Raw genomic sequence first — 55728 nt, forward strand, 5'->3', positions numbered from 1 at the left:
CGGGGTACGCCGATATTCTTCAAATATATCGGCGTACCCCGCCCCGCAGGCACGTCGGGCTGGCGTTTGAACCTACCAGTGCTGACGGAAAGCCACGATACAGGACGGGCGGGCGATACGGGAGCGAAGCGGAATGGGAGTCCAGAGGGCCGAAGGCCCTTTGGCCGCCGGCGGCATCTACTCAGCGTAATATCAGGCAACCATGAAAAAAACGCCACCGCCCCTCATGCGGGGCAAACCGAACCCGGAGGCCGCCGTTTTCTTCAGCCAGGCCGTCCGGCCCTGAACGCGGCCGCCGCGCGCACAAAATTCTCCGCCCAATGGGGCACCCCCAGGGCGTGAATATGCGTGTACGCCGCGAAGGTATTGCCGCTCACCGCGCCGTCCATCCCCTCCAGCATCCCCGCCCCCCGCTCCATGCGCAGTGCCAGCACGGGCGACTCGCCGTGCCCGGTGTAGCGCGACTGGGCCAGGCACTTGGAGTAGTGGAACTCGTGGCCGCGAAGCACGGCCCCGACCGGATGGAAGGTGTTCCGCGCCACCACGGTGGCCTCGGCGTACCCCAGGCCCTGCGGGCGGGCGCACAGCGTTGTGGCCAACGGGAAGACCCCGGCCATGGGGTAGATGGCCCCCTCGGTGTGCAGCTCCTCGCAGAGATACATGAACCCGCCGCATTCGGCGTAAATAGGCGCGCCGGACTCCGACAGGGTGCGCACCCTGGTGCGCACGGAAATGTTGTCCGCCAGGGCCTGGGCCTGGGTCTCGGGGAACCCGCCGCCCAGATAGAGGCCGTCCAGCTCCGGCCAGGGGTCGGCGGAAAGCAGGCTGACCTCCACGAGCTCGGCCCCGGCCCGGCTCAAGGCCTCCAGGTTCTCCTGGTAGTAGAACCACAGCGCGGCATCCAGGACGTAACCGATGCGAGGGGCCTGCCCATCGGCCCGGGCGGGCCAGATATCGCCCCGGGGCACGGCCAGATGCGGTGCGGCGCGTGCGATGCCGAGCAGGCGCGGAAGGTCGCAGTTGTCGGCCATGACCTTGGCGATGCCTTCGAGGATGGCCTCCTGGCCTTCGTACTCGCGGTTGGAGATGAGCCCCATGTGCCGCTCGGGGATGGGGTTCTCGCGCAGCTTGGGCAGCGTGCCCAGCACGGGCACGTCGGTGTACTGCTCGATGGCCTCGCGCAGGATCCGGCGATGGCGCTCGCCCGCGGTGCGGTTCAGGATGACGCCCGCCAAGCCAGAGTCGGGTTCGAAATTCGCGCAGCCCTGCACGATGGCCGCAGCCGTGCGGGTCATCTTGGTGGCGTCGATGACCAGAACCAGCGGGGCAGCGAGCTTGCGGGCCAACTGGCTGGTGGAATAGGAGCCCAGGGCGTCGCCGCCGTCGAAGAGGCCGCGGTTGCCTTCAACGAAGGCCAGGTCGGCCTGGGCGGCCTTCTGGGCGAAGAGGCCCAGGAGCACGTCGTCCGAGAAGAGGAAGGGGTCCAGGTTGCAGGCCGGGGTTCGGGCGGAAAGCGAGAGCCAGGCCGCGTCGATGTAGTCGGGGCCTTTCTTGAAGGGGGCGACGCGCAGGCCCTGGTTCACCCAGGCGCGGGTGAGCCCCAGAGAGACGATGGTCTTACCGGAACCGCCGGACAGGCCGGCCAGGACAAGGCGGGGGATGGAAATCATGTGGGGTGTGGAGCGCCCAGGCCCCAGAGGCTCACGCCCCACGCCATCTTCCCCGTGGGCAGGAGTCCAAGGGGAAGAGGCGCATGGGACGGGAAAAAGTTAGGAGTCCCGAACGGGCTATTCGCCTTCTTCGGTGGCGTGCTGCTTGCCAGCGCCCTTGAGGCCGATCATGGTGGTGGAGCCCGAGGACCAATATTCCAGGGTGCCCTCGGCAACCATGGTGTTCACCAGCTTGGAAACCGCCATCTTCTTCATGTCGGGAAGGAAGGCGTAGAAGTCCTTCAGGTAGAACTTGGACTTGTTGGTCTTGGACTTCAGGGTTTCGACGATCAAGGCTTTGGCTTCGGCATCATCCATGAATCACCTCGTTTAGAGCCGGGGGCGCGGACAAGGTCCGCACCCCCGGGTTTGTCGTCTTAGAACTTGAAGTTGGTGGACTGACGCCAGGTGAAGTACGCCGGATCGCGGAAGTCGTCGATCAGGTGGTGGGTGAAGTCCAGCTCACACTTCTCGAAGAAGCTCTCCCAACCGATGCGCTCGGCCCAATCGCCCAGGCGCTCGTACTTGTTGGCTTCGGCGGCGTAGACCTCGATGATCTTCTTGCACACCTTGGCCAGCGTCGGCCAGCGGGGAGGCTCGTTGGGGATGAAGGCCACGGCGACCTTGGAGAACTTGGGCATGGAAATCCTGTTGGACACCTTGCCGCCGACCATGATGATCACGCCGTCGCCTTCCTTGTCGGAAAGGGGCAGCGAGGGGCACATGGTGTAGCAGTTGCCGCAGTACATGCAGCGCTCCTGGTTGACCAGGATGGTGTTGACCTTCTTTTCGCCCAGGTCATGCTTGCCGGGCTTCAGGGCGCCGGTGGGGCAGGAGGCGATGGCCAGGGGGATTTCGCACATGTTGTCCAGGTACTCGTGGTCGACGATGGGGGGCTTGCGGTGGAAGCCGACAACGGCGAGGTCCGAGCAGTGGCAGGCGCCGCACATGTTCAGGCAGCAGGCCACGGCCACGCGCACAATGGCGGGCATGCGCATGTTGGTGAACTCTTCGAAGAGTTCGTCCATGATCACCTTCACGGTGCCCGAGGCGTCGGTGGCCGGGGTGTGGCAGTGGATCCAGCCCTGGGTGTGCACGATGTTGGAGATCGAGGCGCCGGTGCCGCCAACGGGGAACTTGTAGGAACCCGCGGCGAACTTGCGGGAGTTCAGGTCGGCCTTCATGGCCTTGGCGGTCTCCAAGGAGGTCGTCATGAACTCGATGTTGTTGCGGGTGGTCCAACGCATGTAGCCGTCGGCGTACTTCTTCGCGATCTCGCAGATCTCGCGGATGTACTCGGTGGACACCAGGCGGGCGGTACCGGCGCGGACGGTGAACACCTTGTCGCCGGACTCGGCCTCGTGCACCAGCAGGCCGGGCTCGAGGATTTCGTGGGAGACCCACTTGCCATAGTTTTTCTCAAGAACCGGAGGCAGGAAATCCTTGAAGAACCGGGGTCCGATGTCGGAGATGCGGTTCTCCATGGGCTTCGCGGGATTGTATCCAGAAGAGACGAACGCCATGTTTTGTTCCCCCTTGTTTTAGCGCTGATGCAGTTTGCGGTACTCGTTGATGTCACGGGTCCAGCCGCCGGGAACCTCATCTTCCTTCCAGAAGATGTAGGGGTTGGTGCGGGGCTCCTTGACATGCTGGGCCACAGGCGTGATGCCGCACACTTCCAGAGCCTTCTGGAAGCCGAGGCGCTTCAGGGTTTCACCCAGGCGCTCGCGGTTCTTGCCTTCGTCCATCCACCAGTCCCAAATGGACTCGATGACTTCCTTGATCTCGTCGAACGGATCGTCCGCCGGGATGAAGGGCACGAGCAGGGAGCTCATCTGGGCGCCGTCGAGAATGGGGGCCTTGGCGCCGATGAGGATGGAGGCGCCGCGCTCGTCACCGATGCGCAGGGCCTTGGGCATGACGTTGATGCAGTGCATGCAGCGGTAGCAGTTCTTGGTGTCGATCTCGAGCTTGCCGCCCTCGTACTTCATGCACTGGGTGGGGCACAGGCCGATGACTTCCTTCTGGATGTCGAACTTGCCCCAGTCGCGACCGGCGTGGGCGCCGGCGTTGGGGGGAATCTCGCCGCCGACGTAGGCCTTCACAGCGGCCTGGTCGATCTTGATGTCGTCCTTCCAGGTGCCGATGATGGAGAAGTCGGAGCGGGCGATGGCGGCCACGCAGCCGTTGGGGCAGCCGTCAAACTTGAACTTGAACTTGTAGGGGAACTGCGGGCGGTGCAGCATGTCCTGGTATTCGTTGGTCAGCGTGTGGCACATGAGCTGGGTGTCGTAGCAAGCGTATTCGCAGCGGGACATGCCCATGCAGCAGGCCGGGGTACGCAGGTTGGAGCCGGAGCCGCCCAGGTCCTGGTTGTAGGTGTGGGTCAGCTCGTAGAAGATTTCTTCAAGCTGAGGGGTGGTGGTGCCCAACCAGATGATGTCGCCGGTGGAGCCGTGCATGTTGGTCATGCCGGAGCCGCGGAAGTCCCACAGGTCGCACAGCTTCTCCATGTACTCGGCCGTGTAGAACAGGCCGGAGGGCTGAGCCAGACGCACGGTGTGGAAGTGGGCCACGCCGGGAAACTTTTCGGGCTGGTCGCAATAGCGGCCGATGACGCCGCCGCCGTAGCCGAACACGCCCACGATGCCGCCATGCTTCCAGTGGGTGGTGCCGTCCTCGTAGGACATTTCCAGCAGGCCCAGCAGATCGTCGATGACATCGACGGGAACCTGCTGTTCAAAGCCGCGGGGGTTGGTGTGGCGGAGCTCCGCGGCATGCTTCATGTCAGAGACGAAGCTGGGCCACGGACCGCTCTCAAGCTGGTCCAGCAACGGGGTCGGGTGTTTCGCCATGTGTTCCTCCAAAAAGAGTTGTAAGAGTTACAGCCCTGTTTACGAAAATCGCGCCCCGCCCTTGCGGATGCGACGTTTTCCCGACGCGAACATACCACACGCCCGCTGCCGGACGCATGGCGCGGCCATTTCATGGGGATGGACAAAGCAGATGGATAGTCCGAGAAAATTGTCGATCATCCCAATAATCCACGCGCGTGAACTTTCTAACATGCTTTCTCCCGGGCTGCAAAGCAAAATTCCAGATGCCCGTTCACATCGGGGGTTTAGGGGCATTTAGGCTTGCCTGGGAGGGTTTAAATAGTTATATTTTTCACAAATTATGAGCACCCCGAAAAGCCCCCCCGAATGCCTCCGTTGCGGAGCCTGCTGCCTGCGCGGCGGCCCCGCCCTCCATCTGGAGGACCTGCCCCTGATCGCCGCAGGCACGCTGACACGGGCCCACCTGGTCACGCTGCGCGCCGGGGAGCCCGCCTTCGACAACGTGGCCCAGGTGATGACCACCCTGCACAGCGAACTGGTCAAAGTAGCCTGGAACCCGCACGAGCCAGGCGTACAGCCAGGAGCCAACGCCTTCGCCTGCCGTTTCTACGCCCCCGAAGGCTCGGCCTGCCTGATCCACGAAACCCGCCCGGCAGAGTGCCGCGCCCTCTACTGCCAGGACACAGCCGCCATCGAGGCCCTCTACGCCAGGGACCGCCTGACCCGCGCCCACATCGTGGACACGCGCGGCAGCCTCTGGGAGGTCGTCTCCTTCCACGAGGAGAGCTTCCCGGCAGCCACAACCACGGCCTTGGCCCGCGCCGCCGCTCACGGCGACCGTATCGCCGCCCGGGAACTGGAGGCCCTCACTGAGGCCGAACGGCGCTTCCGCGAGGCCTTCGCCGCGCGCACGGCCCTGCCTCAACAGGAGCTGGATTTCTACTTCGGCCGCAGCCTGGCCCAGCTCTGCATCCCATTCGCCGTCAAAGCCCCCAAGTGAGCGGAGGGGGGCCGGGCATCGCCCGTCCCTAACCGCCACATGCGCCGCCCTGCTCAATCATCCCGCCTCAGATACGGGACCGGCCAAAGCCGGACCTGACACCCCAAGCAGCCCCCCGCGGCAGGCCCTTCCAGATAAATGAGGGCGGCCTGCTCTTAGCTCAACGGGGCGCGGCATGCCACACCTGGGCGACCGAAGGTACGCCCCTATTGCACCCAGTCCGGGCCGAGCCGCGGCTTGACCGGATACAGATAAAGCTCGAAGCGCCTCGGGGTGCTTTCGTGCGCGTCCTCGGAGAGAATCCCGCTCCTCCCCAGGAACGCAAGGTTGACCTCGAACTCCTGGTCCGTGGGTTTCATCGGGCACTCCAGAGCGGCTTCGTTCTCCATCGTCGTCCATGCGCGCGCCTTCCGGCTTTGCGACGTGGAGAACCGCGAGGCCGCCCCGCCCGAGCGCAACTCAACCTCGACGACATTCGATACTCGGTCATCATCACGAAGATGGGGATAGAATACGGCCGCAACCTTTTCCAGTGGCTGTTTGGCCTTGAAAACGAGCCGCAGCCGGGCATTGGCCGCGACAGACAACCTCGCGCCCATCAGCTTGACGTCGCCACCCGCTTCCGGGGTGACAATCAGATTCTGGCCGGCTCCATGCACCAGTTCCACCACGTCATTCGCCGGGAACGTCAAAACGCCATTCTCTTCTACGGTAATCGCCACGCCCACGGGCGAATCATACCGGAGATAGGGGCCGTTCCTGCTGAACGACAAAATTCCGTCCGCATCCTTGCGCATGCGCGCCAGAACCGAAGCGGCAATTGCGGAGTTGCCCAGCGGGTTGCAGTGAAAATCCTCAGGATCAAAAAACGGCGCTTCCCCGTGGTTCATGTGCATCGACCGGAACATCGGGGTCAAATCGATGTACTTGATGCCGTTGAGCTCGCAAAAAGCGGGTATGACGGCGCTCGGAGCGTTGGCATACGTGTATATCTGTGTCACGTCGGGCACGATTACGAGCAAGAAATCAGCCCCGTCGTCAAGCGCGGCGCGGTGAATGCGCTTCACAATATCAAGATATCGCCGCCATACAGTGCTGATTGTATCTATGCGCGACTCATCAGCCATCGCATTCCGATCACTGAGCAGCGCCTTGGCTTCCTCACTCAGCTCGAGCGGCTTGTACCCGAGCCAGGCAACTGCCGGATCGGCCAGCTGCGACGTTGGGCTCGGATTGGAAATGTATTTTTCAATGTGGTGGTACCAGGGGATTTGATTCAGCCGTTTGAAAACAGCGGTGGCCATCTCGTTGAATAGCAAGTCATCCTTGACGCGCACATACTCACGGGCAACAGCCTTTGATTTATACGCGTGCCCACGCTTCAAAAAGTCAATGTCGAACAAATTGAACTGCAAAACAACGAGCTTCTTTTTGATGCTCCTGCCTTTATCAAGGTAATACAGAAGATGATCTTCAATACCAGCGCCAGCTGATCCGGCATTGACGACCTTTACGCCTCGAAATACATCAGACCCCTGAAGCAAGCTGCCGAGGATTGCCGGAAACGTTTCCGTATCGTTGACCGATATCCCAAAGGTGTAAGAGTCGCCGAGGCAGAGCACATCCTGTCCGGAATCGTTGCCCTGTGTGGTTCCGTTGGAACGAAAGCCCTGGGGATCAATGGAATAGATATAGGGGAGCGACGGAGCCCAATAGGCCCGGGCGGTCCTGTTCGGAACATGATTGCCGGGAACGTTTTTGAAAAAGGCAGGTACGGGCTGGATGTTGAGTAGATGAAACCCCAGCCGTTCCGCCACCTCAACCCCCAGGCACGAGTACAGGACAGCCAGGAAAACGCTTATGGACAATAACGATATCGGCTTGCTCATTGGGAATATAACAATACACTGTGCATGATGCCCACCGCAGCGCATCCCCCCTGCCAGACTCCGGGCAAGGAACGGCTGCAAAGGGGGCAACGCGGGGGCTGGACGGGCCACGTCATTGCCGGCAGGGCAGAGTCTCCGCCCCGCCTGCTCCGGCCATTCTGAAGCCCGGACCGCCTATTGAGGCTTCTGCGGGGCCATCTGCCCAAGCCCGGGATCGATCATGGGGTTCGGCCCCGGGTCGGGACGCACCGCCGCGTTGGCCTTCTGCACCGCCGGGTCGCTGGGCGGCCCGAAGTCGAAGTACATGCGGCAGTACTTCTCGCACCAGTCCGTGGCGTTGTTGATGGCCGACTCGCAGCCGTACATGTTGTACTGACGCCACTTGGCCAGCTGCATCTCGTTGCAGCCCTTGATGCAGTCGGCCTTGTCGGCGTGCTCCTGGGCGAGATAGCTCTGGAAGTCACGGCAGAGGCCGTCGTCCATGCAGTTGGTGTTGACCTGGGCAGGCCAGCAAAAACCGTAGAACTCACCCAGGGTCATGGGCCGGTCGAACCCGTAGGTCACTCCTTTTCCCGCCTGATTCGCGCAACCGCCAAGGGATGCTGCCATCAGCAACGTCAGGGCCAAATACGCAAGGTTCGCGAACGAAAAGGGGTGGTGCATGGTGACCTCTGTTTCAGCTTTTCATGTTTATGTACTGCAGGGGGGTGGGCAGCTCCTTGCCGCCCAGGAGCTGGATGACGGCCTGGAGGTCGTCGATCTTCTTGCCGGTGACGCGGACCATGTCGTCCATGATCTGGGCCTGGACCTTGATCTTGGACTCCTTGATCAAGGCCACGATCTTCTTGGCCGTGTCCTTGTCGATGCCTTCCGTGATCTTGGCCTCAAGGCGCACGGTTGAACCGCCAGCGGGCTTGACCTCGCCGAACTCGACGGAGCGGGTGTCCACCTTGCGTTTGACCAGGTTGCCGATGAGCATGTCGCGCACGGCCTTGGCGCGCATATCGCTCTCCGTGGTGACCACGATGACCTTGTCCTTCTTGTTCAGGCTCACCTCGGTCTTGGACCCGCGGAAGTCGAAACGGGTGGCGATCTCCTTGACCGTGTTGTTCACGGCGTTATCCACTTCCTGAAGATCGACCTTGCTGACTGCGTCGAAAGAAGGCATGAAATTCTCCTGTATTGGCGGGGATGCCGTATGATCGCATTATCTACAGACAGTCGCAACGCTTTGCAACCCCGAGGGGCGCGGGGCGGATGACCGCGCGGCGCGGGCGCATCCTCTCCCGTACTCCGGGAGGGCGGGGGCCGGTGCTGCACTGGATGCACCGCGACCACCGCCTGCGGGACAACTGGTCCCTGCTCCACGCCTGGGAGCTGGCCCAGGGCCTTGGCGTGCCGCTGGTCAGCGCCCACTGCCTGGACCCGGCCTACCCCGGGGCGGAGGCCGCGCACTTCCGTTTCCTCATGGAGGGCCTGGACACCCTGCAGCTCGACATGGCCGCCCGGGGCATCCCCCTGCTGCGCCTGCTGGGCGACCCCCCGTCCGAAATCGTCCGCCTGGCCCTCGCCCTGGACGCCTCCGCGGTGGTGGCGGACTTCGACCCTCTGCGCCACAAGCGCGCCTGGCTCGCCCGGGCCGCCTCCGCCCTGCCCTGCCCCCTGCACGAGGCGGACGCCCGCAACGTGGTCCCCTGCTTCACGGCCTCGGACAAGCCCGAGTATATGGCCCGCACCATCCGCCCCAAGATCCACCGCCTGCTGCCGGAATTCCTCACGGACTTCCCAGAGCCCCCCGGGCAGCCCGCGCCCGGCGTCCCCCCCGGCCTCGGCCGCAGCGCCGGGGAGATCGCGGAGGCTTTCGGCAAGGCCCGCGCGACGCCCATCCCCGGCGGATTCGCCCCTGGCGAACGCGCCGGTCAGGACGCCCTGGAGCACTTCCTGGCCCATGGCCTGCACGGCTACGCCGAGAACCGAAACGACCCGGCCAGGGACGGCCAGTCCGGCCTGTCGCCCTGGCTGCACTTCGGGATGCTCTCGGCCCAGCGCGTGGCCCTGGCCGTGGGCTCCTCCGGCGCGCCCGCCCCGGACAAAGAGGCCTTCCTGGAGGAGCTCATCGTGCGCCGGGAGCTGGCCGACAACTTCTGCCTGCACCACCAGGACTACGACTCCACGGCCTGCTTCCCCCAGTGGGCCGCCCGCACCCTGGAAAAGCACGCCGCCGACCCGCGCCCCGCGCTCTACTCCGCGGACGAACTGGAGCAGGGCCGGACGCTCGACCCGGCCTGGAACGCGGCGCAGTTGGAAATGGTGCGCACCGGCAAGATGCACGGCTACATGCGCATGTACTGGGCCAAGAAGATTCTGGAATGGACGCCGGACCCCGCCACGGCCATGGCCCTGGCCGTGGCCTTCAACGACCGGCACAGCCTGGACGGCCGCGACCCCAACGGCTACGCGGGCATCGCCTGGGCCATCGGCGGCGTGCACGACCGCCCCTGGTCGGAGCGCCCCGTGTTCGGCCAGGTGCGCTACATGAACTTCGCCGGCCTGCGCCGCAAGTTTGACATCCAGGGCTATGTGGAGCGCATCCTGGGCTGACCCTCCCGCCCTCCCTGCACACAGAAAAAGGCCCGGACGCGCAGGACGCGTCCGGGCCTTCGAATCTCGCCGCCTGCGGGCTACTGGGGCAGCGCGCCCGTGCCCTTGGCCCTGCGCCGGTCCTCAAGCCTGCCGAAGATGAAGCCGAACAGGATGCCGGCGATGCAGCTCACGATGCAGGTGAAGCCGAAGAAGCCTATGAGCGCGTTGATCTCGCCCACGGTGCGCTTGCCGAAGAGGATGTGGAAGGAGGCGTAGAGTATCCAGGCGACCATGCCCGCGTGGAAGCCGTAGAACAGGCCGTCCATCATGCGGTCGTGCACCTTGGAGGACTCAACGTAGCGGTAGCAGATCAGCTGGCTGATGACGCCGAACAGGGTGATGGACCCGAACGAGGCCAGGAACTGGATGACCACGGTGATGATCGAGGCGTAAAGGGGATCCTTCTTGAACACCGAGATCAGAAACGCCGGGACGAGGCTCAGAATCCAGATGCCCACCACCACGAGGTCGCTGCGGTGGGGCGAAAAGAACGAGGTGGACTTCTCTCGTTTATGCACCTTGGGAACGATCATGAACTTGTTGACTCCTCATGGTCACGGATGGCTCCATGCCGGAAAGCACGCTAATGTCAACGCGGATCGAAAGCAAGCAGGGCTTGGCTCTTGCCAGCGAAATCCCCTTGGGAGTAATACGTCAGGGATGCGCATCCTGTTCGCAGTACTGCTGGCCATAGCGGCCGTGGGCTGGTCCCTGTCCGTGGCGGTCGCCCAGTCCGGGGCCTCCCCCTACGAGATGGAAGAGCGCGGCGGACTGGTCTACAGGTCTGGGGAGAGCGCGCCCTACACCGGCCTCGTGCAGGACCTGCACCAGTCCGGCCAGCCCCGTCTGGAGGCCCACTACCAGGGAGGCAAGCTGGCAAGCAGCAAGCTCTGGTATGAGGGCGGGCAGCTCGCCGAGGAGGTTGCGGTGGCCGCCGACACCTGGACCATCCGCCGCTACCAGGAGAACGGCCGCCTGGAGGAGGAGACCGTCGCCGTCTTCCGGGGCGGCAGGAAGTTCTCCGAACGCGCGCGCCTCTGGGACGAGGACGGCAAGCTCCGCTCCGAGGTCGGTTTCCAGGGGGGCAAGCTCCAGGGACCGCTCCGCGAATTCGACGCCTCGGGCAAACTGGTGCGCGACGAGGTCTACGATCAAGGCGTTTTGACGCAGAAAAACAAGTAGGTACGCCATGAGAAGCATCCTGATCGCATTCGCAGCCGCCCTGCTGCTCTCCGGTTGTTCCAGCGACGATCTCAAGAAGCAGATCGCCGCCAAGAACCAGCTCATCGCGGCCCAGGAGGCCGAGATCAAGAAGATCAAGGACGACATGGCCGCCCGCGAGGCCGACCTGAAGAACCAGTGCGAACAGCGCATGCAGAAGGCCGGGGCGCAGCAGAAGCAGCAGGTGGACGCCCTCAATGCCAAGATTGCAGAATTGCAGAAGAAACGCGAGGCGGACAAGGCCCAGAAGGCCGAGCCGCACAAGACCAAAAGCAAGTCCTCGCGCTGATCGGCGCCATGCCAGCAGTTCCATCCGCGCCTCCGGGAGAGGTCCCGGCGGCCGCCGCTGTTTCCGGCTCCCCGACCGCCCCCCCGCCCGGAGCGGACTCTTTCTGGGCGCGGGTGCGCAGGCCGCGTTTCCGCAACGCGGCGCCGCGCGTGCTGATCTTCACCAGCGGCTACTTTCTTCAGCGCGACATCGTCTCGGCCTGCGACCGGCTGGGCTGGCCCTCCCATCAGCTCGAGCTGCCCCAAGGCGGCCTGGGCAGCACCGCCTTCGTGGAATCCCTGCTGGGAGCCGTGGCGGCCTTCTCGCCGGACTTCGCCGTCACCGTGAACCACCTGGGCCTGGACAGCCGGGGCGCGCTCCTGGAAATATTCGGGCGCATGGCCCTGCCCCTGGCCTCCTGGTTCGTGGACAGCCCCCGCCTCATCCTGCACGACTTCCCCAATCAGCCAAGCCCCTGGTGCCAGGTCTTCACCTGGGACGCGGACACCGTTGCCCCCCTGGAGGCCCAGGGCTTCGAGAACGTGCGCTACCTGCCCCTGGCCACAGACACATCGCTCTTCCGCCCGGACGCCGCAGCCTCACCCGCGCCCGCCCACGCTCCCGAGGGAGGCGCGAGCTTTGTGGGGGACTCCATGCTCCGGCCCGTGGAGCGCCTGCGCCGCAGCCTCTCCCGCCATCGCCAGGCCCGGGACCTGGCCCTGGCCCTGGCCCCGGATTTCGCGGCCTCCCCGGCGCGCTCGGCCCTGGAGTTCATGCGCGCCGAGGCCCCGGCCCTGTCCGCCGCCTGGGAGGCCCTGCCTCCGGGCCAGCCCCGGCTGGACCTGGAGCAGCTGCTCACCTGGGAGGCCACCCGGCTCTACCGCCTGGAGCGGGTGCGCGCGCTGCTGCCCTGCGGCCCCCTGCTGGCCGGGGACGACGGCTGGCGGACGCTGCTGCCGCCCCCCTCGCCCGGATCGGACTGGCGTCTGGCCGGACCGCTGGACTACGCCCGCGGCCTGCCGGGGTTCTACGCGGGCAGCGGCCTGAACTTCAACGCCACCAGCCTGCAGATGAAGGGCGCGGTGAACCAGCGCGTGTTCGACGTGCCCGCCTGCGGGGCCTTCCTGCTTACGGACGAGCGCGAGCAGCTGTCCGGGTTGTTCGAGCCGGGCGTCGAGGTCGTCTGCTACGGTCACCCCGGCGAGGTGGCGGGCATGGCCCGGCACTACCTGGCCCACCCCGGGGAGCGGCAACGGATCGCCGGCGCCGCCCGCCGCCGCGTGCTGGCGGAGCACGACTACACCCACCGGATGAAAGCTGTGCTGAAGGTGATGCGGCGCAGGTACGCCTGAGGGAATGAGACGGGAGGAGCGCCTCCGGCGGCCAAAGGGCCTTCGGCCCTCTGGACTCCCATCCCGCTTCGCGTCGATCTGCCGCTCAATTTTCAGATCTCCGCGATGAACCGTATCATCTTGCCGGGTGGCCTTGGATGGACGGCAAGACTCCAATCCATTTTCGCCAATCACCTCGAGCCTCCCCCAGTGCCGAGATTGACGCCCGCGACGCGAAGCGAAGAAGGATTCCGAAGGAACGAAGTTCCTTTGGCGGGAGAGTGCGGAGAGGGCAGCGCCCTCTCTGCCCGCCGGAGGCTCTTCTCCTCCCGGACCTACCAAAAACAGAAGGCCCGCCGAAGCGGGCCTTCATCGTTGCGAGCCTGAGTTGCAGTCCTACCAGCCGCGCGCGCGGCGGCGCTCCTCGTCCTCGATGACTTTCAGCTGTTTTTGCGCGTCCCTGAAGTTGGCCTCGGCGGGGCGGATCACCTCGAAGTTGCCGGTGGCCTCGGCGCGGGTCAGCTCGGCCCTGGCTTTCTCGTAGCGCTCCGTCACGGCGGATTTCTCGGCCTGGAGCGTTTCCGAGGTGACGTAATGCATGTTGCGCTCGTAGACTTCGTATTTCCCGCACCCAGCGAGCACAAACAGCAGGGCGGACGCCAAAAGAATTTTCTTCATCATGTGAACCTATGCGTATGGAAGGATGTCCGTTTGAAAACAGGACATTATCCGAGGCGGCGCATGGGCGTCCATCGCTTCCGCGCAAGGTGACAAAAGCTTAATTGAGCATGAAGTTCATGGGGTCCAACTGGTTGCCGGCCTGGCGGACCTCATAGTGCAGGTGGGAGCCGGTGGTGCGCCCGCTCATGCCCGAGTGGGCGATGGGGGTGCCGCGCTTGACCTCGTCGCCCTCCTCCACCTCGGCGGACTTGAGGTGGGCGTAGACGGTGCTCAGCCCGTGGCGGTGCTCGATGACCACCATGAGCCCATAGCCGGATTCGTAGCCCACCGAGACAACCTTGCCGTCGGCCGGGGCCACGATCTGCGAGCCGTAAGGCACGCCGATGTCCACTCCCTTGTGATACTCGCGGGAGCGGGCCATGTAGCGGTAGCCGAAATCGGAGTTGATGGTGCCGCGCACCGGCCAGATGGAGGGCCTGGCGGCGAATTCAAGGGCGCGCTCGCGCAGGATGGAGGCCAACTGGCGCTGCCTCCCCTCCTGGAAGGCAACCTCCTCCACCAGGGCGCGGGCCTGGGCCGCCAGTTGGCGGGCGAGGCGCCGCTCGGTGCCCACGCCGCCCTCCACTATGCCGGCGCTGCCCATAGGCCTTTGCTGGGCCTCGGCCCCGGCCAGGCCAGTCACGGAGGCCAGCTTGCCGTTGAGCCCGGCCACGGGCTCGACATCCTGGCGCAGCCTGGAGAGGCGCTCGTTGAGGGCCAGCAGCGCGGCGCGCTCCTGGGCGCGCTCCTGCCTGGCGGCCTGGACGTTCATGCGCAGCAGGTGCAGCTGTCCGATCTCCGGCAGACGCAGCAGCAGATGCGCGGCTCCTGCCGCGGCCAGGGCAAGAAAAGCCCAGGGCAGCCAGCAGGGGACGCGCAGGCCGTGGCGGAGCCTGCCGTCGGCGGTACGCCGGAAAAGCACATACGACGAAGCCACGGCTATTGCCCCTCCAGCCATTTTTCAAGGGTGGGAGGGTCAAGGTCCAGCTCGCAGTCGTGCTGAAGCTCGCATACGGCGTTGAGCTGCACCCCGTCCTGGAAGCAGAACACGGGCGCGTCCGCGGAGACGACCACGGCCAACACTCCGGGGTGCATGGCCGTGAAGCGCAGGGCGGAATTGAAGCGAGCCCCCCGGGAGCGGTCCTCGGAGCCGACGCTGGTGCCGTCCAGCAGGCAGGCGAAGGCGTACAGGTCCCCCCCGCCGGTGATGTGCAGGGCGCCGTCGAGCTTGGCCAGGGACTTGGCCAGGTCGAGGTGGTGGGGATCCCGCAGGGAGAGGGGCGGGGCCATGTGCTGCCCCGCCAGCGGAGTCAGGGAGCTCTTGGGGTCCAGCAGCAGGGTGCAGCCGAAGCCCTCCTTGCGGGCCTCGTCCACGATGGAGCAGACGATCTGGTAGAGGTCGTGCCCCTCATCCGGCCCGGCCTCGCTCTCGAGCAGGGCCTCTTCGAGCACCACCAGGTTGGGCTTGCGCGTGGTGGAGTGGTAGGCTCCGTCCACGAAGCTGCACACAGGGCGGCCCCCAAGGCGCAGGAAGCCGAAACGGTCCTGGAAGTCGGCCGTGAGCCTGCAGGGCAGCATGTTCACCGGGCCGCTGATGCCAAGCACCCGTTCGCCGTCGCTGACCAGGCGGCGCAGGGACCGCTCCACGGCCAGCAGGAGCTTGCGCACGTGCTTGGCGTTGCGCAGGTAGGGGCGCTCGCTCTCGGGGAAGCGGACCAGCCAGGGCACCTGGTCGGCGTCGGCGGGCTCTATGAAGATCATCTTGCCCAGCGGCCGCTGACCCTCCTCCCGGGTGGTGGAGACGTTGAGCACCGCTTCCAGGATCGGGTAGAGCGGCATCTGGGGGGGCCTGCCCAGCTCGCGGCTCATCTCCGCGAAAAGGTGGTTGCGTACGGCGTGCTGCTCGAAGGCCTCCAGGGCGTGCTTGGAGGCCGAAGTGAAGAACGCGCCCTCGGAGGCGAAATCGTGGGCCAGGAGCCAGACCGCGTGCTCCAGCCAGCGCTGGGTGGGGCCTGTGGAGCACATGTTGGGGTGCAGCTCCGTGAACCATATCTGGTAGAACAGCGGCTGGGAGTAGCCGCCCGCGCAGATCAGGCCCGTGAGGTGCAGCGGATCGACCCAGGCCGTCTGGCCGAAGGGCTTCATGGCCTTGGTGTCGGGGGCGTTGTCCCGCCAGGATGTGTCCTCGAGGAAGACCTTTTGCAGCTTGGGCTCGTGGCCGCGCAACAGCCTGCCGGGGTCGTGCACGGTGAGGGGGGAATCCGCGGTCTCGGCCATGATGAGCGCGGCCCTGCTCGGGCCGGAAAACCGGCTCAGGCCCTGGCGGAGCCCTTCCAGCACGTTGCGCGCGGATATCTGCTTGGCGGTGTTTTGGATCATGGCCCTACGGCGAGCGCTGTGCAGGGGCCAGGTGCGCTCAGGCGTTTCTGAGCTGAAAAAAGGCGTGACAACGGGAAAGATGCGTCTTTTTCCTGGCCGGAAGCGTCTTCGCGCCGTTTTCTCTACGGCAAAGCCCCCCCTTATGCAACCCCGCCCGGGAGGAGGGAATTTCGCCCGGAGCCCAATATGCGCCTTGCGCGACGCGTTTTCAGCATGTTACCGCTCCCACGACGCGCATCCCGCGCGCTGGAGCCCGTACGTGACCTCAGACAACCGCAGGGCTGACTTCCGCATCGGCGTTCCCGCCCACTACGTCCGCCAGATGGCCGTATGGCCCTGTGCGGACTTGTCTCCGCTCCGCCTCGGCCTGACCGGGCTCGGCGCGCCCCTGCTCCTTCAAGCCAAACGCGAGGAAGCGGCCGTGCGCCTGCTGGACATCTCCATCCAGGGGCTCGGCCTGTGCGTCGACCCTTCCCTTCCCGGCGTGGAGGCCCTCGTGGAGGCCGCCGCCTGCCATATCTATCTCAAGCTGTGGGACCCATCCGTGGAGCAGCCCTACGGCGTGCTCTCGGTGTTCACCAGCAACCGCATCGTGCGCGTGGTCCGGCGCGAGGACGCGCTCTTCCTGGGCACGCGCTTCGTGCGCTTCGCCGTGGGCTCCCGGATGGAGAAGGCGCTGGAGTTCCTGGACGCCCAGGTCTGCGGCGTCTCGGCCCTGGCCCACTGGTGCGACAACCTCTCGCGGGGCGGCTTCGCCCACCCCGGACAGGCCCGCAACGGCCTCGATCTGGACAACCTGCTTGCCGAACTGTCGTACGTTATCGCCTCCGCAGGCGGCGCCGGCCTTGGCATCAATGAGGAATCGAAATGATCGCGATACTTGGCATACTGGTCGTCATCGGCTGCGTGGCCAGCGGCTACTGGATCGCAGGGGGCAAGTTCGGCGTACTGCTCCAGCCGGCGGAGCTGCTGGTCATAGGCGGAGCGGCCATGGGCTCGCTGCTGATCGCGTCCACCAAGACTTCGCTCAAGCTTGTGCTGCACCACCTGGGCGAGGTCTTCTCCGGCAAGCACTACTCCAAGGTCCAGTACGTCGAGCTTCTGAGCCTGCTGGCCAGGCTGCTCATCAAGATACGCCGCGAAGGGCTGGCCAGCGTGGAGCGCGACGTGGAGCACCCCGAGGCCAGCGCCATCTTCACAGGGCACCAGAACATCAAGAACGACACGCAGATGATCCGCTTCATCTGCGACACGTTCCGCGTCTACCTGGTCACGGGCGAACCCGGCGAGATCGAGGGCATCATGCACGCGGACATCGAGTCCATGCACGCCTTGACCGCCCTGCCCGCCCAGAACATCTCCAAGGTGGCCGAGTCCCTTCCGGGCCTGGGCATCGTGGCGGCGGTGCTGGGCGTGGTGCTGACCATGCAGAAGATCACCGCGCCGCCCGACGAATTGGGCCACTCCATCGGCGCGGCGCTCGTGGGCACCTTCCTGGGCGTGCTGCTCTGCTACGGCTTCGTGGGCCCCATGGCCACCAAGCTGGAGAACCGCAGCCAGGAGCGCGAGGCGTTCTTCGGGGTCATCCGCGCCACCATCTCGGCCACCGCCCACGGCGCCACCCCCATGATCGCCCTGGAGTTCGGCCGCCGCTCCGTGCCGGACATCTACCGGCCCACCTTCGAGGAACTCGAGCAGATCATCCGCGGGGGCTGAGCCATGTCAAAGGGTTCATCGCGCTCACCCAGGCCGTCCCGCCGCCACCAGGCGCACCACGGCGGCAGTTGGAAAGTGGCCTACGCCGACTTCGTGACGGCCATGATGGCCTTCTTCCTGCTCATGTGGATCATGAACATGGTGCCCAAGGACGTGCAGAAGGCGCTGGAGACCTATTTCAAGTCCGAGACCAGCCCCGCCGTCTCCATGCAGGACCCCAACTCCCCGGTGATGGGATCCACAACGGCCAAACCCCAGGCCCTCACCGAAGAGCAGGCAGCCCGTTACACCATCGCCATGCGCTTCAAGAAGATCATCACCGAGGATCCCTACCTCAAGCGCAGCTCCGGCGTGAGCAGCGACGACCAGGGCGTGCTCCTGCGCGTGAACAACGACAGCCTCTTCCGGCCTGGCTCCGCCGAGATCACCCCGGAGGCCGCCAAGATCGTCAAGGAAGTCCAGGACGTGCTGCGCTCCTTCAACCTCAACCTCATGGTGCGCGGCCACGCCACGCCCGACGAGTACAAATCCGGCCCCTTCCCCTCCAACTGGGAGCTCTCCGGCGCCCGGGCCGGGGCCGTGGTGCGCGCCATCCTCAAGGACTCGGCCATAAGCCCCAACCGGGTGCGCGCCGTCTCCTACGGGGACACTCTGCCCCTGGTGCCCGCCTTCGACCCGGACAGCAACGCCCTCAACCGCAGGGTGGAGTTCTATTTCCACCGGCCTGGGGTGATGAACACCATGGTGGTGAACTGATGCCGACCCTGGAAGCCCTGTTCATGGGCCTGGCGACGGGATGAAATCCCTGGAGGGCCTCGCATGAGGGTCTCGCTTCACGGCAAGGTGTTCCTTCTTGTCACGGCGCTGACGACATTCACCTTGGCCGTGGCCATGGCTGTGACCGGCTACTCCCTCAAGACAAGGCTCGTTGAGGACCAGGAGCAGAGCGCCGCCGTGAGGCTCAAGGTCTCATCGCTGTTCATCGCGGAGCGCGACGCCGACGTGAAGGAACGCATCCGCGACACCCTCCAGGACCAGCGCCATGCCCTCAGCCGCCACCTGAGCCTCATGATGTCCAGCTTGCAGCAGGAGAACGAGGAGCTGCGCGCCGGCATCATCAGCCCCCAGAACGCGATCGACGCGGCCCTGGCCCAGGCGGCCAAGGCCAGCGCCGTCTCCGGCGTGAACATCTTCATTTCCGACCGCGACGGCAAGGGCCTCGCCCACACCGACGCGTCCCTCGCCGGGAAGGACTGGGCAGGCATCATGGGCGGCAGCGACACCGATCAGAAGCCCTACCGGACGGCGTTGTTCGAACGTGACGGGGCAGGTTCGCTGCTGATCTGGTGGCCCACCGCCGAACAGGCGCGCACTGACAAACACCTGGCCTGCGCGGAGGTGTTCGAGCCCTGGGGCTGGCACGTGGGCGTGAGCATCCCCTACGGCCAGTTGGAGGAGCGCTTCCAGGACTACCGCAATTCCATGATCCACGAGACCGTGGCCACGCTCTCCCTGGTGCAGCAAGGCCGCACCGGGCGCATTTTCCTGCTCGACCAGGATGGTTCCTTCCTGCTGGCTCCGCCCAAACCCCTGCGCGAGGCCATGACGTCCGTCATGCATGATATCAGCACCGTCAGCTCCGGGCCGGACAACCCCACCCACCTGCACTGGAGCGACCACGGGCTGGAATACGCGGCCTTCACGGTCCAACTCCACAGTCTCGGATGGCGACTTGGGCTCGTCATGGACAACGGCGAACTCACCGACACGGCCATGGCCCTGGCCCGCGACCAGATCCTGGCCATCGTCGGCGTTTTTCTGACCGGCATGCTCATGGCCTGGGGCGCGGCCCGCTGGATAGCCAAGCCCATCAACGACCTGGCCGGATGCGTGGACTCCTTCAGGCCGCGCCCGGGCGGCCTTGAACCCACCCGGCTCGCCCTTGAGGATCTGGCCCTCCAGCACCCCGGCGAGGTGGGCGACCTGGCCCGGACCTGGGCCCGCACGGTTGAAGCACTGGACAAGGGGCTCTCGGAGCTGCACGCGGCCTGGGCCGCCCAGGACGACGCCGCGCGGCAGCTGGCCTCCTCCCGGGCGGAGCTGCTGGAGCTCAACCGCGAGCTGGAGGAGCGCGTCCAACTGCGAACCGCAGCGTTGGAAGCCGCCAACTCCAAGCTTCGCGGCAGCGAGCTGCGTTACCGAAGCCTGTTCATGAGCTCGCCCATCGCCTTCCTGGACTGCGACTTCTCCGCCCTGGCCGAGCTCTCCCGCACCCCCGAGATGGCAGCCCTGGAAGACTACTCCAGGCTCATGGAGTCAAACCCCGACCTCTCGGCCGAATGCGTCCGCATGACCCGCGTGCTGGACGCGAACCCGGCGGCCCTGGAACTCCTTGGCGCCCATAACCGCTATGAGCTGCTGCAGAGCCTTCACACCATCAACATGCCCGGCGGCGGGGAGTTTTTCGCGGCCATGTTCTCCGGCTTGCGCTCGGGCGCTGGCGGCTTCAGCCTTGAGACATCCTTCACCAACCTTCTCGGGGAGGAGCGCCACGTCGTGGCGGACGCCCGCGCCATGCCCGGCTTCGAGCGCGACTTCCGCCACGTGATCATCTCCGTGATGGACATCACCCAGCGCAAGGTGGACGAGCGCCGCCTGCTCGCCGCCCACCAGCAGGCCCAGGCATCCAGCAGGGCCAAAAGCGACTTCCTGGCCAACATGAGCCACGAGATCCGCACGCCGATCAGCGCAATCCTGGGTCTGGCCGACCTCTCGCAACGCCAGACGGATGCGGCCAAGACCTCACGCCACCTGCGCATGATCGCCGAGAGCGCCAAGACCCTTCTGGCCATCATCGGCGACGTGCTGGACCTCTCCCGCGTGGAGGCGGGCAAACTCACCCTGGAGAGCGTCCCCTTCAACCCCTGCGAAACCCTGGAGGGGGTGCTGGAGACTTTCCGCGGCCTCTGCCGGGACAAAGGCCTGGCCCTCGACGTGAGCCTGGGGCCCGACATCCCGGCCAAGCTCGTGGGCGACCACGTGCGCCTGGGGCAGGTGGTCTCCAACCTGCTTGGCAACGCCCTGAAATTCACCGCCGAGGGGCACATCGCCCTCAAGGCAAACGTGCTGCGCACCACCGACACCTATGTGGAGTTGCAGATCTGCGTTGAGGACACAGGCATCGGCATCCCTCCCAATCAGCTGGAGAGCGTCTTCGACAGCTTCAGGCAGGTGGACTCCACCCTGTCCAAGCGGTTCCAGGGCGCGGGGCTCGGGCTGGCCATCTGCAGGGAGCTCACCGCCCTGATGGGCGGCAGGATATGGGCGCAGAGCACGCCGGGCGCGGGCAGCACCTTCTGTTTCACGGCCCGCTTCGGCCTTGCGGCGCAAGGCGAGGAGGACCAGTCCCCCACGGTCGCGGAAACGGGACCGGGGCAGTGCAGCCTGAGCATCCTGGTGGTGGAGGACAACCCCATGAACCTGCACGTGTTCCAGGAATTCCTGGCCTCCCTGGGGCACCGCGTGGCCGCCGCCGAGGACGGGGTGGCCGCCCTGGAGGCGCTGCGCAAGGAGAGATTCGACCTGGTGTTCATGGACGTGCAGATGCCGCGGATGGACGGCCTGGAGGCGGTGCGCCGCATCCGCGCAGGGGAATGCGGCGAGGATGTGGCGCTGATGCCGGTGATCGCCCTGACGGCCTACGCCATGCGGGGCGACAGGGAACGCTTCATCGAGGCGGGCATGACCGACTACCTGGCCAAACCCGTGCCGCTGGGGGTCCTGCAGGAACTGGTGGAGCGCCACAGCCGCAAGGCCGACGGAGGAGGATCGAAGCAACCAGCCCAACCCGGAGCCATACGCTTACCCCCCTTGATGAAGGATCTCCTGGTTTTTCTGAGGGATCGCACGGAGACCGCCCGAAGGCTGCTCGCCGTTGGCGATTTCGACGGCGTGGCCCGCACCGGGCACGACATCAAGGGGACGTCCATGGCCTTCGACGTGGGGGAGGTCAACGAGATTGGCGCACGCCTTGAACGCGCCGCCCAGGAATTGAACCCGGACGAGGCCCTGGTGGCCGTACTGGAACTGCACGACATCCTGGTCAAGCTCGAAGCCCAGGGCCGCGACGGACGTTGAGGCCCTTAGCCGCGCAGCTCGCGCAACACCCGCAGCACCCCGCTTATCAGCTCCGCCGTGCCCGCCTGGCCCAGGCCCAGGAGCGACCCGGCCTCGGCCTCGGTCATGCCCTGGGCCATGAACTCCAGCAGGTCGCGCTGAGGCTCGTTCAGCCCCCGCGCCCCGCCTTCAAGGGCGCCCAGCAGCGCCGCCGCGCCGGAGCGCCCGAGTGTGGGCTGCCCAGCCGCCGCGCGCGCCAGAGCCTGGCAGAGCTCGTCTGAGGTGATGTCCTTGAGGAGGTATCCGTCCGCACCCGCAATGTAGGTCCGCACGATGAGAGCCGGATCGTCATGGGCGGTGAGCGCCAGGACGGCCGTGCCGGGCGCGGCCCGCTTGATCCGGGCGATGGCCTCGGGCCCGTCCAGCACGGGCATGGAGAGGTCCATGAGCACCACGTCCGGCCCGAGCTCCCCGGCCAGGCGCACCGCCTCGGCCCCGTCCCCGGCCTCGCCCGAAAGCCGGACCCGAGGGCAGGCCGAGAGCATGGAGGCCACGGCAGCCCGAAGGATGGGCACGTCCTCGGCCAGCAGAACCCGTATTTCCCCGGACATGATCCCTCGGTATGTCGCGGCCGGTTACTTGCCCTTGGAGGCCTTCACGGCCTCCTCCAGCTCGGCGAAGCTGGGGCGGTGGTGATTGGGTATGGCGCGCCGTCCGGCCTCCAGGGCCACCGGCGGGGGGTTGCCGCCCACGAAGGCCCCAAGGGCGCACTTGACCACGATCAGGCAGTGCTCCCCGTCCTTGGCCTTGCATTCCATGTTGGCGGCGATGGGGCCGATGATGCCGTAGCACATCAAAACGCCCAGGAAGGTGCCCACGAGGGCCGCGCCGATGTGGTGGCCGATGACCTCGGGGGGCTCGCTGATGAAGCCCATGGTGATGACGACGCCGAGAACCGCGGCCACGATGCCAAGGCCCGGCAGGGCGTCGGCCATCTTGTTCACCGCGCCGGCGGGGGCCACGGCCTCGTGGCCGTAGGCCTCGATGTCGGCCTCCATGATGTTCTCGAACTCGTGCTGCTCGATGTTCACGGTGGAGAACACGCGCATGGTGTCGCAGACGAAATCCACGATGAACTTGTTGGACTTGTTCTTGAGGAAGCCGCTGAATATCTGGCTGGATTCCGGGCCTTCGATGTCCTTCTCGATGGCCACCAGGCCTTCGCGCCGGATCTTCATGAACAGCATGGAGAGCATGATGAGCATGTCCAGGAAGAAGGCCTTGCTGCACTTGGAGGAGCTGAAAGCCCCGCCGATGCCCTTGAGCGCCCCGATGACCACTTCCTTGGGCGAGCCCAGGACCATGGAGCCGAAGGCCGCGCCGAAGATGATCACCAGTTCGGCGGGCTGCCAGAGCACGCCGAAATTGCCCTTCTCCAGCGTGTAGCCCAGGATGACCGAGCCAAGGACCATGACTATGCCGATGATGGCGAACATGACGCTTCAGTATCCTCGTTCAGGGTTTGCCCTTGATTTGCTCGTCGTATAGCCTTTCGATCTGCCGGTCCAGAATTTCCCTTTTATCCTGGGGGATGGGCGATTCCGGGGGCGGCGGTGGAGCTTCGGGCTCCACGAACATGTTGCCGGGGCCCTTCTTGGCCTTGGCGTCCGCCGGCTGGCCGCCCGCGCCCTGGCCCTGAGCACCGGACTCGGGGCTCTTTTTGGCGTTGGGCACTTCCAGCACCAGGCGGATGCGGCGGTTCTTAGGGTCGTACACGTTGGCCGGGACCATGGGCCGCGTGGCCGCGAATCCCGCCACCATGCCCACGGCCTCGCCCGACACCCCCGCCTTCTCCAGCACGCGCCGCGCGCCCGAGGCCCGCTCGGTGGAGAGCTCCCAGTTGGTGAAGCGTTCGCCCGCGTAGGTGTAGGCGTCGGTGTGGCCCTCGATGGTCAGCGCGCCCTTTCCGGCCTGGGCCATCTTGGGGGCCACGGCCTCCAAAACGCGCTTGGCGTCCGGGGTCAGGTCGGCCTTGCCCAGGGCGAACAGGGGCTTGCCCTTGGCGTCCTCCGCCAGCTCGAAGATCACCTTGTCGGCCTCTGTCTTCACCGTGACCTGCTGCTTGAGGTCCGGCGTCTTGGTCTCCACGGCGTCCTTGAGCGCCTCGGCCATCTTCTCGGCCTCGGACTTCTCCTTGGCGGCCCCGGCGGGGCTCTCGCTGATGGGCTGGACGATTGCCGGGGGGTTGTTCTCCCGCTGGATCTGGGAGAGGTCCGTGGCGGGGACCAGCCCGGGCTGAGCGCCGTTGTCGAACAGGCTGAAGGACTGGAAATACTGCGCCACCTGCTCGCGCTTCTCCTGCGGCAGGGAGTTGACCAGCCACATGACCAGGAAGAAGGCCATCATGGCGGTGACGAAGTCGGCATAGGCCACCTTCCAGCTGCCACCATGGTGGCCGCCGTGCCCGCCCTTCTTCACCTTCTTGATGATGATTTTCTTGTGTTCCTTGTCCGCCATGGCTCTCCCTTCCGGGGGGAATTCAATGCAAATTCAGGGCCAGCACGCTCAGAGCGTACCTGATCGGCCCCCGGCATTCAACAGTCGGCCAGGGAGGCCATCGGCATGGAAGCGGGACAACGCAGAAAGGCGACCCGATGGGTCGCCTGTTCTGTGAACAATCTGTCTCCGCCCCGCGCAGGGAGCGGGATCGTCCTGGCTAGGCCGCGGCCGGAACCACGCACACCCGCGTCTTGACCTTGCGGTTGCGGATGTACTTTTCGTAGCTGACCACACCGTCCACCAGGGCGAACAGGGTGAAATCCTTGCCCAGGCCGACGTTGGTGCCGGGGTGGAACTTGGTGCCCAACTGGCGCACCAGGATGTTGCCGGCCTTGACGACCTGGCCGCCGTAGCGCTTGACGCCGCGGCGTTGACCGGCGCTGTCGCGGCCGTTGCGGGAACTGCCGCCTGCTTTTTTATGAGCCATGGTGTTCCTCCTAGGCCTGGATCGAGGTGATCTTCAGGGTCGTGAGATCCTGACGATGACCGGTCTTCTTGTGGGAGTCGTTGCGACGCCACTTATGGAACACGATCACCTTGGGGCCGCGCAGATGCTCGACAACCTCGCAGGTGACCTTGGCGCCTTCCACATAGGGAGCGCCGACCTTCAGGCCGCCTTCCTCGCCAACCAGCAGCACCTTTTCCAGGGCCACCTGGGAGCCGGCATCAGCCGTGAGCTTCTCAACGGTGATCTTGGCGCCCTCAACGACGCGGTATTGCTTACCGCCAGTCTCAACAATAGCGTACATGGTAGATAGACCTCCGCAAACGGGGAAGCCGTACTTACGGAGACAGCCCCGAAATGTCAACCCCCGATTTTTTCATCCCTCGCCAGAACCAGTACTTCCACTCTGGCGCAGCCCGCGCCGCGCAAGGCTTTGGACGCCGCTTCCAGGGTGGAGCCGGTGGTCATAACATCGTCCACAAGCAGCGCGCGCCTGCCCGAAACCAGCGCCGGGTCCGCCTCGAAAGCGCCCTTGAGGTTCACGGCGCGCTCCCTGGCCCCGAGCCTGCTCTGCGGCCCTGTGGCCCGGACCTTGCGCAGGGCGTCGGCCGGGACGGGCGCGCCCAGGGCGCGGCCCAGGCCCTTGGCCAGCTCGAAGCTCTGGTTGAAGCCCCTGGAGACCAGCCTGCGCCAGTGCACGGGCACCGCGCAGACCAACTCCGGCCCGCGCGGGTCCATCCCGCCCGGGCGCTGGCGGTGCAGTTCGTAGGCCTGGCGCATGAGCCCCGTGAGAAAGGCCTGGCCCGAGTGGCTGCCCCCGAACTTGAAGCGCAGCAGGCACTCCCGCAACGCCCCCCCGTAGGCCCCGTAGAAGCCCAGCGCGTCCCAGGGCCGGGGGGTCTCCCGGCAGCGCAGGCAGAGGGTGGGCTCCTGGTCGGCGACGGGCGTCAGTTCCCCGCAGCCGGGGCAGTATCCTTTGGCGCGGGGCGTCAACAATCCGGCGCAGCGGGCGCAGAGCCCCTCGCGCTCCTGCGCGGCCAGGCAGCACGGGCAGCGCCACCCGGCCAGGGCGCGCGCCGCCCCGAGCGCCCGGGCGGCGAGGGCTTTCACGCGGCCGGGCCAGCGCCCAGGCCAGCGCCGACAGCGGCCCTGCGGGCGAATTCCAGCACTTGCCCGCGCGCGTCGGAATCGCCGCGCAGGTCGTCCGGGCCGTCCAGGCCCATGAGTGTCAGCGGTTCGCCCAGGCGTACGTTGAAGGTGCGCAGGAAATACTTGAGCGTGAGCAGCGCCCCGTCAAAGAGCTTCTCCCCGCGCGGCCGCCCGGCAACCAGGCAGGCATGGGCCGTGCGCGGCGGCAGGGAGCGCAGGGCCAGGTCGCCCGCGGCCCAGGCCTCGTAGTGGCGCTGGGAGCGGTCGATGAAGCCCTTGAACTGCCCAGGCAGATGATAGAAATAGATGGGCGAGGCGAAAAACAGCAACGGGGCCGCTTTGATCCGCTCGAACACCTCTTCAGCGCCGTCCTGGTCCATGAACGGGCAGGCGTACCCCGCATCGCGGGAGCAGCCCTGGCAACCCACGCAGGGCAGCGGCCCCGCGTCGCGCAGATGCAGCAGGCGCGCCGGAACCCCGGCCTCGGCCAGCCCCTGGGCCAGCAGTTCGGCGGCCATGTCGCTGTTGCCCCCGGCCCGGGGGCCGCAGGCCAGGATCAACGCTTCTGCCGAGGGAGCCATTACGGCCTACCGCGCGAAGTCGCTGAAATAAGGGTTGTGCAGGCGCTCGTCATCCACCGTGGTCTCGGGGCCGTGGCCCGGGTAGAGCACCGTGCTCCCCGGCATGGTGAAGACCTTCCGGCGCACGCTGTCCACCAGCACGTCGTGGCTGCCGCCGGGGAAGTCCGTGCGGCCCACGGAGCGGTAGAAGACCAGGTCCCCCACGAAGGCCACCCCCGCCGCCGGGAAGTGGAAAGTGATGCTGCCCGGCGCGTGGCCCGGGGTCGACAGCGCCCGGCAGACCTGCCCCAGGGCCTCGAACTCCCCCTCTGCGATGGTCTCGTAGCTGTAGTCGCGCACGGGGGGCAGGCCCATGAACCCGCCGCGCCCCAGTTCGGTGCGCATGAGCTCGTCGCTGCCAGCGCCAGCCAGCACCTTGGCCCCGGTGGCCGCCTGCAGGGCGCTCACCCCGTAGGTGTGGTCGAAATGCAGGTGCGTGAGCAGGATGTGCGTGAGCGTGAGCTTGTTCCGGGCCAGGCTGGCCAGCATGGGCTTGGGGTCGCCGCCCACGTCGACGGCCACGGCCAGGGAGCCCTCGTGGGCCAGGTAGCTGTTGGTTTCCAGGGGGCCGATGGCGAACGTCTCGATTTTCATGAATATCCTTACGGAAGAGGCTCCAGCAGGAGATCCTCAAGTGGTTTGCGGTCGGAGGAGCCCTTCTGGTCCGGCCAGCCCGCGGCCAGCACGGCCATGAGCTCCAGGCGCTGCTCGTCCAGGCCCAGGGCCTGGGTGACGCGGGGCTCCTGGTTGATGATCTCGCCCAGCCAGACCGCGCCCAGGCCCTGGGCGTGGGCGGCCAGGAGCATGTTCTGCAGGCAGGCCCCGACGCCCTGCAAATCCTTGGCGCGGTTGTAGACGATCTCGCGGTCCAGGAAGACGCAGAACAGCGCGGCCGCCTGGCGCACGATGTGGGAGTACTTGGTGTGCGCGGCCAGGGCCTCCTGCCGGGGGTCGCCCGCCTGCACCACCAGGAAGCGCCAGGGCTGGTTGTTGAGCCCGCTGGGAGCCCAGCGCCCTGCCTCCAGCACGGCCAGCAGGACGTCCCTCGGGATGGCTTCGGCCTTGTAGCGCCGGATGCTGCGCCGGTCGCGGATGGCTTCGAGTACGGGGTTGTGTTCCATGGCGTATGCTCCGCCCCAGCATATAGCCCATGCCCCGGCCCCGGGCAAGCCGTCCCGCCTTCGGGGGCCCTCTCCCGCTGCCCGCGCTTGTCACCGGCGGGGCTGCCCTATATGGTGGCCCATGCGCCAGAACATCCCCGCTCAGCCCCTCGCGGGCGTCCGTCTCACCCGGCAGGACCTCATCGGCAGCGAACACGCCCTCAAGGACGCCCTCCAGGCCTTCGTGGGCTTCAAGTCCTACAGTTTGTACTTCCCTCCCCCGGGTACCGGCCCCGGCCCTGCCGAGCCTGAGTTCCTGCGCGGGGAGCAGAAGCTCCTGCTGCCGCTCACGCACGAGGGCGAGCTGATGGGCATGTTCATGGCCAGGGGCGTGAAGCCGCAGCCCTCCAAGGGGGCGCTCTCGGTGCTCAACCAGGCGGCCTCGCTCTGCCTGGAGAACCTCCGCCTGGCCAAGGCCTGCCGCACGGACCCCGTCACCGGCCTGGTCAACCGCCAGCACCTGACCCAGGCCCTGGAGCGCGAGATCGAGCTGGTGCAGGCCTGCATCCTGCCCGGCTCGGCCAGCTGCCTGGAGGCCGGACCCGGCGAGGCGCGCGGCGGCTTCGGGCTGGTGCTCTTCGACGTGGACTTCTTCACCTGGGTCAACCAGGGCTTCGGCCACCTCTTCGGCGAGAAGCTGCTGGCCTCCGTGGGCGCGCTGCTCACCGCCATCGCCCCGGGGGACAGCCTCTGCGCCCGCCTGGGCGAGGACGTGTTCGCCGTCCTGCTTCCCGGCGGCACCCCGGCCCGCTGCCAGGAGCTGGCCGAGAATTTCCGCTCCGCCGTGGCCGAGGAGGTCTTCGAGTACCCCGTCAACGGCGAGCGCATCCGCCTGACCGTGAGCGCGGGCTTCGCCCTCTACCCGCAGGACCTGCACGGCGGCCAGCTGGGCGCGCCCACCGGCGAGGCCGCGCGCATCCTGATCCAGAAGGCCCGCAAGACCCTGGCCTGCGCCAAGGACCTGGGCCGCAACCAGGTCATCAGCTTCGCCCGGCTGCTGCGCGAAGGCGGCCAGGTGCTGGAGCGCCTGCCCCTGGGCCGACTGGCCGTGAGCCTGGGCCGCGCCGTGGACGCCAAGGAGGGCCAGCGCTTCCTGGTCTGGTCGCCGCGCTTCGAGGGCGCGCACCAGCTGGCCCGCTCCGGCGAGACCCGCGTCTCCGGGCGCTACCCGGCCATGGTCAAGGGCGAGATCATCCTCATGGAGACCCAGGAGGACGTCTCCTTCGCGGAGGTGCTGCACCTCACCGACGCCTCCTGGCCCATCGAACCCGGCGACCGCCTGCTCATGGCCCAGGAGGGCGAGGAGCGCTTCGCCGCCGAGGACCAGCCCCCGGCCCAGCCCCAGCGCGACATGGTCAGCGGGCTCCTGGGCCACCGCGACTTCATCCGCCACATCGCCCAGGCCCGCGATTCGCAAAACGTGTTCAGCCTGGCCCTGGTGCGCCTGCCCGAGCCCGGCAAGGAGCGCGCCGTGGCCGGCTCCTCCCCGGCCGAGGCCCGCGTGCAGGAGGTCACGGCCCTGTGCCGCGAGTGCTTCGGCCACCAGTTGCAGGGCGGGCGCTTCTCCACCGGCAGCCTCATCCTCTTCCTGCCCGGAGTGGACCCCCTGGAGCTGCGTCCCCGCTTCGCCGCCTTCATGGAGGCCGCCCGGGAGCGCCTGGGCCTTCAACTGGCCGTGGGCCTGGCGGGCTATCCCTTCCTGAATTTCGGCAAGGCCGACGTGCTGGAGAATTGCCGCAAGGCCCTGGACCACTCCCTGCTGCTGCCCGGGCGGGACAAGCTGGCCGTGTTCGACTCCATCTCCCTGACCATCAGCGCGGACAGGCTCTTCACCCTGGGCGACGTCTACGGCGCGGTGGAGGAGTACAAGCTGGCACTGCTGGCCGACGAGGAGAACCGCCTGGCCCGCAACTCCCTGGGCATCTGCCTGGCCAGGCTCGGGCGCATGGCCCAGGCCAAGGCCGAGTTCGAGCGCGTGCTGGCCAAGGAGCCGCGCAACGCCATGGCCCTGTACAACCTGGGCCACGCCTGCCACCGCCTGGGCGAGGTGGCCCAGGCCCGCAAGTGCTTCCAGCGCTGCCTGAAGCTCAACCCCGGCGACGTGTACAGCCTGCTGCGCCTGGGCCGCATGGCCGAGGAGTCCGGCAAGCTGGCCAACGCCCGGAAATACTACGAGAAGGTGAACGCCCTGCCCGGCGGCAAGGGCCTGGCCATGCGCCACCTGGCACGTGTGGCCCTGGCCCTGGGCCGCACCGAGCAGGGCCGCGAGTACCTGCACCAGGCCCTGCTGCACGACCCCAAGGACGCCTTCTCCATGAACCTGCTGGCCAAGTTGTACCTCGACGCCGGGGAGGACCCGGCCATCGCCGAGGCCCTGGCAAGGCAGAGCGCTGCACTGCGCCCGGAGCAGAAGCAGTTCTGGAAGGAGCTGGCCAGGGCGCTGGAGAAGCAGGGCAAGAAGGAAGAGGCCCAGCAGGCGCTGGCCAGGGGGTAGCGGGCCATGAAGGCGATAGATCTGAAGGGCGCTACCGCGTCCATCGACGCGCTGTGGTCTCCCCGGGTGGCCGCGCAGGTCAACGACACCTACGTGAAGCTGGCGCGCATCCAGGGAGATTTCGTCTGGCACGCCCACGAGCGCGAGGACGAGATGTTCGTGGTGCTGAAGGGCAGGCTGTGCATCCGCTTCCGCGACGGCGACGTCTGGCTGGAGGAAGGCCAGGCCCTGGCCATCCCGCGCGGCGTGGAGCACTGCCCCCACGCCCCGGAAGAGGTGCACATCATGCTTGTGGAGCCCGCCGGAACGGTGAACACCGGGGACGCGAGCGGGGATGAGCGTACGCAGGACGCGCCGGTCTGGCTGGAGTAGTATTCAGAAGAAGATGCCTCCGGCGGCAAAAGGGAGTTCCTCCCTTTTGAATCCCTTCTCCGCTTCGCGTCCGGCGCGCGGGCACCGCGTTCTCAGGCGGCTACCCCTTCCAGAAGCGCAGCCTGAGCGCGTTCGAAACTACCGACACCGAACTCATGGCCATGGCCGCGCCCGCGATCATGGGCGAGAGCGTTGGCCCACCGAAGGCGTGCAGCACCCCCGCCGCCACCGGAATGCCCAGCACGTTGTAGGCGAAGGCCCAGAACAGGTTCTGGCGGATGTTGCGCACCGTGGCCCGCGACAACCCGATGGCCGTGAGCACCCCGCGCAGGTCGCCGCGCATGAGCACCACGTCCCCGGTCTCGATGGCCACGTCGATGCCCGTGCCCATGGAGACGCCCACGTCGGCCTTGGCCAGGGCCGGGGCGTCGTTGATGCCGTCGCCCACCATGGCCACCTTGAGGCCCTGGGCCTGCAACTCCGCCACGCGCGCGGCCTTGCCCTCGGGCGGCACCTCGGCGGAGACCTCCTCCACCCCGGCCTGGGCGGCCACGGCGTCGGCCGTGCGCTGGTTGTCGCCGGTGAGCATCACCACGCGCAGGCCCATCTCCCGCAGGCGGCGCACCGTCTCAGGGGCCTCCGGGCGTATCGCGTCGGCCACGGCCAGAATGCCCAGGAGCCTGCCCCCTTCGACCACGAACAGCGGCGTCTTGGCCTCGGCCGAGAGCCGCTCCCCCTCGGCAAGCATGTCCGGCGAAATCTCCACGCCCTGCCCGGCCAGCCAGCCGGGCCGCCCGACCTGCACCAGCCTGCCGCCGATGTTGCCGCCCACGCCGCTGCCCGGCGTCGCCTGCGCGCCGGATGCGAAGGGCAGCGCCAGGCCGCGCGCCTGCGCCGCCTGGACCACGGCCTGCCCCAGCGGGTGGGCCGAGAGGGCCTCCACCGCGGCGGCGTGGGCCAGCAGAATCTCGGCGGCGGTGCCGGGCGCTGGCAACACGTCGGTGAGCACGGGCTTGCCCAGGGTCAGGGTGCCGGTCTTGTCCATGACCACGGCCCCCACCTCGCTGGCGGCCTGCAGGGCCTGCCCGCTCTTGATGAGCACGCCCAGGCGCGCGCCCCGGCCGGTGCCCACCATGATGGAGGTGGGCGTGGCCAGGCCCATGGCGCATGGGCAGGCGATGACCATCACGCTCACGAAGATGCGCAGGGAGAAGGCCCAGCCCTCCCCGGCCAGGAGCCAGGCCAGCCCTGCCAGAACGGCCAGGGCCATGACGATGGGCACGAAATAGAGGCTCACCGTGTCCGCCAGGCTGGCGATGGGCGCCTTGGAGCCCTGGGCGTCGCGCACCAGGGCGATGATCCGGGCCAGCATGGTGTCGCGCCCCACCTTCAGCGCGCGCATGGTCAGCGCGCCCAGGGCGTTCATTGTCCCCGCCGCCAGCTGGTCGCCGGGCTTCTTGGCCACGGGCAGGCTCTCGCCGGTGAGCATGGATTCGTCCACCTCGGAGGCTCCCTCGATCACCTCGCCGTCCACGGGCACGCGCTCGCCGGGGCGCACCAGCAGCGTGTCCCCAGGGCGCACCTGCTTCACGGGCACGACGGTCTGTGCCCCGTCCGCCCCGATGCGGGTGGCCGTCTCCGGGGCAAGGCGCATGAGCGCCCGCACGGCCTCGGCCGTCTTGGAGCGTGAGCGGGCCTCGAGATACTTGCCCAGGGAGATCAGCGCCACGATCACCGCGGCGGACTCGTAATAGAGCCCATGCACGGCATGGTGCGGGTTGATGCCCAGAACGATCTCCAGGGTGCTCCACAGCGAGGCCAGGAAGGCCGCGCCCGTGCCCAGGGCGATGAGCGAGTCCATGGTGGGTCCGCCGCGCAGCAGGGCGGGCACCCCGTCCAGGTAGAAGCGCCGCCCCAGCCACAGGAGCGGGGCCGTGAGCGCCAGCTGCAGGAGCGCATACGCCGCCGGGGAGTGCTCCGGGGCCAGGAAGCCCGGCAGCGCGAGCCCAACCATGGGTCCCATGGCCACCAGCAGTTCGAGCCCGCCCAGCACGAGCTGGGGGATCAAGGCCCGGCGCTGGGCCTCCAGCCTGTCGGCCTGGGCTTTCTGCTGCGTCTCGAAGACGGACTCGTCCTCGGCGGCCAGGGGCGTGGCGCTGAAGCCCAGTTCCGCGATCTTCGCGGTGACGATCTCCAGGGACGGCCCGGTGGGTGAAAGCGTCAGTTCGCCCGTCTCCGTGGCCAGGTTCACCCGGATGGAGTCCACGCCCTCCACGGCGCCCACCACCTTCTCGATGCGGCTGGAGCAGGAGGCGCAGTGCATGCCGCCGATGGCCAGCCGGATGGTGGCGGCTGGCTTGGGCAGGGTCAGCCCGAAACCCAGCCCGGCCAAGCGATCGGCAATGGCCTCCAGGGAGGTCCTGGCCGGGTCCCACTGCACGTCCAGAGTCTCGGAGGCCAGATTCACCACGGCTGATTCCACGCCCGGCATCTGGGACAAAACGCGCTCTATGCGGCCCGAACAGGCCGCGCAGTGCATGCCGGTGACAGGCAGGGTTCGCTTTTCCATTTGGGTGAGCCTTGTATCCTGATTGTGCGCCCGCTCACTTCAAGAAGCGGGACAACGCTGTTTTGACTTCCGCCAGCAGCTCCTGCTGCGTCATGGGCCGGGCGGCCTCGTGCTCTGAGCCGGTGCCGTGCCCCAGCACGCACCCCTCCAGGTGCCTGCCGAGCAGCTCCACGCCCAGGGAGTCCAGGGCGGAGCGCACGGCGGCGATCTGGTTCAGGATGTCCATGCAGTAGCGTTTTTCCTCCAGCATGCGCTGGATGCCCGCCACCTGGCCCGCGATGCGCTTGACCCGCGCCGACATTTTCTTGTCGCAGCCGCAATCCGATGCGCAATCCATACGTCCTCCTGCCCTTTCGCATACCCCTATGGGGTATAAAATACCCCCCGTGGGTATCCTGTCAAGGGGCAGTCCGGCAAGGATCCGCAAGCCGCGTGCGGGATGGCCGGGAATGCTCTGGGTGTGAGGGGGATGCGCGTCAACGGCCATTGGCTCCGGGGGGGAAGTCTGCTACAGGCACTCACCCGCTATGACCATGCCCCAATCACTTTGCATACTGGCCGCCCACGGCTCCTCGCATCCCGGGGCGCGCGCCGCCCTGGAGGCTTTCGCCGACCGCGTGGGGCGCGAGTTCCCCACGTGCGGGGTGCTGCTGGCCTACACGGCCTCGGGGCGCGCGGGAGTCCACGCCGTGGCGCAGGGCTCGAAGGGCCAGCCCCTGGAGGGCATCCTTCCGGGCCTCTACGGGCAGGCCAGGCTCGGGCCGCTGCACGTCGCGGTGCTGTCCCTGCATGTCATCGCCGGGGAGGAGTACGGGCGCATGTGCCGGAGCCTGGAGGACCTGGCGGGCTGCTGCGGAGCCCAGGTGGCCATAGGGGGGCCGCTGCTCGACTCCCCGCTGGACGCGCCCGACGTGGCCATGGCCCTGCGCGAGAGCCTCGCCCAGGAACCGCCCGACCCGGGCGAGGCGGTGGTGCTCATGGGCCACGGCACCACCCACGCCGCCCAGTCGCTCTACCGGCACCTGGCCCAGGCCCTGCACCTGAGCCTGCCCGGAGCGCGCCTCGGCGTGCTTGAAGCCGCCGACGCCCAGGACCCGCTGAACATCCGGGCCATCGCCGCGGGCCTGGCCGCATCCGGCGTGCGCCGGGCGCGGCTGATGCCGCTTTTGACCGTGGCCGGCAGGCACGCCCACAAGGACCTCGCCGGGGACCAGCCCGGCTCCTGGAAATCCGTGCTCGCGGACCACGGCATCGAGAGCCGCGCCGATCTGGCCGGGCTCGTGGAGCGCGAGCCTTTCGCAACCCGCCTGGTGCGCCGCCTGCGCGCCCTGACCGGCGGAGGCCCGGGCGGGCGCCCACGGGGCCTGCACGGCGCGGCGCAGCCCTGACCCGCGCCCCTTCTCAGTCCTGGTATTTCCTCCTGACCTCGGCCACCTCGTCGTAGTGGCGCTCGAACGCGTCCACCACTGCCGGATCGAAGTACCTCCCGCGCGCGCCTATGATCTTGGCCTTGCACACGTCCTCGGGGATGGCCTTCTTGTAGGGGCGCATGCTTCCCAGGGCGTCGTAGACGTCCACCACGGAGACGATGCGCGCCTCCAGCGGAATCTCGTCGCCCCTGAGCCCGTGGGGGTAGCCCAGGCCGTCCCAGCGCTCGTGGTGGCACAGGGCGATGCGCTGGGCCATGGAGATCAGGTCGTCCTGCCCCTCCAGCAGGTTGAGCAGGTCCAGGGTGCAGCCGGGCTTGGCGTCCTCCGGGTTGAAGTGCAGCATCTCGCAGCCCAGGATGGTGTGTCGCTTCATCACCTCCCACTCCTCGTCTGAGAGCGGGCCGGGCTTGAGCAGGATCTGGTCCGGGATGGAGATCTTGCCGATGTCGTGCATGGGCGCGGCCAGGCGGATGAGGCGCCTGAAGTCCTGGTCCAGGCCCATGTGCGTGGCCAGTATCCTGGCGATCTCGCCCACGCGGATGACGTGATGCCCCGTGTCGTTGTCGCGGAACTCGGCCGCCTTGCCCAGGCAGTGGATCACCCGCTCGTTGGCGATCTCGAGCTGTATGGTGCGCTGGCGGACCATGTCCTCCAGGTGTTCCTGGTAGGCCCTGTTCTCGGCCAGCAGCCGGGCCTTCTCCTCCACCGAGGAGATGGAATGAAGAAGCACGTCGAAATTGAGGATGGGCTTGGAGATGAAATCCCACGCGCCGGCCCGTATGGCGTCCATGGCGTCGGAGAGCACCCCCACGCCGGAGAGCACCACCGTGGGCAGGCCCGGGCGGCTCTCCCGCGCCTTGGACAGGAAGGTGTAGCCGTCCATCACCGGCATGTTCAGGTCCACCAGGGCCACACACACGTCGTCGCGGGCCTGCAGCAGGTCCAGGGCTTCCTGCCCGTTGGCGGCCAGAAGCACATCCCGGTCGCAGTCCTCCAGGAAATCCCGGACGCTGGTGCGGATCGCCGGATCGTCGTCGATGACCAGGATTTTCATCCTGCCCTCCTGAGTTCAGAGTATGTCCCAGTACGGCTTACGCTCCGGCGGCTCCTTGCTGGCGGCCTCGGGGGAATTTGGGCAGGGCCACCACGAAACGCGCCCCCTTGCCCGGCGTTGATTCGACGCTCATGCGCCCGCCGTGGTTGCGGGTCACGATGAAGTAGGAGACCGAAAGCCCGAGCCCTGTGCCCTTGCCCGGCTTCTTGGTGGTGAAGAAGGGCTCGAAGATGTGCTTCTGCACACTCTCCGGGATGCCCGGGCCGTTGTCGGCGAATTCCACATAGCAGGTGTCGTGGTCCTCGCGAACGGTCATGGTCAGGGTGGGCACATAGCCCCTGGCCTCCACCGCGCCCATGGCCTGCACCCCGTTCTTGATCAGGTTCAGGAACACCTGCCCGATCTGGCTGCGCGAGCAGTGCGCCGTCACCGGGCCGGGTCCGTGGTCGAAGACCAGGCGCACCTTCTTCATGTCGTAGTTGCTTTCCAGGTCGAAATCGTTCTGGGCGAAACCCACGATGTTGCCAAGCAGGGCCACCAGGTCGCAGGGCTCACAGCCTGCCCCGTCCTTGCGGGAGAAGTCCAGCGTGTTGCGGACGATATCCGCCGCGCGGGCTCCGGCCTCCTTGATGTCCTGGAGGGCCACGGCCACCCCGCGCCGCTCCAGGTAGCAGTCCAGGGCGGCGAGCGGCAGGCCGCACTCGCTGGCCGCCTGCCCGTTCTTGGCGAAGGAGGGGGAGAGCCTGCGCTCCACGTTCTGCACGGACTGAAGGATGATGCCCAGGGGGTTGTTGATCTCGTGGGCCATCCCGGCGGCCAGCCCCCCCAGGGACATGATCTTCTCGTTGTGGATCATCAGTTCTTCCAGGCGCACCTGCCTGCTCACGTCGTCGACGCGCAGCACCACCTCGCGGGCCTCGCCCTCAAGCACCGCATACATGGAGACGCTCAGGAACCTGTGCTCCTCGCCCTGGAGGAAATCAGCGCGCTCGATATGCTGCGACTGGCTGGCCAGTTGCCGCGCGTCCATCCCACCCACCTGGTCCGCCAGCCAGGGGAAGGCCTGGCGCAGGGGCAGGCCCAGGGCCCGCTCCTCGGGCACTCCGCTCAGGAGCGCGGCCTCCCTGTTCCAACTGCTCACGCGCCCATGCTGGTCCACCGCGATGATGGCCGAGGGCATGGCTTCCAGCAGGGCGTGGAGCTTGTTCTTGCTGCGGGCCAGCTCGACCTGCATGCGCAGGTGCCTGGCCCGCGCCACATGCAGGATGACGATGTAGCTGAAGAGACACGCCAGCAGCACGGCCAGGGCCACGATCTGCCAGCGGTAGGTCTGCCACGCGGTGGGCTCGCGGTGCTCCACCCGGCTCCCTGAGGGCAGCCGGGATTCGGGGATGCTTAAGCGTTTGAGCTGTCGCCAGTCGTACAGATACTCGGTGTTGTCCACGTCGCGCACCCCGCCTTGGGCGTTGCCGGAGAGTATCTCCCCCACCACGCGGGCCGCGACGGCCCCGGCGTTCCTGTTGCTGATGACATAGCCGCCCACGGCCCCCACTCCCACGAAGGTGTCCTGGGTGACGAACACAGGGGCTCTCGCCTCGCTGATGATGCGGTGGAACACGGTGAGGGGGTGGAAAGCGGCCCCCGAGCCGTCCTGGAAGAAGGAATGGAACAGGATGGCCGAATCGGGGCGCAGGCGGTTCAGGTATTCGAGCGTCTCCAGCAGGCTCCGGTTGGAGACGAACTCGATGGAGCAGTCCGGGATGCCCTTGCCGAGCCGCGCCTTCCACTCCTGGGCCAGACGCTGCTCGGCGGGGGACGCCCCGATCACCACCGCCACGTTGCGCACCGTGGGCCGCGCGTGCTGGATGGCCTGCAGGGCCTGGGCCGGGTCGTAGCTGGTGGCCAGCACGGTGACGCCTGGCGGCAGCGTGTCAGGCGCCCTGCCCATGGTGGCGCCGCCCACCACCAGCGGACTGCCGGGGAAGATCTCCGCCCCGTTGGCCAGCATGAACGCCGCTCCGGTGCCCCCGAAGGAGACCACGACATCCGGGGGGGCGAAGCGGTGCTTGGCTGCCAGGAAGCGTTTGAGGTCCGCGGCGTAGCCGGAGTCCCGGGTGTTGCGGCCCATGGCCAGGTATTCGATGGAGAAGTCCGGGCGCAGCCCGTACTGTTCGGCGAGGGTCGATTTGAAGCTGGCCAGAAAGTTGGGATAGGCCAGGTATTCAGGGGTCTCAGCAAAAGCGATCAGCACGCGCCTGGCCGGGGCCGGTTGTTCCGGGGCAGGGGCCTGCCCGGCGCTGGCCGGAGGCCGCCACGCGCCGCACAATATCAGGGCGAGCACCAGGGCCACCAGCCCCCGGCATGCTGCATGACTGCGGAAGCTCATGCTCCAGGGTAGCCGAGAAGGCCCTGCGCTGACAATCGCTTTGACGCGGCCCTCTCTACCAGCTGTTTGCTATTTCGATCGTTTCCCGATCCAGCCCTTGCGCCTGAACATGAGCAGCATGCCCCCACCCACCGAGGCCATGAGCGTGAGCACGGCGTAGTAGCCGTATTCCCACTCCAGCTCGGGCATGAACTTGAAGTTCATGCCGTAGAGGCCGGCGATGAAGGTGAGCGGAATGAAGAAGCTGGAGAACATGGTCAGCACCTTCATGATCTCGTTCATCTTCAGGCTGATGTTGGAGAGGTACAGCTCCACCATGCCGGAGAGCATGTCCCGGAAGGTCTCCACGGTGTCCATGACCTGGATGGTGTGGTCGTAGAGGTCGCGCAGGTAGAAGATGGTGCTGTCGGCGATCAGTTCGTTGCCGCCCTTCTCCAGCTTGGCCACCACCTCGCGCAGGGGGAAGATGTACTTGCGCAGGAACAGGGCCTCGCGCCGCAGGTCGTGCAGGGCCTCAAGGTGTGCGGGTTTGGGCGCGGAGAGCAGCATCTCCTCGATGTCCTCGATCTCCTCGCCCATGCGCTCCAGCACGATGAAGTAGTTGTCCACCACGGCGTCCATCAGGGCGTAGAGCAGATAGTCGGCCCCCATGCTGCAGACCCGGCCCTTGCGGTTCATGATGCGCTTGCGCACCTCCCCGAAGACGTCGCCGTTGGCGTGCTCCTGGAAGGTGAGCAGGTAGTGGCGGCCCAGGATGAAGCTGACCTGCTCGTCCTCGACCTTGCGCGTCTTCTCGTTGAAGCTGAGCATCTTGATGATGACGAAGATGGACTCGCCCAGATCCTCCATCTTGGGGCGCTGGCCGGTGTGCACGATGTCCTCCACCACCAGGGGGTGGAGCTTGAACACATCGGCCGCCTCGTTCACCACGGCGGCGTCGTGGAGGCCGTCGATGTTGATCCAGGTAACGCCCGGCCCCTTGTCGTAGCAGGAGCACTCGCGCAGATGCTTGGGGTTGACGGAATCCACGCTGCCAACGTCGTAGGTGATCATCTGGAGGGTGACGGGCGTGTCGCGCTCAACGCCAATGTAGGTGGCTGTGCCTGGGGCGTGGCCTACGGCCTTGCTGCGGCGCCGGAGGTGTTCGAGCATCGGGGGAACTCCTTGTCTCGCGCCGCTCTAAACGAAAACGGCGCGGGGCCACAAGCCCCGCGCCGGATTATTGCCGGATGGTCATGTTGCCCGGTCCGAGCCTGCCACCTACCCCTGGTCCGCCCACTTGATGAGCCCGAGCGAGTGGCTGTCCAGGAGCAGCGGGTGGTGCGGCAGGATGCGCACGGTGAAGCCGAACCTGCCGGCCTCCACGGGCATCACCTCGCCCCGGAACACCTGCCAGCCGTCCTGGGTGGCGTCGCTGGGTTGCATGATTGTGGTCTCGCGCTGGGTGAACTTGCCCTCGTAGTCCACGGGGCCGGAATACACCTCCACGCGCACGTCCTGCGGGCGGATGCCGTTCAGGTTGATTTCCGCGGTGACCACGATGGGCTCGCCCACGAACACCTGCCCAGGATCCGTGGCCGCAACGTTGCGCACCTGCAGGCTCGACCACTTGGTCATCATCTCCATGCGCCACTGGGCCAGGTCCTTGGCGGCGGCGAAGTCGGACTTGACCAGGCGGTTGTAGTTCTCGATGGCCGGGCCGTAGGCCACGCGGGCGTAGTCCTCCACCATGCGGTGGGAGGTGAACACCGGCCCGAGGGTCTTGAGGGACTCCTTCATTTTGCGGATCCAGCCGCGCGGCAGGTTGCCGTGGCCCCGCTCGTAGAAGGTGGGGAGAATCTCGTTCTCCAGGACGTTGTAGAGCATCTGCGACTCCACGAAGTCCTGGTATTGGGCGTCCTCGTACTCTTCACCCAGGCCGATGGCCCAGCCCAGCACGTTGTCTGGCTTCCAGGCCTCGGCCCACCAGCCGTCCAGGGTGGAGAAGTTGAGCACGCCGTTGCACATGGCCTTCATGCCCGAGGTGCCGCAGGCCTCCAGGGGGCGGCGCGGGGTGTTCAACCACACGTCGCAGCCGTGGTACATGTAGGAGGCGATCTCAATGTCGTAGTCTTCCAGGAAGACCATGCTGTAGCGGCATTCGGCGGTTTCGCAGAGCTGCACCAGCTGCTGGATGAGCTTCTTGCCCTCGTTGTCGTGGGGGTGCGCCTTGCCCGCGAAGATGAACTGCAGGGGCCTGGACGAGTCGGAGAGGAGCTTCACCAGCCGCTCCTGGTCGGAGAGCAGCAGGGTCGCGCGCTTGTAGGTGGCGAAGCGCCGGGCGAAGCCGATGGTCAGGGCCTGGGGGTCCAGCACCTCCTCGGCGATCTGCAGCTCCTTGCGCTTGGCGCCGCGCGCCAGCAGCTGGTCGTGCAGGCGATGGCGCACGAAGTCGATCAGGCGTTCGCGCAGGCGCTCATGGGTGCGCCACAGCTCCGCGTCGGAGATGGCCTCGGTCTGCTCGAACACACGGGGGCAGTCCGGGTCCTCGCGCCAGTTGGGGCCCATGTAGCGGTCGAAGAGCAGGGCCAGGTCCGGGGCGACCCAGGTGGGCACGTGCACGCCGTTGGTCACGGCGCCGATGGGCACGTCCTCCACGGGGTACTGCGGCCAGACCCGCTTCCACATGTTGCGCGACACGAAGCCGTGCAGCACGGACACGCCGTTGTTGATGCGCGAGAGCCTCAGCGCCAGCACCGTCATGCAGAAGGGCTCGGCGTCGTTGCGGGGGTCTTCGCGGCCAAGGGCCAGGAACACCTTCCAGGCCAGGCCCAGCTTGCGCGCGTAGTCCTCGAAGTAGGGCTGCATCAGGTCGGGCGGGAAGCGGTCGTTGCCCGCCGGGACCGGGGTGTGCGTGGTGAAGATGGAGGACGAGGCCACCAGCTCGGCCGCGGCCTCGAAGGTCAGCCCGGCGTTCTCCATGAAGCGGCGGATGCGCTCCAGGCCCGCGAAGGCGGAGTGGCCCTCGTTCATGTGGATCACCTTGGGCTTGAAGCCCAGGGCGTCCAGGGTCTTGATGCCGCCGATGCCCAGCAGGATCTCTTGCCAGAGGCGCATCTCCAGGTTGCCGCCGTAGAGCCTGGTGGTGATCTGCTTGAACTGCGGCTGGTTCTCCTGGATGTTGGTGTCGAGCAGGTAGAGGCTGATGCGCCCCACCGCCACCCGCCAGACCTGGGCGTACACGCGGTCGCCCTTGAGGTCCACCGAGACGAGCAGCCGCTTGCCGTCGGCGTCCAGGCAGGGGGTCATGGGCATCTGCTCGAAGTCGTAGACCGGGTAGCGCTCCTGCTGCCAGCCGTCGGGCGTGAGGTACTGCCGGAAGTAGCCCTGCTGGTAGGCGATGCCGATGGCCACCAGGGGCAGGCTCAGGTCCGAGGCGGACTTCAGGTGGTCGCCCGCCAGGATGCCCAGGCCGCCGGAGTATATGGGCAGCCCCTTGGAGAGGCCGTACTCCAGGCTGAAGTAGGCGATGGCCGGCTCTTTGCTCTCCCCTTCGGGGAAGGGGATGGAGATGCTGGTCTTGGCGAGATAGCCTTCCAGGTTGCGCCTGAGCTCCGTGAGCCTGTCCAGGAAGAACTGGTCCGTGGCCAGGTTCTCCAGGGTGCGCTGGGGCAGCCTGTTGAGAAAGGCCACGGGGTTCAGCTCGCATTCGCGCCAGAGCTTCTGGTCCACCTGGGCGAACAACTCGGCTATCTCGTTGTTCCACGAGTACCAGAGGTTGTAGGCCAACTCCCAGAGCGGCTTGAGCCTGGGCGGCAACTTGGGGACAACGCTGTAGACGCGCAGTGGTTGCATGGCTGTCCTTGTGTAGAGAAAGATTAAGCCTCATCACCATGCCAAGGCTTTTGTGAAATGGCAAGGCGGAGGATGCAGGGGCTTGCCCGGGCTTCATTTTTTCCTTTTGCTGCGACCCCAAAAGCGCTAGTGCAGGGCGAGCGATCAACCCCAAGGAGCCTCCGTGAGCCTCGTCAGCCCGTCCGCCACCGCGCCCGTGACCATGAGGGTGAAGCATCTGCACCCCATCTGGTCCGAATTCGTCCTGGAGCCGGCCACCCCCGGTTCCGCCGGGATGGACCTGCGCGCCGCCATGGACGAGCCCGAGGTGGTGGTGGCCCCGGGTGCGCGCCACGCCTTCGGCACCGGCATCGCCATCGAGATCTGCGAGCCGGGCCTGGCGGGGTTCGTCTATTCCCGCTCGGGGCTCGGGGCCAAGCACGGCCTCGTGGTGGCCCAGGGCGTGGGCGTCATCGACCCGGACTACCGGGGCGAGATCGTGGTCTGGCTGCTCAACACGTCCCAAACCCCCAGAACCGTCGCCAGGGGAGAGCGCATCGCCCAGCTCGTCGTCATGCCGTACCGTCCGGTCACCATCGAGACGGCTGACGAACTGGGCCAAACCTGCCGAGGCGAGGGCGGTTTCGGGCACACCGGATCGCACTAGCGCGCCGAGCCCCACGCCCCGCTCCACCGGCCACGGCCTTTTCCCTAAGGACTTTTGTTGACGAATCCGTCTCGCCGCGGGCGACGCGGACGATCTTCCATCGCGAGGCATCCATGAGCGAAAAATTCGAGGCACTCAAACAGCGCGTCGGCGCGTCCATCATGAACACCTACGGCCGCTACCCCCTGGCCATCGCCAAGGGCAAAGGCTGTTCCCTCTACGACCTGGACGGCCGCGAATACCTGGATCTGCTGGCGGGCATCGCCGTGTGCAACCTGGGCCACTGCCACCCCGAGGTCACCCAGGCCGTGTGCGACCAGGCCGGGCAGCTGGTGCACGTCTCCAACGTGTTCTTCCAGGAGCCCCAGGCCGCGCTGGCCGAGGCCCTGCTGGAAACCTGGCGGCCCGGGCGCGTGTTCTTCTGCAACTCCGGCGCGGAGGCCAACGAAGGGGCCATCAAGCTGGCCCGGCGCTACATGCACGCCGTGCGCGGGGAGGACCGCCACGAGGTCGTCACCCTGGTGAACTCCTTCCACGGCCGCACCCTGGCCACCCTGACCGCCACCGGGCAGGACAAGGTCAAGGACGGCTTCCACCCGCTGCCCGAGGGCTTCGTCACCGTGCCCGCGGGCGACCTGGAGGCCCTCAAGGCCGCCATCGGGCCGAAGACCGCCGCCGTGCTCATCGAGATCGTCCAGGGCGAAGGCGGCGTGAAGCCCTTCCCCGCCGACTACCTCGCGGGCGTGCAGGCGGCCTGCCGCGAGGCGGGCGTGCTGTTCATGGTGGACGAGATCCAGACGGGGCTCTGCCGCACGGGCAAGTGGTGGGCGCACCAGCACTACGGGCTGGAGCCGGACGTGATCACCTCGGCCAAGGCCCTGGCCAACGGCCTGCCCATGGGCGCGGTGCTGGCCACCGAGGACGTTGCGGCCGGGTTCGTGCCCGGCACCCACGCCACCACCTTCGGCGGCGGGGCCGTGCTCTGCGCCGCCGCCTCCAAGACCCTTGAGATCATGGACCGCGACAAGCTGGCCGAACGCGCCGCGCGCCTGGGGGATTTCGCCAAGGCCCTGTTCCAGGACGTGGCAGAGTGCAACCCCGGCAAGATCAAGGAAGTGCGCGGCCTGGGCCTGATGATCGGCATCGACCTGGCCGTGGACGGCCAGAAGGCCTGGGAGGAGCTGACCAAGCGCGGCTTCATCCTGAACCTCACGGCCGGCTCCGTGCTGCGCCTGCTGCCGCCGCTCGTCATCACCCAGGAGGAGCTGCGGCGCTTCGCCCAGGCCCTGGACGACGTGCTGGGCGCGATGTAGCCAACAGCCTGAAAATCGCGAGGCCGGGTCGCTTGACCCGGCCTTTTTTTTCGCTCACAAGCGGGCTCTCCAATAGAAAACACGCGTGAGGCCACCATGTCCAAGCTGCTCAAGACCGAACTCGTCATCCCCGGAACCATCGACCCCTTCGAGCTCGAAGCCCTGGGCGAGGACGTGGCCGCCTGGCTCTCCGGCAACTCCCTGCAGGGCTGGGAGGAGCTGGTGGGCCCCGTGACCCGCGACCTGACCTTCCGCTTCTACCTTGAGCCGGAGTCCCCGCTGGCGGCCATCATCAAGGACTACGCCGCCTCCCGCTGGCCCGCCGCCACGGTGAGCATGGAGTCCCTGGAGCAGCAGGACTGGTCCGCCGCCTGGCGCGAATTCTTCACGCCCATCGACATCGGCGGGCGCTTCGAGGTCGTGCCGCCCTGGCTGGCCGACGCCGATCACCACGGCCTTGAGCCCATCATCATCGAGCCCAAGATGGCCTTCGGCACCGGCCACCACGCCACCACGGCCCTGTGCCTGGGCGGCATCGCCGACATGGTGGCCAAGGGCCGCGTCAAGCCCGGCGACACCTTCCTGGACCTGGGCACCGGCTCCGGCATCCTGGCCATCGGCCTTGCCAAGCTCGGCTGCAAGGGCATCGGCGCGGACATCGACCCCCAGGCCGTGCTCTGCGCCGCCGAGAACCTGGAGCTGAACAAGCTGCCCGCCTCGGGTGAGCCGGACGCCCCCATCCGCCTGGTGGTGGGGGGGCTCGAAGCCCTGGCCCCGGACGCCGTGTTCGACTGCATCGTGGCCAACATCCTGGCCCAGCCGCTCATCGACATGGCCCCCTACCTGCTCAAGCACTTGAAGCCCGGCGGCGCGCTGGTGCTCTCCGGCCTGCTGACCACCCAGGCCCCGGCCGTGGCCCTGGCCTACACCCGCCTGGGCATGCCCGAGCCCCTGCGCAAGGACGAGGGGGAATGGAGCGGGTTGTTCTGGGTGTAGATGGCATCGCTTTAGTCTGACTCCGGACGGGCGGGAGCCTCCCTCCCGTCCGGACCGGATCACCAGGACGGCCGTCAGTTGCGAAGGCGTCCTAGCCGCATCCCGACCGCTGCCGATCATGATTTCTCCACCCTGCTCCCCTTCCATGTTGCATGCGCCTCCTGTTGACTCGCACCTGAAACGGCACTAGTTTTAATGCCAAATTGCGCACCGAAACAGGAGCCTTCCGCATGGAGACCATCTACTCCAACAAGACCGTGAGCGTCACCGAGCTCAAGCGCAACCTCAGCGCAATCCTGAGCGAGGCCGGTGATGACCCCGTAGCCGTGCTCAACCACAACAGGCCGGAGGCCTACCTGCTCTCCGCCGCGTACTATGAGAAGCTCCTGGAGCGCCTGGAGGACCTGGAGGACGCGCGCCTGGTCCGGGAACGCTCGGACGGCCCTTTCGTGGAAGTGGATATAGATGGCCTATAAGCTGCGCTTCCATGAGCTTGCCTTGAAGGAGTGGAACAAGCTGGACGCGACCCTGCGCGAACAGTTCAAGAAGAAGCTGCGGGAGCGGCTGGAGAATCCGCGCGTGCCCGCCTCGGCGCTACGCGGTATGCCGGACTGCTATAAGATCAAGCTGCGTACGGCGGGGTACCGCCTGGTTTACCGCGTCGAGGATGACGTCGTCTTCGTGACCGTGGTCGCGGTGGGCAGGCGCGACAACATGCGTGTGTACGGCAAATCGCTGGACCGCCTGCCCAAGTGATACGGGAGGAGTCGCCTCCGGCGGCCAAAGGGGCTTCGCCTCTCTGGACTCCCACACGGTTTCGCATTCACACCGTTTGCGCTTTTCCTCTGACGCCATGAGACGCGCCGCCTCCTGGTGTTGCCGCCCCGGCGCGGCGCGGGCCGATGTTCTTCAAATACATCGGACTGCGCCGCGCCGGGGCGGCAACGCCGGGAGGCTCCAACCGGCTCAGCCCCCTGCCCGCACTCGCCCCCGGTTCCCTCCCGGTGCCTCGCTATCATTTCCGACCGTTCTTGCGCGCAGCTCCCGCAAAGCCGTATGAGCAACCCTACTCATCCTGTTACCAAGGGAGACACCCCATGAACGTACTGGCCATCAACGGCAGCCCGCGCAAAAAGTGGAACACCGCCACCCTGCTGGAAAACGCCCTGGAAGGGGCCAAGAGCGCGGGCGCGGCCTGTGAGCTGGCGCACCTCTACGACATCGACTTCAAGGGCTGCATCAGCTGCTTCGAGTGCAAGAAGATCGGCGGCAAGAGCTACGGCCGCTGCATCGTGCAGGACGGCCTGACCCCAGTGCTGGAAAAGGCCGCCGCGGCAGACGCCCTCATCGTGGGCAGCCCCGTCTACTTCGGGGCCGAGTCCGGCGAGACGCGCTCCTTCCTGGAGCGGCTCATGTTCCCCTTCACCACCTACACCCCGGGGTACGCCTCCATCTTCCCCGGCAAGCTGGCCACCGCCCTGGTCTACACCATGAACGTCAAAGAGGAGATGCTCGAGCAACTCGCCTACGACAAGTTCATGGGCCGGATGCAGGCCACCATGAACCGCATCTTCGGCTCCTGCGAGGTGCTCCTGGCCACGGACACCTACCAGTTCAAGGACTACGGCAAGTACCTCTCCTCCGTGTGGGACCCGGTGGCCAAGGCCAAGCGGCGCGAGGAGGTCTTCCCGCGGGACTGCGCCAAGGCCTACGAGTTGGGGAAGCGCCTCGCCACGGGAACAGCGGGCTGAGGCGGTCCGGCAAGTGAGGTGAATTTCCGCCGGGGAGCGGGCCGGAAGGCGCGGCCCCCGGCGGTTCCGAAGAAACGGCCCGGCCTGGCGGCGCATCCCGATTTACAAACATCCCAAAGCGGTTTACAGCGCGCAGGCAAGGCCTTTTCATCTCACCCACAAAGGATCATCCGACATGCATCTGAACAAACGAGTGCTCGTAACCGGCGGCGCGGGATTCCTTGGTTCCCACCTGTGTGAACGTCTGCTCGCCGAGGGCTGCGAAGTCATCTGCCTGGACAACTACTTCACGGGCTCCAAGCTGAACATCCAGCACCTCATGGATAATGCCAACTTCGAGCTCCTCCGCCACGACGTCACCTTCCCGCTCTTCATCGAAGTGGACGAGATCTATAATCTGGCCTGCCCCGCCTCGCCCATTCACTACCAGTTCGACCCCGTGCAGACCACCAAGACCAGCGTGCACGGCGCCATCAACATGCTGGGCCTGGCCAAGCGCGTGAAGGCCAAGATCATGCAGGCCTCCACCTCCGAGGTCTACGGCGACCCGCACGTGCATCCGCAGCCGGAGTCCTACTGGGGCAACGTCAACCCCATCGGCTACCGCTCCTGCTACGACGAGGGCAAGCGCTGCGCCGAGACCCTGTTCTTCGACTACCGCCGCCAGCACAACCTGCGCATCAAGGTCGTCCGCATCTTCAACACCTACGGCCCGCGCATGCACCCCAACGACGGCCGCGTGGTCTCCAACTTCATCGTCCAGGCCCTGCAGGGCAACCCGCTGACCGTCTACGGCGAAGGCCAGCAGACCCGCTCCTTCTGCTACGTGGACGACCTCATCGACGGCTTCGTGCGCTCCATGAAGACCGCCGACGAGTTCACCGGCCCCGTGAACCTGGGCAACCCCGGCGAGTTCACCATCATGGAACTGGCCCAGCTGGTCATCGAGTACACCGGCTCCAAGTCCAAGATCGAGTACCGCCCGCTGCCCTCCGACGACCCCAAGCAGCGTAAGCCGGACATCACCCTGGCCAAGCAGGCCCTGGGCTGGGAGCCCAAGGTCAAGCTGGCCGACGGCCTGAAGAAGACCATCGAATACTTTGACTGGTTTTTGAAAAGGAAATAAGACCGCTTCCGGCGCTTCCAGACCCCCGGCCCAGGCCGGGGGTCTGTGCCGTTGCGGGCCGGTTCCCGCCACGCGAGAGCGACACCCATCCCAAGGAGAAACCGGAGGCGGGCGCAAGGCCCGGCCCCTCCAGCAGCAGCGCATGTCCGACACCGTGCAGAAATCAATCGCCATCGTCGTCCCCGTCTACAACGAATCCCAAGGGCTGGACGCGCTCCACCAGCGTATCAGGTCCGTCATGGAGACGTTGCCCTACGACTGGCGGATCGTCCTCGTGGACGACGGCAGCGCCGACGCCTCCTGGGAAAAAATCAAGGAGATCTCCTCGCGCGACGAACGCGTGAAGGGCCTCATGCTCTCGCGCAACTTCGGCAAGGAGATGGCCCTCACCGCCGGCGTGGAGCTCTGCGCCGACGTGGACGCCGTGATCTGCATCGACGCGGACCTGCAGCACCCCCCCGAGCTCATCCCCACCCTCGCCGCCAGGTGGGAGGAAGGCTACGAGATCGTGGCCACCGTGCGCGAGGCCGTTGCCGACTACTCCCCGCTGAAGAAGTTCGGCTCCAAGGCATTCTATTGGGTGATGACCCGCTACTCCGACCTGGACATCCCCCCCTCCAGCACGGACTTCCGCCTGCTGGACCGCAAGGTGGTGCACACCTTGCTCGAGTTCACAGAGCGCACCCGCATGTTCCGGGGCCTCATCGACTGGATGGGCTTCCGCAAGACCTACATCCCCTTCGTGGCCCCCGCGCGCGACACCGGGCAGGTGGGCTACTCGTTCAAGAAGCTCTTCAACCTCGCCGTGAACAGCTTCACCAGCTTTTCGCTCCTGCCCCTGCGCTTCACGGGCTACCTGGGCCTGACCATCATCGCCCTGTCGCTGCTGGTCCTGGGGTTCATGCTCACGGGCAACGTGCTCTGGGGCGCCAACTACACGCCCATGGCCTTTTTCACGGTGTTCAACACCTTCCTCATCGGCATCGTGCTCTGCGGGCTGGGCATGGTGTCGCTCTACATCGGACACATCCACACCGAAGTGGTGCAAAGGCCCCTCTACATCATCCGCGAACGCGCGGGCCGTTGGGAGTAGACCATGCCAGAGACACTGTTCAGCATCATCATCCCCTTCAAGGAGCCGGGCGTCCTCGTCGAGGAGTGCCTGAGCCACATCTTCGAGCTGCGCGAACAGCGCTTCGAGGTGATCCTGCTGCCCGACGCCCCCATGCCCGAGGACGAGGTCAAGGGCGTCTACGCGCACCCCTCCGTGACCATCCTGCCCACCGGCGCGGTGAGCCCGGCCATCAAGCGCGACATGGGCGCGGAGGCCGCCAAGGGGACGTATCTGGCCTTCATCGACGACGACGCCTATCCCGACTCCACCTGGCTCACCGTAGCCCTGCTGGCCTTCGAGCGCGAACCGGACGTGGTGGCCGTGGGCGGCCCCGCGCAGACCCCGCCCTCCGACCCTTTCTGGGCCAGGGCCTCGGGCGCGGTGTTCCTCTCCCGGCTTTCTGGCGGCTTCCCGCAGCGCTACCTGCCCCTGCCCCCGCGCCGCGACGTGGAGGACTGGCCCACCGTGAACCTCATGGTGCGCCGCGAGGCCTTTTTGGCCGTGGGCGGCTTCGACAATGAATTCTGGCCCGGCGAAGACACCAAGCTCTGCATGGACCTGACCCAGCGCGCCGGCGGGCGCATCCTGTACCTGCCGGAGATGCTCGTGTGGCACCACCGTCGCTCCGGGCTGTGCAAGCACCTCAAGCAGATCGGCAACTACGGCGCGCACCGCGGCTTCTTCGCCCGCAACTTCCCGGGCAACTCCAGGCGGCTGGCCTACTTCCTCCCTTCGCTGTGGCTGCTCTTCCTGGCGCTCGGCTTCGTCATGCTGCCCGACTGCCTGTATGCGCTGGGCATCAAAGTGTATCTGTTCACCCAGTTCATCGCCGTGCTGGACATCCTGCGCCGCGAGCCCCTGGACGTGACCCTGGCTTCCATACCCTACATCCTGCTCACGCACCTCTGGTACGGCTGGCGCTTCCTGCGCGGCTGGTTCACCAAGGACCTCAAGAGCACCCTCGGCAGATAAATGAAAGTATCCGTCTCCTATCCGCCTCTCGAATCGAGCAAGGGCGTGGCCCTTTTGTCCCAGAACCGCCAGTTCCAGTGGTTCACCAACCCCACCTACATCTATCCCATGGTGCCCTCCTACGCGGCCAGCCTCTGCCAGGCGCGCGGGCACCAGGTGTTCTGGGACGACGGCATCGCCGAGGAGATGACCTACGCCGACTGGCTGGCCCGCATCACCCGCGAGAAGCCGGACCTGATCGCCATGGAGTCCAAGACGCCGGTCATCAAGCGCCACTGGCGCATCGTGGAGGAGCTCAAGCGCCTCCTGCCCGGCTCCAAGGTCGTGCTCATGGGCGACCACGTCACGGCCCTGCCCCGCGAATCCATGGAGAGCTGCCCCGCAGACTTCGTGCTGGCCGGGGGCGACTTCGACTTCCTGCTGGCCGGGCTGGCGGACTTCCTCTCCGGCAAGGCCGAGGCCCTGCCCGGCGGCGTGTGGTACCGCGAGGACGGCGAGATCAAGGACAGCGGCCCCGCCTCCCTGGAGCACGACCTGGACCAGCTGCCCCACATCGACCGCAAGCTCACCCGCTGGGAGCTGTACGCCTACAAGAACGGCAACTTCAAATACACGCCCGGCACCTATGTCATGGCCGGGCGCGACTGCTGGTGGGGCAAGTGCACCTTCTGCTCCTGGACCACCCTCTACCCGGGCCGCAACTACCGCACCGTCTCCGTGGAGCGCCACCTGGACGAGATCGAGGCCCTGGCCAACATGGGCGTGAAGGAAATCTTCGACGACTCGGGCTGCTTCCCCAAGGGCCAATGGCTGGAGGACTTCTGCAAGGGCATGGTCCGCCGCGGCCTGCACAAGCGCGTGGTCATGGGCTGCAACATGCGCGTGGGCGCGCTCAGCCAGGAGCAGTGGAACCTGCTCAAGGCCGCAAACTTCCGCTTCATCCTCATCGGGCTGGAGTCCGTGGTGCAGTCCACCCTGGACAGGCTGGTCAAGGGCATCAAGGTGGCCCAGATCGAACAGACCCTGCGCATGTGCAAGAAGGCCGGTCTGGCCCCGCACATCACCACCATGGTGGGCTACCCCTGGGAAACCAGGGAGGACGCCAAGTCCACCATCGCCTTCGCCAAGCGCATGTTCACTCAGGGCTACCTGGATACGCTCCAGGCCACCATCGTGGTGCCCTACCCCGGCACCCCGCTCTTCGCCGAGGCCAAGAAGCAGGGCTGGCTGACCACCGAGGACTGGGACGACTACGACATGCGCCAGAGCGTGTGGAAATCGCCCATTTCCAATGAAGACGTGTTGCAATTCAAGAACGAACTCTATAAGGCCGCCCTTACCCCGGCGTTCATCCTGCGCAAGGTGCTTTCCATCCGCAGCATGGACGACATCGCCTTCTTCTATCGCGCCGCCGGGAAGCTGATCGGGCACCTGCTCAACAGCCGCAAAGGCTGCGCGGAATGCAAAAAATAACCCAGTTATGAACCCTGATCGCGTCTCCATAGTCGTCACCACCCGCAACGAATCCCGCAATATCGGCAACTGTCTGGCCTCCATCAAGGCCCAGACCTACCCCGCCGAGTTGATCGAGATCATCGTGGTGGACAACGCCTCCACCGACGACACCAAGGACATCGCGGCCCGCTATACGGACAAGGTGTTCGACAAGGGCCCCGAGCGCTCCGCCCAGCGCAACTTCGGTTTCGCCCAGGCCGGCGGCGATGTGTTCATGTTCCTGGACGCGGACATGATCCTCTCGGCCACGGTGGTGGAGAAGTCGGTCATCATGCTGCAGCGCGGTTTCGGCGCGCTCTACATCCCGGAGATCGTGCTCGGGAAGGGCTTCTTCCCCACAGTGCGCCGCTTCGAGCGCAGCTTCTACGACGCCACCGTGATCGACTGCGTGCGCGCCTTCACCCGCCAGGCCTTCGAGGCCACCGGCGGCTTCGACGAGCGCCTCACAGGCCCCGAAGACTGGGACTTCGACCGCCTCATGCGCGACAGCACCCGCGTGGGCCTGCTCTCAACCTACGAGTTTGACGACGTGGACGCCTACGTCTCCCGCCTGCCGGAGAAGAACTTCGTGCCCTGGCTCGTGGACTACGAACGGCGCACCAAGGACGACGCCCCGCTGCTCTTCCACAACGAGGCCGCCTTTGAGCTGTGGCGTTACCTGACCAAGAAGACCTACTACGGCAACTCCTTCGAGACCTATGTGGGCAAGTGGCCCGCGGGCGACCCGGACGTGCGGCGCCAGTTGGGGATGCCCTACAGGTTCTTCGGCGTATTTTTCGAAGATGGCCGCTGGCGCAGGCTGCTGACGCACCCGCACCTGGCCTTCGGCATGTATTTCCTGCGTTTCATGGTGGGCTTCATGTTTTTGGTGGGCAAACTCAAAAAATAAATACACCCCGTTGCCGGGTCCAGGGGAGGCTCTCCCCTGGCGGGCGCAGGGCGGAGCCCTGCCGGGGGTTTGGGGCGGAGCCCCAACTTACTCTTCAAGGAGCTACTTCATGTCAGTCGCCATCGTCACCGGCTCCGCCGGCCTGATCGGTTCGGAAACCGTCCGCTTCTTCGCGGACAAAGGCTTCGACGTCGTCGGCATCGACAACAACCTGCGCAAGACCTTCTTCGGCGAGGACGCCTCCACCGAGTGGAACCGCCAGCGCCTCGAAGAGGGCGTCAAGGGCTACACCCACTACGACGCCGACATCCGCGACCACGACGCCATCAGCAAGATCTACGGCCGCTACGGCAAGGCCATCAAGGCCGTGATCCACTGCGCCGCCCAGCCCTCGCACGACTGGGCCGCCTCCGACCCCTACATGGACTTCACCGTCAACGCCAACGGCACCCTGGTGATGATGGAGAACTTCCGCCAGCACTGCCCCGAGGGCGTGTTCATCTTCACCTCCACCAACAAGGTCTACGGCGACACGCCCAACTACCTGCCCCTGGTGGAGCTGGAGAAGCGCTTCGAGCTGGAGCCCGGCCACAAGTGGGAAGGCGGCATCGACGAGACCATGTCCATCGACCAGACCAAGCACAGCCTGTTCGGCGCCTCCAAGGTGGCCGCCGACGTGGTGGTGCAGGAGTACGGCAAATACTTCGACCTCAAGACCGGTATCTTCCGCGGCGGCTGCCTCACCGGCCCGGCCCACTCCGGCACCAAGCTGCATGGGTTCCTGTCGTACCTGATGCGCTGCTGCATCACCGGCAAGAAGTACTTCATCTACGGCTACAAGGGCAAACAGGTCCGCGACAACATCCACAGCTACGACCTGGTCAACTCCCTGTGGCACTTCTTCGAGAAGCCCCGCGTGGGCGAGGTCTACAACATGGGCGGCGGGCGTTACTCCAACTGCTCCATGATGGAAGCCATCGACATGTGCCAGGAGATCACCGGCAACACCATGAACTTCGAGTACGACGAGACCAACCGCATCGGCGACCACATCTGGTGGATCTCCGGCCTCAAGAAGTTCGAGGAGCACTACCCGGACTGGAAGATGACCTACGACGTGCCCAAGATCCTGCGCGAGATCTACGAAGTACAGAAGGACGTGGTTAAGGAAGGCGGCGCGAACGGCGCCTGCTAGAACCGCGATTGGCGAGAATTGACGAAGGGGGCCTTAGGGCCCCCTTTTTTTGCCTCTCCCCCAACTTTTTCCCCACATAGCCCTATGTGGGGAGACAACGACCCCTTCTTGAATATGATGCGTCCCATTACCCGAAGCACCGGGATATCCACACAAAGGACGCACCATGAGGACAGAAAAGGAATTCCAGGACAATCTGGCCGCCTACTGGCGACGGCTGAACGCCGCCTGCGGCGTACCGGCCGGAACCCACCCCGACGACCCTAACCCGGCAGGGACGCAAACCACGCCCCGAGCCACGACCCCGCCAGCCCGAGCGCAACGTTCGTCGTACCACGACCCTGGATTTGACGCGGTCTACGCCTCGCTCCTGAGCGACCCTGAAGCCCTGGCCATCCTCCAGGACCATTGGAACGACACCTTCGTCCCCAACGACCTAGGCCCCGCCCCTGCCGAATCCCATGCGCAACTGCGCTGGTACACCCTGCGCGACCTGAACGACTTCCACCACAAACGCCACCTGGCCGACTTCAAGGACGCGCGGAAGCACCGCACGCGGCAACGGACAGAGAAACTCCTCGCCAGACTGAAGCGGCTCGATCCCCTTTTCGAAGGCACCAACGCCGTGATGCAGCACTACCTGGAACGCCTGCCCACATCGGCCAGGCGCGCTGCGCACGGAGTGTTCGAGCGTGACCCGCATGAGGTGCTTGAATTCTATCGGGAGATGCGCGCGGTCTCGGAAAACGCCGCGAAGGTCTACCACAAACGGCGCATCGCCCGGCGCCAGGGAGCGAACTGACCGAACCTGCGGCAATGCTTCGATGACGAAGGTGGTGCAACGCGCTGACGGGCCATCCCGTCAGCGCATACATTAGGGAGACTCACATGGAACCTTATGTCGATGGCCTTACTAACAGCTTCATCAACGCCCAGGACCAGACTGGCGATCACTTTGGAGACAACTTCAATGGGGGGACCCTGGTGGTGCCTGTAAGTGCTGACGGGAACAGCAACGAGGTACGCGTAAGGATTGACCAGCCCGGCATGAACGAGGTGAGAACGGTCATTGACCGGAATGCGACTCCTCAAGGGGCTGACAGGATGACAAATCAGATTCAGCACCAGGGTGATCAAAATCGACCCAATGCACAGCCTGTCGACAATCCTCCAGGCAATACAAACAGCGTCATGGGCGATTTGATCAAGAAAACAAAAGATAAGACCCTCGAAGGTCTTGGTGCGAAATGGGCTGCGGAAAGAGTGGGAGCCAGTCCACCCAGGGCGGGATGGATTGGGTTGGGTTCAGCCTTAGGGTCTACTTTGCTGGACCACTGGGATGAATTGCCAGGTGCTGCAGCAAACTTTCCTTCCCCCAAGTCATTCCCCGGTGAATGTGACGGAATGACTTGCGACAGGATGGATTAGTCTACTAGCAACCCAACATGCAACTGCATGAGCTGGCAGGACGCGCTAGGATTCCGCCAGTTCATGCAGTAGATAAGGCCCGAAACACGAACTACAAGGCATGCAGGCAATACGCTTGTTAGGGCCCATACCCATATCATGATCTAACAAATTTACCACGGATAGCGCTGTATACACAACGAAACATTAGGCTCTATGTAAATATAATATACAAATAAATTCACGGCGACACACGACCAATACCTGCTTATGTCGTTTTTACTAACCATTGAGCAGCCCCAGATATTTAATAACACAAACATCGAGCTTTCTTATTAACATGCCACCTAAAAATATAAAAACAAAATACACCCCATATACCCACTTTTGCACAATATCTGACTTCAGAGTACTCACGACACTCCCCTGCACCTACTTGGCGAGTAAATATTGCAGACAGATTATAATCGCACCCGCAGTAACAATACTGCAGAGAATTATCATCACCTCAAAAGCTATGCGCTTCCACAGGGGCCATCCCGAACGATCAATTTCATCCTGCATCGCGCTCTCCATGAATCTTTACGAAAGCCACGCAATATCTGCGCATGCATCTGCAATCAAGTTGCGTAAAACGTTGTAGCCCAAATCAAACTCCAAAAATCACACCAGACAAAAAATATCAGCGTAACCGCAAGACACTTCTATTGACATTGCCAAACACCACGACCATGATAGAGCGCTTCTTTAAGGCCGTATCAATTTAACAACAAATAGAATTGGCCAAAACAACATGATAATGCCAACAAAATCACGCCACAAAGCTGCAGTTAACAATCGAAGTTCCTGATATGACAACTCAACTTCCATTGCACCCTACCAAAGGATGAAAATGAGCGAGAA

General features: G+C 66.0%; 52 protein-coding genes. 26 read left to right on the plus strand and 26 right to left on the minus strand.

Annotation, left to right across the window (positions count from 1 at the left end):
- Positions 1 to 263: 263 nt before the first annotated feature.
- The 4 genes from MLE18_RS09655 to dsrA form a co-directional block, all read right to left on the minus strand.
- A complete protein-coding gene (locus tag MLE18_RS09655) occupies positions 264 to 1670 on the minus strand; it encodes a cobyrinic acid a,c-diamide synthase CobB (protein WP_243438593.1) in 1407 nt (468 codons plus the stop codon).
- 117 nt (positions 1671 to 1787) lie between these two features.
- On the minus strand, positions 1788 to 2027 hold the full coding sequence (locus tag MLE18_RS09660) for a dissimilatory sulfite reductase D family protein (protein ID WP_243438594.1): 240 nt from the start codon (positions 2025 to 2027) through the stop codon (positions 1788 to 1790).
- 59 nt (positions 2028 to 2086) lie between these two features.
- Positions 2087 to 3232, minus strand: a complete 1146-nt coding sequence (gene dsrB / locus MLE18_RS09665; protein WP_243438595.1) for a dissimilatory-type sulfite reductase subunit beta — start codon at positions 3230 to 3232, stop codon at positions 2087 to 2089.
- Between the two features lie 18 nt (positions 3233 to 3250).
- The gene (dsrA, locus tag MLE18_RS09670; protein ID WP_243438596.1) at positions 3251 to 4564 is read right to left on the minus strand and encodes a dissimilatory-type sulfite reductase subunit alpha; all 1314 of its coding nucleotides are present in this window, start codon (positions 4562 to 4564) and stop codon (positions 3251 to 3253) included.
- A gap of 322 nt (positions 4565 to 4886) precedes the next feature.
- Between dsrA and MLE18_RS09675 the strand changes: the two genes are divergently transcribed.
- Complete coding sequence (locus MLE18_RS09675) at positions 4887 to 5546, plus strand: YkgJ family cysteine cluster protein (RefSeq protein ID WP_243438597.1); 660 nt, start codon at positions 4887 to 4889, stop codon at positions 5544 to 5546.
- Between the two features lie 206 nt (positions 5547 to 5752).
- Here the strand turns inward: MLE18_RS09675 and MLE18_RS09680 are convergent, their stop codons facing one another.
- From MLE18_RS09680 to MLE18_RS09690, 3 genes are all read right to left on the minus strand, one after another.
- Positions 5753 to 7363 carry an SGNH/GDSL hydrolase family protein gene (locus MLE18_RS09680; RefSeq protein WP_243438598.1) on the minus strand — a complete coding sequence of 537 codons (1611 nt, stop codon included), beginning with the start codon at positions 7361 to 7363 and terminating at the stop codon, positions 5753 to 5755.
- Between the two features lie 246 nt (positions 7364 to 7609).
- Positions 7610 to 7999 carry a hypothetical protein gene (locus tag MLE18_RS09685; protein ID WP_243438599.1) on the minus strand — a complete coding sequence of 130 codons (390 nt, stop codon included), beginning with the start codon at positions 7997 to 7999 and terminating at the stop codon, positions 7610 to 7612.
- 112 nt (positions 8000 to 8111) lie between these two features.
- On the minus strand, positions 8112 to 8603 hold the full coding sequence (locus tag MLE18_RS09690; protein ID WP_243438600.1) for a YajQ family cyclic di-GMP-binding protein: 492 nt from the start codon (positions 8601 to 8603) through the stop codon (positions 8112 to 8114).
- Positions 8604 to 8692: 89 nt separating this feature from the next.
- Here MLE18_RS09690 and MLE18_RS09695 point away from each other — a divergent pair, with 89 nt between their 5' ends.
- On the plus strand, positions 8693 to 10036 hold the full coding sequence (locus MLE18_RS09695) for a deoxyribodipyrimidine photo-lyase (RefSeq protein WP_243438601.1): 1344 nt from the start codon (positions 8693 to 8695) through the stop codon (positions 10034 to 10036).
- An 80-nt stretch (positions 10037 to 10116) separates the two neighbouring features.
- On the opposite strand, the gene MLE18_RS09700 is transcribed toward MLE18_RS09695, so the two are convergent.
- Positions 10117 to 10611, minus strand: coding sequence for a hypothetical protein (locus MLE18_RS09700; RefSeq protein ID WP_243438602.1), 495 nt, complete (start codon positions 10609 to 10611; stop codon positions 10117 to 10119).
- Between the two features lie 127 nt (positions 10612 to 10738).
- Here MLE18_RS09700 and MLE18_RS09705 point away from each other — a divergent pair, with 127 nt between their 5' ends.
- The 3 genes from MLE18_RS09705 to MLE18_RS09715 all read left to right on the plus strand — a co-directional run bounded on the left by MLE18_RS09705 (position 10739) and on the right by MLE18_RS09715 (position 12919).
- Positions 10739 to 11260: a toxin-antitoxin system YwqK family antitoxin gene (locus MLE18_RS09705; protein ID WP_243438603.1), complete on the plus strand. Its 522-nt coding sequence runs from the start codon at positions 10739 to 10741 to the stop codon at positions 11258 to 11260.
- A gap of 7 nt (positions 11261 to 11267) precedes the next feature.
- Complete coding sequence (locus tag MLE18_RS09710; protein WP_243438604.1) at positions 11268 to 11588, plus strand: hypothetical protein; 321 nt, start codon at positions 11268 to 11270, stop codon at positions 11586 to 11588.
- A 149-nt stretch (positions 11589 to 11737) separates the two neighbouring features.
- A complete protein-coding gene (locus MLE18_RS09715) occupies positions 11738 to 12919 on the plus strand; it encodes a CgeB family protein (protein ID WP_243438605.1) in 1182 nt (393 codons plus the stop codon).
- Positions 12920 to 13294: 375 nt separating this feature from the next.
- On the opposite strand, the gene MLE18_RS09720 is transcribed toward MLE18_RS09715, so the two are convergent.
- The 3 genes from MLE18_RS09720 to MLE18_RS09730 form a co-directional block, all read right to left on the minus strand.
- On the minus strand, positions 13295 to 13576 hold the full coding sequence (locus MLE18_RS09720) for a hypothetical protein (protein WP_243438606.1): 282 nt from the start codon (positions 13574 to 13576) through the stop codon (positions 13295 to 13297).
- Positions 13577 to 13676: 100 nt separating this feature from the next.
- Entirely contained in the window at positions 13677 to 14555 is an 879-nt protein-coding gene (locus MLE18_RS18110) for a M23 family metallopeptidase (RefSeq protein WP_243438607.1), read from the minus strand.
- 2 nt (positions 14556 to 14557) lie between these two features.
- The gene (locus tag MLE18_RS09730) at positions 14558 to 15997 is read right to left on the minus strand and encodes a DNA integrity scanning protein DisA nucleotide-binding domain protein (protein ID WP_243438608.1); all 1440 of its coding nucleotides are present in this window, start codon (positions 15995 to 15997) and stop codon (positions 14558 to 14560) included.
- A 259-nt stretch (positions 15998 to 16256) separates the two neighbouring features.
- On the opposite strand from MLE18_RS09730, the gene MLE18_RS09735 reads away from it, so the two are divergent.
- The 4 genes from MLE18_RS09735 (at position 16257) to MLE18_RS09750 (ending at position 21850) form a co-directional block, all read left to right on the plus strand.
- Positions 16257 to 16868, plus strand: a complete 612-nt coding sequence (locus MLE18_RS09735) for a hypothetical protein (protein ID WP_243438609.1) — start codon at positions 16257 to 16259, stop codon at positions 16866 to 16868.
- Positions 16865 to 17713 (plus strand): flagellar motor stator protein MotA, encoded by an 849-nt coding sequence (gene motA / locus MLE18_RS09740; RefSeq protein ID WP_243438610.1) that lies wholly within the window; start codon positions 16865 to 16867, stop codon positions 17711 to 17713. The genes MLE18_RS09735 and motA (MLE18_RS09740) overlap by 4 nt, the downstream gene beginning before the upstream one ends.
- 3 nt (positions 17714 to 17716) lie before the next feature.
- A complete protein-coding gene (locus tag MLE18_RS09745) occupies positions 17717 to 18469 on the plus strand; it encodes an OmpA/MotB family protein (RefSeq protein ID WP_243438611.1) in 753 nt (250 codons plus the stop codon).
- A 63-nt stretch (positions 18470 to 18532) separates the two neighbouring features.
- Positions 18533 to 21850 carry a response regulator gene (locus MLE18_RS09750; protein ID WP_243438612.1) on the plus strand — a complete coding sequence of 1106 codons (3318 nt, stop codon included), beginning with the start codon at positions 18533 to 18535 and terminating at the stop codon, positions 21848 to 21850.
- Positions 21851 to 21855: 5 nt separating this feature from the next.
- Here MLE18_RS09750 and MLE18_RS09755 read toward each other — a convergent pair whose 3' ends face one another.
- From MLE18_RS09755 to MLE18_RS09795, 9 genes are all read right to left on the minus strand, one after another.
- Positions 21856 to 22440 (minus strand): response regulator, encoded by a 585-nt coding sequence (locus MLE18_RS09755; RefSeq protein ID WP_243438613.1) that lies wholly within the window; start codon positions 22438 to 22440, stop codon positions 21856 to 21858.
- A gap of 24 nt (positions 22441 to 22464) precedes the next feature.
- The gene (gene motA, locus MLE18_RS09760) at positions 22465 to 23325 is read right to left on the minus strand and encodes a flagellar motor stator protein MotA (protein WP_243438614.1); all 861 of its coding nucleotides are present in this window, start codon (positions 23323 to 23325) and stop codon (positions 22465 to 22467) included.
- Positions 23326 to 23344: 19 nt separating this feature from the next.
- Complete coding sequence (locus MLE18_RS09765) at positions 23345 to 24346, minus strand: flagellar motor protein MotB (protein WP_243438615.1); 1002 nt, start codon at positions 24344 to 24346, stop codon at positions 23345 to 23347.
- Positions 24347 to 24545: 199 nt separating this feature from the next.
- Entirely contained in the window at positions 24546 to 24815 is a 270-nt protein-coding gene (gene rpmA, locus MLE18_RS09770) for a 50S ribosomal protein L27 (protein ID WP_243312136.1), read from the minus strand.
- Positions 24816 to 24825: 10 nt separating this feature from the next.
- Positions 24826 to 25137 (minus strand): 50S ribosomal protein L21, encoded by a 312-nt coding sequence (gene rplU, locus MLE18_RS09775; protein WP_243438616.1) that lies wholly within the window; start codon positions 25135 to 25137, stop codon positions 24826 to 24828.
- Between the two features lie 56 nt (positions 25138 to 25193).
- Positions 25194 to 25943, minus strand: a complete 750-nt coding sequence (locus tag MLE18_RS18115; protein ID WP_243438617.1) for a ComF family protein — start codon at positions 25941 to 25943, stop codon at positions 25194 to 25196.
- Positions 25940 to 26563 (minus strand): flavodoxin family protein, encoded by a 624-nt coding sequence (locus MLE18_RS09785; RefSeq protein ID WP_243438618.1) that lies wholly within the window; start codon positions 26561 to 26563, stop codon positions 25940 to 25942. Before MLE18_RS09785 ends, MLE18_RS18115 begins: the two co-directional genes overlap by 4 nt.
- Positions 26564 to 26569: 6 nt before the next feature.
- Entirely contained in the window at positions 26570 to 27196 is a 627-nt protein-coding gene (locus tag MLE18_RS09790) for an MBL fold metallo-hydrolase (protein WP_243438619.1), read from the minus strand.
- 8 nt (positions 27197 to 27204) lie between these two features.
- Positions 27205 to 27723, minus strand: coding sequence for a nitroreductase family protein (locus tag MLE18_RS09795; protein ID WP_243438620.1), 519 nt, complete (start codon positions 27721 to 27723; stop codon positions 27205 to 27207).
- A 121-nt stretch (positions 27724 to 27844) separates the two neighbouring features.
- On the opposite strand from MLE18_RS09795, the gene MLE18_RS09800 reads away from it, so the two are divergent.
- Complete coding sequence (locus tag MLE18_RS09800; protein WP_243438621.1) at positions 27845 to 30256, plus strand: GGDEF domain-containing protein; 2412 nt, start codon at positions 27845 to 27847, stop codon at positions 30254 to 30256.
- Between the two features lie 6 nt (positions 30257 to 30262).
- On the plus strand, positions 30263 to 30628 hold the full coding sequence (locus tag MLE18_RS09805; protein WP_243438622.1) for a cupin domain-containing protein: 366 nt from the start codon (positions 30263 to 30265) through the stop codon (positions 30626 to 30628).
- 100 nt (positions 30629 to 30728) lie between these two features.
- On the opposite strand, the gene MLE18_RS09810 is transcribed toward MLE18_RS09805, so the two are convergent.
- Positions 30729 to 33197, minus strand: a complete 2469-nt coding sequence (locus MLE18_RS09810) for a heavy metal translocating P-type ATPase (protein WP_243438623.1) — start codon at positions 33195 to 33197, stop codon at positions 30729 to 30731.
- A 34-nt stretch (positions 33198 to 33231) separates the two neighbouring features.
- A complete protein-coding gene (locus tag MLE18_RS09815) occupies positions 33232 to 33534 on the minus strand; it encodes a metal-sensitive transcriptional regulator (protein ID WP_243438624.1) in 303 nt (100 codons plus the stop codon).
- A 196-nt stretch (positions 33535 to 33730) separates the two neighbouring features.
- Here MLE18_RS09815 and MLE18_RS09820 point away from each other — a divergent pair, with 196 nt between their 5' ends.
- Positions 33731 to 34585, plus strand: a complete 855-nt coding sequence (locus MLE18_RS09820; protein ID WP_243438625.1) for a sirohydrochlorin cobaltochelatase — start codon at positions 33731 to 33733, stop codon at positions 34583 to 34585.
- A 13-nt stretch (positions 34586 to 34598) separates the two neighbouring features.
- On the opposite strand, the gene MLE18_RS09825 is transcribed toward MLE18_RS09820, so the two are convergent.
- The 4 genes from MLE18_RS09825 to glgP all read right to left on the minus strand — a co-directional run bounded on the left by MLE18_RS09825 (position 34599) and on the right by glgP (position 41901).
- Positions 34599 to 35681: an HD-GYP domain-containing protein gene (locus MLE18_RS09825; RefSeq protein WP_243438626.1), complete on the minus strand. Its 1083-nt coding sequence runs from the start codon at positions 35679 to 35681 to the stop codon at positions 34599 to 34601.
- Between the two features lie 37 nt (positions 35682 to 35718).
- Positions 35719 to 38067: an ATP-binding protein gene (locus tag MLE18_RS09830; protein ID WP_243438627.1), complete on the minus strand. Its 2349-nt coding sequence runs from the start codon at positions 38065 to 38067 to the stop codon at positions 35719 to 35721.
- 69 nt (positions 38068 to 38136) lie between these two features.
- The gene (gene corA / locus MLE18_RS09835) at positions 38137 to 39219 is read right to left on the minus strand and encodes a magnesium/cobalt transporter CorA (RefSeq protein ID WP_243438628.1); all 1083 of its coding nucleotides are present in this window, start codon (positions 39217 to 39219) and stop codon (positions 38137 to 38139) included.
- A gap of 108 nt (positions 39220 to 39327) precedes the next feature.
- Positions 39328 to 41901, minus strand: coding sequence for an alpha-glucan family phosphorylase (glgP, locus tag MLE18_RS09840; protein WP_243438629.1), 2574 nt, complete (start codon positions 41899 to 41901; stop codon positions 39328 to 39330).
- A 202-nt stretch (positions 41902 to 42103) separates the two neighbouring features.
- Here glgP and dut point away from each other — a divergent pair, with 202 nt between their 5' ends.
- The 14 genes from dut to MLE18_RS09910 all read left to right on the plus strand — a co-directional run bounded on the left by dut (position 42104) and on the right by MLE18_RS09910 (position 54846).
- A complete protein-coding gene (gene dut, locus MLE18_RS09845) occupies positions 42104 to 42547 on the plus strand; it encodes a dUTP diphosphatase (protein ID WP_243438697.1) in 444 nt (147 codons plus the stop codon).
- 113 nt (positions 42548 to 42660) lie between these two features.
- Complete coding sequence (locus MLE18_RS09850; protein ID WP_243438630.1) at positions 42661 to 43860, plus strand: aspartate aminotransferase family protein; 1200 nt, start codon at positions 42661 to 42663, stop codon at positions 43858 to 43860.
- 96 nt (positions 43861 to 43956) lie between these two features.
- Entirely contained in the window at positions 43957 to 44856 is a 900-nt protein-coding gene (locus MLE18_RS09855; RefSeq protein ID WP_243438631.1) for a 50S ribosomal protein L11 methyltransferase, read from the plus strand.
- Between the two features lie 230 nt (positions 44857 to 45086).
- A complete protein-coding gene (locus MLE18_RS09860; protein WP_243438632.1) occupies positions 45087 to 45332 on the plus strand; it encodes a type II toxin-antitoxin system Phd/YefM family antitoxin in 246 nt (81 codons plus the stop codon).
- Positions 45322 to 45612 (plus strand): type II toxin-antitoxin system RelE family toxin, encoded by a 291-nt coding sequence (locus tag MLE18_RS09865; RefSeq protein WP_243438633.1) that lies wholly within the window; start codon positions 45322 to 45324, stop codon positions 45610 to 45612. Before MLE18_RS09860 ends, MLE18_RS09865 begins: the two co-directional genes overlap by 11 nt.
- A gap of 341 nt (positions 45613 to 45953) precedes the next feature.
- Positions 45954 to 46607 (plus strand): flavodoxin family protein, encoded by a 654-nt coding sequence (locus tag MLE18_RS09870; RefSeq protein WP_243438634.1) that lies wholly within the window; start codon positions 45954 to 45956, stop codon positions 46605 to 46607.
- 175 nt (positions 46608 to 46782) lie between these two features.
- Positions 46783 to 47733, plus strand: a complete 951-nt coding sequence (locus tag MLE18_RS09875; RefSeq protein WP_243438635.1) for a UDP-glucuronic acid decarboxylase family protein — start codon at positions 46783 to 46785, stop codon at positions 47731 to 47733.
- Between the two features lie 142 nt (positions 47734 to 47875).
- Positions 47876 to 48826: a glycosyltransferase family 2 protein gene (locus MLE18_RS09880; RefSeq protein WP_243438636.1), complete on the plus strand. Its 951-nt coding sequence runs from the start codon at positions 47876 to 47878 to the stop codon at positions 48824 to 48826.
- Between the two features lie 3 nt (positions 48827 to 48829).
- A complete protein-coding gene (locus MLE18_RS09885) occupies positions 48830 to 49819 on the plus strand; it encodes a glycosyltransferase (protein ID WP_243438637.1) in 990 nt (329 codons plus the stop codon).
- Positions 49820 to 51292 (plus strand): B12-binding domain-containing radical SAM protein, encoded by a 1473-nt coding sequence (locus tag MLE18_RS09890; RefSeq protein WP_243438638.1) that lies wholly within the window; start codon positions 49820 to 49822, stop codon positions 51290 to 51292. It abuts the gene before it with no gap.
- Between the two features lie 7 nt (positions 51293 to 51299).
- Positions 51300 to 52223 carry a glycosyltransferase gene (locus MLE18_RS09895; RefSeq protein WP_243438639.1) on the plus strand — a complete coding sequence of 308 codons (924 nt, stop codon included), beginning with the start codon at positions 51300 to 51302 and terminating at the stop codon, positions 52221 to 52223.
- A gap of 109 nt (positions 52224 to 52332) precedes the next feature.
- Positions 52333 to 53418 (plus strand): NAD-dependent epimerase/dehydratase family protein, encoded by a 1086-nt coding sequence (locus tag MLE18_RS09900; RefSeq protein ID WP_243438640.1) that lies wholly within the window; start codon positions 52333 to 52335, stop codon positions 53416 to 53418.
- A gap of 166 nt (positions 53419 to 53584) precedes the next feature.
- Entirely contained in the window at positions 53585 to 54220 is a 636-nt protein-coding gene (locus MLE18_RS09905; protein ID WP_243438641.1) for a hypothetical protein, read from the plus strand.
- 86 nt (positions 54221 to 54306) lie between these two features.
- Positions 54307 to 54846 carry a hypothetical protein gene (locus MLE18_RS09910; RefSeq protein WP_243438642.1) on the plus strand — a complete coding sequence of 180 codons (540 nt, stop codon included), beginning with the start codon at positions 54307 to 54309 and terminating at the stop codon, positions 54844 to 54846.
- Positions 54847 to 55728 lie beyond the last annotated feature (882 nt).

Origin of the sequence: Fundidesulfovibrio soli, from assembly GCF_022808695.1 — a bacterium.
GTDB classification, from domain to species: Bacteria; Desulfobacterota; Desulfovibrionia; order Desulfovibrionales; family Desulfovibrionaceae; genus Fundidesulfovibrio; species Fundidesulfovibrio soli.

What these genes read in the sequence shown, in the direction of transcription:
- MLE18_RS09820 (WP_243438625.1), top strand. Translation starts at nt 33,731, where the DNA reads ATGCCCCAATCACTTTGCATACTGGCCGCCCACGGCTCCTCGCATCCC.
- MLE18_RS09880 (WP_243438636.1), top strand. Translation starts at nt 47,876, where the DNA reads ATGTCCGACACCGTGCAGAAATCAATCGCCATCGTCGTCCCCGTCTAC.
- motA (WP_243438610.1), top strand. Translation starts at nt 16,865, where the DNA reads ATGATCGCGATACTTGGCATACTGGTCGTCATCGGCTGCGTGGCCAGC.
- MLE18_RS09745 (WP_243438611.1), top strand. Translation starts at nt 17,717, where the DNA reads ATGTCAAAGGGTTCATCGCGCTCACCCAGGCCGTCCCGCCGCCACCAG.
- MLE18_RS09720 (WP_243438606.1), bottom strand. Translation starts at nt 13,576, where the DNA reads ATGAAGAAAATTCTTTTGGCGTCCGCCCTGCTGTTTGTGCTCGCTGGG.
- MLE18_RS09700 (WP_243438602.1), bottom strand. Translation starts at nt 10,611, where the DNA reads ATGATCGTTCCCAAGGTGCATAAACGAGAGAAGTCCACCTCGTTCTTT.
- MLE18_RS09690 (WP_243438600.1), bottom strand. Translation starts at nt 8,603, where the DNA reads ATGCCTTCTTTCGACGCAGTCAGCAAGGTCGATCTTCAGGAAGTGGAT.
- MLE18_RS09860 (WP_243438632.1), top strand. Translation starts at nt 45,087, where the DNA reads ATGGAGACCATCTACTCCAACAAGACCGTGAGCGTCACCGAGCTCAAG.
- dsrB (WP_243438595.1), bottom strand. Translation starts at nt 3,232, where the DNA reads ATGGCGTTCGTCTCTTCTGGATACAATCCCGCGAAGCCCATGGAGAAC.
- MLE18_RS09705 (WP_243438603.1), top strand. Translation starts at nt 10,739, where the DNA reads ATGCGCATCCTGTTCGCAGTACTGCTGGCCATAGCGGCCGTGGGCTGG.
- MLE18_RS09905 (WP_243438641.1), top strand. Translation starts at nt 53,585, where the DNA reads ATGAGGACAGAAAAGGAATTCCAGGACAATCTGGCCGCCTACTGGCGA.
- MLE18_RS09660 (WP_243438594.1), bottom strand. Translation starts at nt 2,027, where the DNA reads ATGGATGATGCCGAAGCCAAAGCCTTGATCGTCGAAACCCTGAAGTCC.
- motA (WP_243438614.1), bottom strand. Translation starts at nt 23,325, where the DNA reads ATGTTCGCCATCATCGGCATAGTCATGGTCCTTGGCTCGGTCATCCTG.
- MLE18_RS09815 (WP_243438624.1), bottom strand. Translation starts at nt 33,534, where the DNA reads ATGGATTGCGCATCGGATTGCGGCTGCGACAAGAAAATGTCGGCGCGG.
- MLE18_RS09710 (WP_243438604.1), top strand. Translation starts at nt 11,268, where the DNA reads ATGAGAAGCATCCTGATCGCATTCGCAGCCGCCCTGCTGCTCTCCGGT.
- MLE18_RS09795 (WP_243438620.1), bottom strand. Translation starts at nt 27,723, where the DNA reads ATGGAACACAACCCCGTACTCGAAGCCATCCGCGACCGGCGCAGCATC.
- dsrA (WP_243438596.1), bottom strand. Translation starts at nt 4,564, where the DNA reads ATGGCGAAACACCCGACCCCGTTGCTGGACCAGCTTGAGAGCGGTCCG.
- MLE18_RS09805 (WP_243438622.1), top strand. Translation starts at nt 30,263, where the DNA reads ATGAAGGCGATAGATCTGAAGGGCGCTACCGCGTCCATCGACGCGCTG.
- MLE18_RS09800 (WP_243438621.1), top strand. Translation starts at nt 27,845, where the DNA reads ATGCGCCAGAACATCCCCGCTCAGCCCCTCGCGGGCGTCCGTCTCACC.
- MLE18_RS09730 (WP_243438608.1), bottom strand. Translation starts at nt 15,997, where the DNA reads ATGATCCAAAACACCGCCAAGCAGATATCCGCGCGCAACGTGCTGGAA.
- MLE18_RS09785 (WP_243438618.1), bottom strand. Translation starts at nt 26,563, where the DNA reads ATGGCTCCCTCGGCAGAAGCGTTGATCCTGGCCTGCGGCCCCCGGGCC.
- MLE18_RS09765 (WP_243438615.1), bottom strand. Translation starts at nt 24,346, where the DNA reads ATGGCGGACAAGGAACACAAGAAAATCATCATCAAGAAGGTGAAGAAG.
- MLE18_RS09825 (WP_243438626.1), bottom strand. Translation starts at nt 35,681, where the DNA reads ATGAAAATCCTGGTCATCGACGACGATCCGGCGATCCGCACCAGCGTC.
- MLE18_RS09750 (WP_243438612.1), top strand. Translation starts at nt 18,533, where the DNA reads ATGAGGGTCTCGCTTCACGGCAAGGTGTTCCTTCTTGTCACGGCGCTG.
- MLE18_RS09695 (WP_243438601.1), top strand. Translation starts at nt 8,693, where the DNA reads ATGACCGCGCGGCGCGGGCGCATCCTCTCCCGTACTCCGGGAGGGCGG.
- MLE18_RS09790 (WP_243438619.1), bottom strand. Translation starts at nt 27,196, where the DNA reads ATGAAAATCGAGACGTTCGCCATCGGCCCCCTGGAAACCAACAGCTAC.
- MLE18_RS09875 (WP_243438635.1), top strand. Translation starts at nt 46,783, where the DNA reads ATGCATCTGAACAAACGAGTGCTCGTAACCGGCGGCGCGGGATTCCTT.
- MLE18_RS09675 (WP_243438597.1), top strand. Translation starts at nt 4,887, where the DNA reads ATGAGCACCCCGAAAAGCCCCCCCGAATGCCTCCGTTGCGGAGCCTGC.
- MLE18_RS09755 (WP_243438613.1), bottom strand. Translation starts at nt 22,440, where the DNA reads ATGTCCGGGGAAATACGGGTTCTGCTGGCCGAGGACGTGCCCATCCTT.
- MLE18_RS09910 (WP_243438642.1), top strand. Translation starts at nt 54,307, where the DNA reads ATGGAACCTTATGTCGATGGCCTTACTAACAGCTTCATCAACGCCCAG.
- MLE18_RS09885 (WP_243438637.1), top strand. Translation starts at nt 48,830, where the DNA reads ATGCCAGAGACACTGTTCAGCATCATCATCCCCTTCAAGGAGCCGGGC.
- corA (WP_243438628.1), bottom strand. Translation starts at nt 39,219, where the DNA reads ATGCTCGAACACCTCCGGCGCCGCAGCAAGGCCGTAGGCCACGCCCCA.
- rpmA (WP_243312136.1), bottom strand. Translation starts at nt 24,815, where the DNA reads ATGGCTCATAAAAAAGCAGGCGGCAGTTCCCGCAACGGCCGCGACAGC.
- MLE18_RS09870 (WP_243438634.1), top strand. Translation starts at nt 45,954, where the DNA reads ATGAACGTACTGGCCATCAACGGCAGCCCGCGCAAAAAGTGGAACACC.
- MLE18_RS09830 (WP_243438627.1), bottom strand. Translation starts at nt 38,067, where the DNA reads ATGAGCTTCCGCAGTCATGCAGCATGCCGGGGGCTGGTGGCCCTGGTG.
- glgP (WP_243438629.1), bottom strand. Translation starts at nt 41,901, where the DNA reads ATGCAACCACTGCGCGTCTACAGCGTTGTCCCCAAGTTGCCGCCCAGG.
- MLE18_RS09850 (WP_243438630.1), top strand. Translation starts at nt 42,661, where the DNA reads ATGAGCGAAAAATTCGAGGCACTCAAACAGCGCGTCGGCGCGTCCATC.
- MLE18_RS09895 (WP_243438639.1), top strand. Translation starts at nt 51,300, where the DNA reads ATGAACCCTGATCGCGTCTCCATAGTCGTCACCACCCGCAACGAATCC.
- MLE18_RS09890 (WP_243438638.1), top strand. Translation starts at nt 49,820, where the DNA reads ATGAAAGTATCCGTCTCCTATCCGCCTCTCGAATCGAGCAAGGGCGTG.
- MLE18_RS09855 (WP_243438631.1), top strand. Translation starts at nt 43,957, where the DNA reads ATGTCCAAGCTGCTCAAGACCGAACTCGTCATCCCCGGAACCATCGAC.
- rplU (WP_243438616.1), bottom strand. Translation starts at nt 25,137, where the DNA reads ATGTACGCTATTGTTGAGACTGGCGGTAAGCAATACCGCGTCGTTGAG.
- MLE18_RS09900 (WP_243438640.1), top strand. Translation starts at nt 52,333, where the DNA reads ATGTCAGTCGCCATCGTCACCGGCTCCGCCGGCCTGATCGGTTCGGAA.
- MLE18_RS09810 (WP_243438623.1), bottom strand. Translation starts at nt 33,197, where the DNA reads ATGGAAAAGCGAACCCTGCCTGTCACCGGCATGCACTGCGCGGCCTGT.
- MLE18_RS09655 (WP_243438593.1), bottom strand. Translation starts at nt 1,670, where the DNA reads ATGATTTCCATCCCCCGCCTTGTCCTGGCCGGCCTGTCCGGCGGTTCC.
- dut (WP_243438697.1), top strand. Translation starts at nt 42,104, where the DNA reads ATGAGGGTGAAGCATCTGCACCCCATCTGGTCCGAATTCGTCCTGGAG.
- MLE18_RS09865 (WP_243438633.1), top strand. Translation starts at nt 45,322, where the DNA reads ATGGCCTATAAGCTGCGCTTCCATGAGCTTGCCTTGAAGGAGTGGAAC.